Annotated in this window: 35 protein-coding genes (2 of these 35 cut by a window edge); 26 read left to right on the top strand and 9 right to left on the bottom strand. The window is 54.4% G+C overall.

The genetic code is table 11. The features are described 5' to 3' along the window. The 10 genes from ABD920_RS21845 to ABD920_RS21800 form a co-directional block, all read left to right on the top strand. Window positions 1-254, top strand: the 3' portion of a protein-coding gene (locus tag ABD920_RS21845) for a glycoside hydrolase family 127 protein (RefSeq protein ID WP_345162296.1). 1,711 nt of this gene lie to the left of the window's left edge; the window shows 254 of its 1,965 coding nt (coding positions 1,712-1,965); its start codon lies off the left edge, out of view; it ends in the stop codon at window positions 252-254. Window positions 255-639: 385 nt separating this feature from the next. Continuing rightward, window positions 640-1,008 carry a cupin domain-containing protein gene (locus ABD920_RS21840; RefSeq protein WP_345162294.1) on the top strand — a complete coding sequence of 123 codons (369 nt, stop codon included), beginning with the start codon at window positions 640-642 and terminating at the stop codon, window positions 1,006-1,008. Between the two features lie 147 nt (window positions 1,009-1,155). Then, window positions 1,156-2,682 carry an ATP-binding cassette domain-containing protein gene (locus tag ABD920_RS21835; RefSeq protein WP_345162292.1) on the top strand — a complete coding sequence of 509 codons (1,527 nt, stop codon included), beginning with the start codon at window positions 1,156-1,158 and terminating at the stop codon, window positions 2,680-2,682. Between the two features lie 36 nt (window positions 2,683-2,718). Beyond that, window positions 2,719-4,371 (top strand): M1 family metallopeptidase, encoded by a 1,653-nt coding sequence (locus ABD920_RS21830; protein WP_345162289.1) that lies wholly within the window; start codon window positions 2,719-2,721, stop codon window positions 4,369-4,371. Between the two features lie 471 nt (window positions 4,372-4,842). Next, complete coding sequence (locus ABD920_RS21825) at window positions 4,843-5,799, top strand: dihydrodipicolinate synthase family protein (protein ID WP_345162287.1); 957 nt, start codon at window positions 4,843-4,845, stop codon at window positions 5,797-5,799. Between the two features lie 401 nt (window positions 5,800-6,200). Then, entirely contained in the window at window positions 6,201-7,202 is a 1,002-nt protein-coding gene (locus tag ABD920_RS21820) for a 4-hydroxyproline epimerase (RefSeq protein WP_345162285.1), read from the top strand. 1 nt (window position 7,203) lies between these two features. Then, complete coding sequence (locus ABD920_RS21815) at window positions 7,204-8,451, top strand: NAD(P)/FAD-dependent oxidoreductase (RefSeq protein WP_345162283.1); 1,248 nt, start codon at window positions 7,204-7,206, stop codon at window positions 8,449-8,451. Window positions 8,452-8,576: 125 nt separating this feature from the next. Continuing rightward, complete coding sequence (locus ABD920_RS21810; RefSeq protein ID WP_345162281.1) at window positions 8,577-10,370, top strand: DUF885 family protein; 1,794 nt, start codon at window positions 8,577-8,579, stop codon at window positions 10,368-10,370. Between the two features lie 26 nt (window positions 10,371-10,396). Then, the gene (locus tag ABD920_RS21805; RefSeq protein ID WP_345162279.1) at window positions 10,397-12,607 is read left to right on the top strand and encodes a S9 family peptidase; all 2,211 of its coding nucleotides are present in this window, start codon (window positions 10,397-10,399) and stop codon (window positions 12,605-12,607) included. Window positions 12,608-12,695: 88 nt separating this feature from the next. Then, window positions 12,696-14,360, top strand: coding sequence for an SLC5/6 family protein (locus ABD920_RS21800; protein ID WP_345162277.1), 1,665 nt, complete (start codon window positions 12,696-12,698; stop codon window positions 14,358-14,360). Between the two features lie 395 nt (window positions 14,361-14,755). Here the strand turns inward: ABD920_RS21800 and ABD920_RS21795 are convergent, their stop codons facing one another. After that, on the bottom strand, window positions 14,756-15,856 hold the full coding sequence (locus ABD920_RS21795) for a Gfo/Idh/MocA family protein (protein ID WP_345162275.1): 1,101 nt from the start codon (window positions 15,854-15,856) through the stop codon (window positions 14,756-14,758). Between the two features lie 497 nt (window positions 15,857-16,353). Between ABD920_RS21795 and hmpA the strand changes: the two genes are divergently transcribed. Next, window positions 16,354-17,568 carry an NO-inducible flavohemoprotein gene (gene hmpA, locus ABD920_RS21790; protein WP_345162273.1) on the top strand — a complete coding sequence of 405 codons (1,215 nt, stop codon included), beginning with the start codon at window positions 16,354-16,356 and terminating at the stop codon, window positions 17,566-17,568. 516 nt (window positions 17,569-18,084) lie between these two features. Continuing rightward, on the top strand, window positions 18,085-18,726 hold the full coding sequence (locus ABD920_RS21785) for a 3-keto-disaccharide hydrolase (protein ID WP_345162385.1): 642 nt from the start codon (window positions 18,085-18,087) through the stop codon (window positions 18,724-18,726). Between the two features lie 213 nt (window positions 18,727-18,939). On the opposite strand, the gene ABD920_RS21780 is transcribed toward ABD920_RS21785, so the two are convergent. Then, window positions 18,940-19,527 carry a dioxygenase family protein gene (locus ABD920_RS21780; RefSeq protein WP_345162271.1) on the bottom strand — a complete coding sequence of 196 codons (588 nt, stop codon included), beginning with the start codon at window positions 19,525-19,527 and terminating at the stop codon, window positions 18,940-18,942. 490 nt (window positions 19,528-20,017) lie between these two features. Here ABD920_RS21780 and ABD920_RS21775 point away from each other — a divergent pair, with 490 nt between their 5' ends. Further along, window positions 20,018-21,274, top strand: coding sequence for an anthranilate phosphoribosyltransferase (locus tag ABD920_RS21775; protein ID WP_345162269.1), 1,257 nt, complete (start codon window positions 20,018-20,020; stop codon window positions 21,272-21,274). Between the two features lie 146 nt (window positions 21,275-21,420). Here ABD920_RS21775 and ABD920_RS21770 read toward each other — a convergent pair whose 3' ends face one another. Next, entirely contained in the window at window positions 21,421-24,882 is a 3,462-nt protein-coding gene (locus ABD920_RS21770) for a two-component regulator propeller domain-containing protein (RefSeq protein WP_345162267.1), read from the bottom strand. Window positions 24,883-26,259: 1,377 nt separating this feature from the next. Between ABD920_RS21770 and ABD920_RS21765 the strand changes: the two genes are divergently transcribed. Beyond that, on the top strand, window positions 26,260-28,923 hold the full coding sequence (locus ABD920_RS21765) for an MGH1-like glycoside hydrolase domain-containing protein (protein WP_345162265.1): 2,664 nt from the start codon (window positions 26,260-26,262) through the stop codon (window positions 28,921-28,923). 333 nt (window positions 28,924-29,256) lie between these two features. Then, window positions 29,257-30,201: a universal stress protein gene (locus ABD920_RS21760; protein ID WP_345162262.1), complete on the top strand. Its 945-nt coding sequence runs from the start codon at window positions 29,257-29,259 to the stop codon at window positions 30,199-30,201. Between the two features lie 103 nt (window positions 30,202-30,304). Here the strand turns inward: ABD920_RS21760 and ABD920_RS21755 are convergent, their stop codons facing one another. The 5 genes from ABD920_RS21755 to ABD920_RS21735 form a co-directional block, all read right to left on the bottom strand. Beyond that, a complete protein-coding gene (locus ABD920_RS21755) occupies window positions 30,305-30,928 on the bottom strand; it encodes an MEDS domain-containing protein (protein ID WP_345162260.1) in 624 nt (207 codons plus the stop codon). A gap of 612 nt (window positions 30,929-31,540) precedes the next feature. Further along, the gene (locus tag ABD920_RS21750; protein WP_345162258.1) at window positions 31,541-33,025 is read right to left on the bottom strand and encodes a hypothetical protein; all 1,485 of its coding nucleotides are present in this window, start codon (window positions 33,023-33,025) and stop codon (window positions 31,541-31,543) included. Between the two features lie 282 nt (window positions 33,026-33,307). Then, the gene (locus ABD920_RS21745) at window positions 33,308-35,548 is read right to left on the bottom strand and encodes an Ig-like domain-containing protein (protein WP_345162256.1); all 2,241 of its coding nucleotides are present in this window, start codon (window positions 35,546-35,548) and stop codon (window positions 33,308-33,310) included. 401 nt (window positions 35,549-35,949) lie between these two features. Further along, entirely contained in the window at window positions 35,950-38,307 is a 2,358-nt protein-coding gene (locus tag ABD920_RS21740; RefSeq protein WP_345162254.1) for a malectin domain-containing carbohydrate-binding protein, read from the bottom strand. A gap of 473 nt (window positions 38,308-38,780) precedes the next feature. Then, a complete protein-coding gene (locus ABD920_RS21735) occupies window positions 38,781-39,071 on the bottom strand; it encodes an isoamylase early set domain-containing protein (RefSeq protein ID WP_345162252.1) in 291 nt (96 codons plus the stop codon). A gap of 257 nt (window positions 39,072-39,328) precedes the next feature. Between ABD920_RS21735 and ABD920_RS21730 the strand changes: the two genes are divergently transcribed. From ABD920_RS21730 to ABD920_RS21695, 8 genes are all read left to right on the top strand, one after another. After that, window positions 39,329-40,150, top strand: coding sequence for a DUF481 domain-containing protein (locus ABD920_RS21730; protein WP_345162249.1), 822 nt, complete (start codon window positions 39,329-39,331; stop codon window positions 40,148-40,150). A 468-nt stretch (window positions 40,151-40,618) separates the two neighbouring features. After that, on the top strand, window positions 40,619-41,653 hold the full coding sequence (locus ABD920_RS21725) for a Gfo/Idh/MocA family protein (RefSeq protein WP_345162247.1): 1,035 nt from the start codon (window positions 40,619-40,621) through the stop codon (window positions 41,651-41,653). 138 nt (window positions 41,654-41,791) lie between these two features. After that, window positions 41,792-43,051, top strand: coding sequence for a DUF2264 domain-containing protein (locus ABD920_RS21720; protein ID WP_345162245.1), 1,260 nt, complete (start codon window positions 41,792-41,794; stop codon window positions 43,049-43,051). A 642-nt stretch (window positions 43,052-43,693) separates the two neighbouring features. Then, window positions 43,694-44,158 (top strand): response regulator, encoded by a 465-nt coding sequence (locus ABD920_RS21715; protein WP_345162243.1) that lies wholly within the window; start codon window positions 43,694-43,696, stop codon window positions 44,156-44,158. A 379-nt stretch (window positions 44,159-44,537) separates the two neighbouring features. Continuing rightward, complete coding sequence (locus ABD920_RS21710; protein WP_345162241.1) at window positions 44,538-45,824, top strand: FG-GAP-like repeat-containing protein; 1,287 nt, start codon at window positions 44,538-44,540, stop codon at window positions 45,822-45,824. A 62-nt stretch (window positions 45,825-45,886) separates the two neighbouring features. After that, complete coding sequence (locus ABD920_RS21705) at window positions 45,887-46,543, top strand: 3-keto-disaccharide hydrolase (RefSeq protein WP_345162239.1); 657 nt, start codon at window positions 45,887-45,889, stop codon at window positions 46,541-46,543. 186 nt (window positions 46,544-46,729) lie between these two features. Next, window positions 46,730-49,606, top strand: coding sequence for a PVC-type heme-binding CxxCH protein (locus ABD920_RS21700; protein WP_345162383.1), 2,877 nt, complete (start codon window positions 46,730-46,732; stop codon window positions 49,604-49,606). A 582-nt stretch (window positions 49,607-50,188) separates the two neighbouring features. Beyond that, window positions 50,189-51,073: a glycoside hydrolase family 16 protein gene (locus ABD920_RS21695; RefSeq protein WP_345162237.1), complete on the top strand. Its 885-nt coding sequence runs from the start codon at window positions 50,189-50,191 to the stop codon at window positions 51,071-51,073. Between the two features lie 108 nt (window positions 51,074-51,181). On the opposite strand, the gene ABD920_RS21690 is transcribed toward ABD920_RS21695, so the two are convergent. Beyond that, a complete protein-coding gene (locus ABD920_RS21690) occupies window positions 51,182-52,261 on the bottom strand; it encodes a phosphotransferase enzyme family protein (RefSeq protein ID WP_345162235.1) in 1,080 nt (359 codons plus the stop codon). Window positions 52,262-52,905: 644 nt separating this feature from the next. On the opposite strand from ABD920_RS21690, the gene ABD920_RS21685 reads away from it, so the two are divergent. The 3 genes from ABD920_RS21685 to ABD920_RS21675 all read left to right on the top strand — a co-directional run. Beyond that, the gene (locus tag ABD920_RS21685) at window positions 52,906-54,645 is read left to right on the top strand and encodes a DUF4091 domain-containing protein (protein WP_345162233.1); all 1,740 of its coding nucleotides are present in this window, start codon (window positions 52,906-52,908) and stop codon (window positions 54,643-54,645) included. 381 nt (window positions 54,646-55,026) lie between these two features. Next, on the top strand, window positions 55,027-56,244 hold the full coding sequence (locus ABD920_RS21680; RefSeq protein WP_345162231.1) for an ROK family protein: 1,218 nt from the start codon (window positions 55,027-55,029) through the stop codon (window positions 56,242-56,244). Window positions 56,245-56,297: 53 nt separating this feature from the next. Continuing rightward, window positions 56,298-57,671: the 5' end (the start) of a SusC/RagA family TonB-linked outer membrane protein gene (locus ABD920_RS21675; RefSeq protein WP_345162229.1), read on the top strand. The gene runs 2,049 nt beyond the window's last position; only the first 1,374 of its 3,423 coding nucleotides appear in the window; it begins with the start codon at window positions 56,298-56,300; its stop codon lies beyond the right edge, outside the window.

Below are 57,671 nucleotides of genomic sequence, written 5' to 3'. Positions count from 1 at the left end.
ACAAGCAGGCCTGGAACATGGTGGTGCCAGCGAACACGGCTTTCCAGGTGAGTTATGACAAAAGCCTGCTCAACGGCGTGGTTACGCTGAAGGCCGAGGTGCCGGCTGTGCGCATCAGTGCGGATGGCTTATCGGCGGCCACTCACAAAAAGACCATTACCGCCATCCCGTATTACGCGTGGGCAAACCGTGGGAAAAGCCAGATGCAGGTTTGGCTCCCTACAAAAATGAGCGATGTGAAGCTGAATTATTAAGGAGCGGTTGCGTTATATACCCAACCACTGTCCTGTAGACTATTCTATGAAATGAGGGAAGCGATGGTGCCGGTTTCCAATATGGGGATATTTAAAGCTGTGAAATCCATATAGGCATTGGTGCATTAGAAGTTATATAAACCATTCCATATAGGTTAGAAGCGCAGTACCGGCCGACGCATATACGGATATAGGCGATGACCTGGTACTCATAATATGAACCCCTGAGCCCAGGGATATAGAACCTTCCTTCAAAGCCAGCGACAGGCAACCATATACAGAAACAAAAGCATCCCCCAGGCTTTTCTGCTGAAAAGGCTGGGGGATTTTTATACTTTTATAGAAGCTGCTGTGGCGGTTACAGGCGAATCAGAAACAAACAGTCATGGGCTACATTATACCAGCACCGACCCCGGAACCTGAAAAGTTAAACACGGGCAGAACGCGGCAGTGGCTCGCCAACCAGGAACTCGGTACCACAGGCACTGCCCTGTTAGAGAATTATTTTGAGGAAGGAGGATATGTCCCGCCGCATTGCCATCGTACCGAGGAGTTATTGGTTTGCCTCGAAGGGCATGGGCAGGTCATGATGAATCAGCAACAGTATGATTTCCCTGCCGGGAGTGTGGCTGTAATCCCGCCCATGACGGTGCATGAAGTGCGGAACAGCGGAAATGGCAGGATGCGCATGCTGGCCTTTTTCCCGGAGGCGTCGCCTGAAACGATATGGATGAATGATGAGAACAGGCAGTAGACATATATAAATTAGCGCAACAGGCTGGATATATAAATCGCATATATAAATTGAGCAACGATGAATATATGCCCCCGCCGTACCGGAAAATAGCTTCAACTGAGAAGCTGACATCAAAACATATATAATTAAAAAAGCAAGGATATAGTGAGTGAGGTTATTTTGTCTTTCGAGGACATCACGGTGCGCTCCACGGGGCAAACTGTCGTAGGTAATATCAGTTTTGAAATCAGGAAAGGCGAGCACTGGGCCCTTGTCGGCGACAACGAGGCAGGGAAGCACCTGCTGTTGGAAGCGATTGCCGGCAGGGTGCCAGTTGTGGGCGGGAAGGCAAGCTACGGTTTCTATGAGCGGTATCGGCGGGAGAACCCGGTGCAGTCGCCTCACTTTCTGTGGCAAAAGCCCGTCAGCTTCGTTTCTGCGCGGCATCACTTCACCAGCCTCTCCAGCAAGAACTCGTTTTACTACCAGCAGCGCTACAACGCCGCGGACGCGGAAGACGCCGCCACCGTAGCGCAACACCTGTCGGAGATCACTCCTTTCCCCGATACCCCGGTATGGACGTTTGAGAAAGTGGTGGCGGCGCTAAGCGTGCAGCATCTGCTGGAGAAAGAGCTGATAAAACTCTCGAACGGCGAAACGAAACGGGTGCTCCTGGCCGAAGCCCTGCTTCGTAACCCGTCTGTGCTGCTGCTGGACAGCCCGTTGTCAGGCCTGGATGTCAAATCACGGCAGGCTTTTAACCAGTTGGTGACCGCCATCACCGCTTCCGGGATCACGGTGGTGCTGGTCGCTTCCCCCGATGAAATACCGGACGCCATCACCCACGTTGCCATCTGGAACGAGGGACAGGAAGTGGAAAACAAGTTAAAAGCACAGTATCACCCGAACGGCCGGCACCCGGTGCAGCCCGAAACGCTGGACAGGGACGAGGTGAAATCTCTCCTTTCCGCCTCCGCCATTCCATCCTTCCAGGCAATTGTGAAGATGGAGGATGTAACGATACAGTATGGGGATAAAACCGTGCTGGACAATATATCTTGGGAGGTAAGGCAAGGGGAAAGGTGGGCGCTGGTGGGGCACAACGGGGCAGGGAAATCAACTTTGCTGAGCCTGCTGTATGGCGACAACCCGCAGGCTTATAGGAATAAAATCACGCTTTTCGACCGGCGAAGGGGAAGCGGGGAAAGCATATGGGATATCAAGCAGCATATAGGGTATGTTTCCCCCGAGCTGTTCCAGTACTTTCCGCGCGACGTGTCCTGCTCCGATGTCATCGAATCGGGGTTTTATGACAGCCTGGGGCTTTTCCGGGACATCGAGCCGGCCAAACAGGCCGTCGCGCTGCGGTGGATGAAAATATTCGGGATAGCAGAACTGGCCGCAAAGCCTTTCAAGCACGTGCCCACGAGCAGCCAGCGGCTGTGCCTGCTCGCGCGCGCGCTGGTCAAGAACCCGGTCCTGCTCATCCTCGACGAACCCTGCCATGGGTTTAGCGCTCCCCGGCAGCGGCATTTCAAAACCCTGGTCAACGCGATATGCGAAGCCAGCAACATGACGCTGATCTACGTAAGCCACTATCAGCACGAAATCCCGGAATGCGTAACGAAGGTCATTCAGTTGGAAAACGGCAGGTGCGTGAGCCAGGTGTCAGAAACTGAAATGACGAATTAGCGATCGAAACTTATATATAAGATGCTGTATAAAATAATGTCAGCGGTATTTTTCAGGGTAAGCAGTGTTTTTCTGCTGCTGGCCCCTGTGGCTGGTGCCTTTGCGCAAACACCCGAATTCACGCGGCAGGACACCCTGCGCGGTACCGTCACAAAGGAACGGGCGTGGTGGGACCTGACTTATTACCACCTGGATGTGCAGGTAAACCCCGGGGACAGCACCATCCGGGGGGTAAACACCGTGCAGTACCGGGTGCTGGAGCCAAACCAAAAGATGCAGCTTGACCTGCAAGCCCCCATGCAAATAGAAAAGGTGGTGCAGAACGGGCGGGAGTTAAAATTCAAACGGGACGGCAACGCGTACTTTATCCAGCTAAGCGAGAAGCAGACAAAGGGAGATATCAACCAACTCAACGTCACGTTTGGAGGGAAGCCGGTGGTGAGTGAAAATCCGCCCTGGAGCGGCGGCCTGACGTGGAAACGGGACTCCAACGGGGATCCCTTTGTGGCAAACTCCAACCAGGGCGACGGGGCCAGCCTGTGGTGGCCCTGCAAGGACCATATGTACGATGAGCCCGACAGCATGCTCATCAGTGTGACGGTGCCGGAGCATTTGATGGATGTGTCGAACGGGAAGCTGCGGCGCGTCGAGGAGCGGAATGACAGCACCAGGACCTTCCACTGGTTTGTCTCCAACCCCATCAATAATTATGGCGTGAACATCAGTGTGGCCGATTATGCCCATTTCTCAGAGACCTATCAGGGCGAGAAGGGGCGGCTGGACTGCGACTATTATGTGCTGAAAGAAAACTTGGAGAAAGCCAAGGCGCAGTTCAGGGACGTGCCGCGCATGCTGCAGGCGTTTGAGCACTGGTTCGGGCCTTACCCTTTCTATGAGGATGGGTATAAACTGGTAGAGGTGCCCTATTTGGGCATGGAGCACCAGAGTGCGGTGACCTACGGCAACGGGTACCGGAACGGCTACCGGGGCAACGACCTGAGCGGCACCGGCTGGGGACTGAAATTCGATTTCATCATCATCCATGAATCCGGGCACGAGTGGTTTGCCAACAACATCACCTACCAGGACATTGCGGACATGTGGATTCACGAAAGCTTCACAAATTACTCGGAGAGCCTTTTCGTGGAATACCATTATGGCAAGGAGGCTGGCAACGCGTATGTGATCGGTACGCGGCGCGGCATCAAAAACGACAAGCCGATCATCGGCCTATATAACGTAAACCACAGCGGCTCCGGCGATATGTACCCGAAGGGCGGCAACATGCTGCACACGCTGCGGCAGGTGGTGAACGACGACGAGAAGTGGCGCAGCATCCTGCGGGGGCTGAACCGCGATTTCTACCATCAGACCGTGACGACGCAGCAGATCGAGGGCTACCTGAGCAAGCACACTGGCCGCGACCTCTCCGCCTTTTTCGATCAGTACCTGCGTGATGTCCGGATTCCCAAACTGGAGTATCAGTTTGCCGGCAACAAACTCAGGTACCGGTGGAGCAACAGCGTACCCGGGTTTGATATGCCTGTGAAAGTCACGCTCGGCGGCAAAGAAAGGTGGCTGGAACCGACCACAGCCTGGCAGGAAATCAAAAAAGGCAAAGGCGTCTCTTCCCTGAAAGTTGACCCCAATTTTTATGTGGAAGCCGCTGAAGCAGCGCCCGCACCCTGAATCCATCATCCCTGGAGCGAGGTGGAATAAGGGATGCGCTATATATAGGAGAAAGAACTCATATAAGCCACGGCTTCGATCTTTTTACCTTATATGATTTTAGTTTTTAGATACGGCTATATAACCATATATCCTCAACTTTCTGGGGAGTCAAAAGGATATGATTTTGCAGGGAAAACTTCCCGATGCAGCATATCAGCTTAGCTTACCCTCCGGATAACCTGGCTTACTTTCCATATGATTCTCTGTGGGATAATATAGTATCACGATTGGTTAGTATGTGGAAGGTTTTTTAAGTGTTTTAGCTGTTAATTGCTTCAGCATTCAACAGAAAGAGAGAAGCAAGGGGCAATGAAGGTCTCTGAAGGCGGAATGGCCCGCGCCCTGCCCTCTGATCATATATCGGATGTGCTCATTCATACAATTGATTCTATCAGAGTATCATATCAATCACGCTAAAGTTTAGGATTTATGACGGTAAAATGGGAGGGAGTATTCCCGGCGGTGACCACCAAGTTCACCGAAGACGACAGGCTCGATATCACGGCCTTCCTCAAGAACGTGGAGGCGCAGCTTGCGGCAGGCGTAAACGGGATCATCCTGGGGGGTACCCTGGGAGAGGCCAGTACGCTGAGCGACGAGGAAAAGGCGGTGCTGGTACGGGAGACGGTGTCTTACTCGGCTGGCCGCGTGCCGGTGATTCTCAACATCGCCGAGCAAACAACCGCGGGGGCTGTGGCCGCGGCGGCGGCGGCGCGCAGGGACGGGGCTAGCGGACTGATGCTGCTGCCGCCCATGCGCTACAAGGCCGACGCCCGTGAGACGGTGGCCTACTTCAAGGCAGTGGCCGCCTCCACTGACCTTCCCATCATGATCTACAACAACCCGATAGACTACCGGATACTGGTGACGCTGGACATGTTCGGTGAATTGGCTGAGTGCGCTAACATTCAGGCGGTAAAGGAATCGACGCGCGATGTGGGCAACATCACCCGGATGCGCAACAGGTTCGGCGACAGGTTCAGCCTGCTTTGCGGGGTGGATACCATTGCCCTGGAGAGCCTGGTGCTGGGAGCCGACGGCTGGGTGGCCGGATTGGTGTGCGCCTTCCCTGCAGAGACGGTGGCCATATATGAAATGGTGAAGGCCGGGCGCCTGGCCGAGGCGGTGGCGCTCAACCGCTGGTTCTTCCCGCTGCTGGAACTGGACATCCATCCCAAACTGGTGCAGAACATCAAACTGGCCGAGGCCGAGGCGGGACTGGGCACCGAGCATGTGCGCCTGCCGCGCCTGCCGCTGGAAGGACTGGAGCGGGAGCAGGTATTAGGCATCATCCGCCAGGCACTGAAAACAAGGCCGCGAATGCAGGCATTGAACCAGAGCCAACATTTGGGGAGCAGCCTGCGGAGCAAAGTGGCCTCCGAGTAAATGACCACAAGGATTTAGCATGGCGGGCTCTTCCATCTAAACCTTCTATATGCCTGGCAGGCTTCACCAAGAGAGTGCCCTGAAGCCTGGCAGGCATATATAAAACCTGTTTTACCATGGGGAGTTTGCTATTTGAACGGATGCTCCACGGATCGAGAGCGGTCTGTAAAAATGCAAATTTAAAAGTGAGATGGATGGGCAGTGATCACGCCATCGGTAGCGCAGCCTGACCAGCGCCTGTTTCTTTGCAGGCCTGCAGCCATACGGCGTCTTCATTCTTTTTTGTACCTTATTTTAGCAGGCATCGCAGGAACAGCTGCCTAAAGTACTTTAACAAAAAACACTTTCAACGCAGCGCCCTATATGGCCAGCTAACAATGGACAGCTGATAGAACCTTCACATGGCAAAAAAAACTTTTTTTTGTATCGATGCCCATACCTGCGGCAACCCGGTCCGGTTAGTGGCAGGCGGTGGCCCCGTCCTGCAAGGGGCTGACATGAGCGAGAAGCGACAGCACTTCCTGCGGGAGTTCGACTGGATCCGGAAGGGCCTGATGTTTGAGCCGCGCGGCCACGACATGATGTCCGGCAGCATCCTCTACCCACCCCACGACCCGGCGAACGACGTGGCGGTGCTTTTTATCGAGACGAGCGGGTGCCTGCCCATGTGCGGCCACGGCACCATCGGCACAGTAACCATTGCCCTGGAGGAAGGCCTGGTCACCCCGAAAGTACCGGGGCAGCTGCGCCTGGAGACGCCCGCCGGCCTGGTGAAAGTGACCTACACGCAGGAAGGCAGCAAAGTAAAGTCGGTAAGGTTAGTAAACGTCGCCTCTTACTTAGAGGCCGAGGCGCTCACCATTGAATGCCCGGATTTAGGGGAGCTTACGCTGGATGTCGCCTATGGCGGCAACTTCTACGCGATCATCGATCCACAGGACAACTTTCCGGGACTGCAGGAGTTCACGGCAGACAAGCTGATATCCTGGAGCCGCGTGATCCGGGAGCGGATGAACGAAAAGTACACGTTCGTGCACCCGGAGAACCCAACCATCCGGGGCCTTTCGCATATCCTCTGGACGGGAGACACCCTGCAACCCACTTCCACGGCACGCAATGCGGTTTTCTACGGCGACAAGGCCATCGACCGCTCGCCCTGCGGCACCGGCACCTCTGCCCGGATGGCCCAGTGGTATACCAAAGGCCTGCTGAAGCCGGGGCAGGAGTTCATCCACGAAAGCTATATCGGCTCCATCTTCAAAGGCACCATCGAGGAAGAAACCAGGGTGGGGAACAAGCCAGCTATCTTGCCGGGCATTGAAGGATGGGCTATCGTTACTGGCCTGAACACCATTTTTATGGATGACGAAGACCCTTATGTACACGGATTTCAAGTGATCTGATATGAGCAGCGTTGTGATTGTTGGCGGCGGCATCATCGGCCTATTTACCGCTTATTATTTGGCAGAAGAGGGGTTTGAGGTCATGATACTGGACAAAGGAGACCTGTCGATCGGTTGTTCCACCGGCAACGCCGGCATGATCGTGCCCAGCCATATCGTGCCGCTGGCCTCCCCCGGCATCATTACTAAAGGGCTGAAGTGGATGTTCTCCTCTACAAGCCCTTTTTACATTCACCCGAAGCTGGATCTGCGCCTGGCGCAGTGGTGCCTGCTTTTCTACAAGGCCGCGACAAAGAAGCATGTGGCGTACAGCATTCCTTACCTGAAAAACCTGAGCCTGCTCAGCAGGAGCCTGTATATGCAGCTGGCGGAGCAGCACCCTTCTGCAGACCTGGGCCTGGAGGAGAAAGGGCTGCTGATGCTCTATAAATCAGAAGAGGCCGAACAGGAGGAGGTGGAGTTTGCCCACCTGGCGCGTAAACATGGGCTGGAGGCAGACGTGCTGACGCCGGAAGACGTGAAAAAGCTGGAGCCCTATGCAGACATGGATGTACAGGGCGGCGTGTTCTTCCCGGGAGACGCGCACCTGAACCCGTCCAAACTGAACGCCTTCCTGTTGACGCACCTCCAGAGCAAGGGCGTGAAGATCGTCACCAACGCAGCTGTGCTTGATTTTAAACTTTCAGGCAAAGCCGTAAAAGCCGTCGTGACGGACAAAGGCGATTTTGCCGGGGATTACGTGGTCATCGCAGCCGGTTCCTGGTCGGGTGAGGTGGCGCGGAAACTGAAGATCGGTATGCCCATGCTGGGCGGCAAAGGCTACAGCTTTCTGGTGGAGAACATCCCGGCCATCCAGCGCCCGGCCATCCTGACGGAGGCGCGCGTGGCCGTGACGCCATTCGGCGAGAAAGTGAGGTTCGGAGGCACGATGGAAATCACGGCTGACAACGGCAAGATCAACCTCAACCGCGTGCGAGGCATCCATGATGCCATTTCGAAATACTATAGCGGCTTTTCGTGCGAATTCCCGGAGAAGGAGGACGTCTGGAGCGGCCTGCGCCCCTGCTCGCCGGATGGCCTGCCCTATATCGGTTTCACGGAGCGCTGGAGCAACGTGCTTTTCGGCACCGGCCACAGCATGATGGGCATCAGCCTGGCCCCGGCGACGGGCAAGCTGCTGACCGAAGTGCTGCTGAACAGGAAAGCCTCGGTGCTGATCGATGCCTTCTCGCCCGACCGGTACAACTGAGCTATAGATAGCATTCAGATTCAGCAGTGAAGTTGGGCGCAGGGAAGCACTCGGAGATAGCTACTGAAAAGCACAACAGGGCCATATAGAAGCCGGTGCTTTGAAACATTAAACCCAAACCATATATGAAACTTCCTGCGCTAAACTTCCTGCGGCTTGCATTTCTGATGCTGTGTTTTTTCCCTGCTGGCTCTGCAAGCAGCCAGGCGCAGGAAAAGAACCCGTTATATAGGCAGACCAGCGATGTGCACCACCTGATGGTGCAGCTGCAGGCGGACGAAGGCAGCCTGAACCGGTTCTACTTCATGAAGAACTCGCCGGAATATATAGATCGCTTTCAGCAGCTGTACGAAAACTACCTGCAACAGCTTGGCGAACTGAATTATGAGGGGATGAATGCGGGCAGCCGGGTAGACTACCTGCTGACGAAACGGGACCTGGAGAACAAGTTGCGCCTGCTGAACGAAGCGGCCTTTGAGTACAGGCAGATCAGCAAATGGGTGCCTTTCGCGGAGAAGGTCTATGCGCTCGAAAAACCGCGCCGACGCGGGCTAAATATTAACGGGCAGCAGATCGCCGCAGAACTGAACAGCATCGAGAAAGAACTGCTCTTGTCCAGGGCAGCCCTCGAAAAAGAAGAAGCATTGAACCGGGACCTTGCATTCCGTTTGCAGGGTACGGTGAAAGACCTGCAGGACGCATTGAAGAGCGTCTACACGTTTTACAACCAATATGAGCCGGGCTTCACGTGGTGGGTGCCGGAGCCTTACAAGCGCGTGGACACCCTGCTGACAACCTATGCCGCCCTGGCGGAGCAGAAAGGCAAAGTGCCAGGCAAAAACCAGAAGGTCGATCAGAGCGGCATCGTGGGCAGCCCCATCGGGAAAGAAGAGCTCATCCGGCAGCTCCAGTATGAGATGATCCCCTATACCCCGGAGGAACTAATAGAAATTGCCAACAAGGAGTTTGCCTGGTGCGACCGCGAAATGCTGAAAGCCTCCCGTGAGCTCGGCTTTGGCGATGACTGGCACCAGGCGCTGGAGAAAGTGAAAAACACCTATGTGCCGGCGGGGCAGCAGCCGGAGGCCATGCTGGAGCTATATAACCAGTCGGTGGCGTTTCTGAAGCAGAAAGACCTGATCACCATCCCGCCCATTGCCGAGGAAACCTGGCGTATGCAGATGATGAGTCCGGAGCGGCAGCTGATCAACCCCTTTTTCCTGGGCGGCGAGACGTTCATCATCTCGTACCCCACCCATACCATGGCCCACCAGGACAAGCTGATGAGCATGCGCGGCAACAACCCGCACTTCTCCCGCGCCACCGTGCACCACGAGCTGATCGCCGGGCACCACCTGCAGGGCTTCATGAACAACCGCTACAAGGAGTACCGAGACTTCAGAACGCCCTTCTGGACGGAAGGGTGGGCCTTGTACTGGGAGATGCTGCTCTGGGACCAGGGCTTTCCGCGCTCGGCAGAAGACCGCATCGGCATGCTGTTCTGGCGGATGCACCGCTGTGCCCGCATTATCTTCTCCCTCAACTACCACCTCGGCAAGTGGACGCCACAGGAGAGCATCGACTTTTTGGTGGAGCGGGTAGGGCACGAGCGGGCGAATGCCGAAGGGGAGGTCCGGCGGTCGTTCGAGGGGCGTTACAGCCCTTTGTACCAGGTAGCCTATATGATGGGCGGCCTGCAGTTCTATGCGCTTCAGAAGGAGCTGGTGGGGAGCGGCAGGATGACCAACAAGCAGTTCCATGATGCCGTGCTGCAGGAAAATAGCCTCCCCGTGGAGATGGTACGGGCGGTGCTGACAGATCAGAAACTGCCGAAGGATTACAAGACCAGCTGGAAGTTTTACAGGGAATCACCCTCGCCGGGAAACAGCCGCAAAGCCACCTCTGTCAAAAGCAGATAGTTTATATATAGATTTAGACTTCAAAGATGCCTGTAAAGAATCGAATCCCGGTGCTTGTACTGCTGCTCTTGCTGCAGCTTTCGCTCTTTTCACGTTCGGGGGCGGCTCAAGGCAACGGGGAGATCATATGGCTGAAGGCAGGCGATGCCTACGCGCAGCAGGAAGAGGGAAACATCATCCGGCACAAACTGCCGTCTCAGGAAAAGCAGGTTATACTGGCAAAGGAGAAATTAGTGCCGGCGGGCAAATCGGAGCCGTTAAAAGTGCGCAGTTTCTCTTTTTCGGAGGATGAGCAGAAACTGCTGCTTTACACCAACACGGTAAAAGTGTGGCGCCTCGATACAAGAGGCGATTACTGGGTATATGATCTGCAGAAACAAACGCTCGCTCAAGTTGGCGCAAATCTACCCGTCTCTTCCCTGATGTTTGCCAAATTCTCGCCGGACGGAAAGCAGGTGGCTTACGTGAGCGGGAACAATATATATGTAGAAAATCTGCAGAACAATGAAGTAAAACAGCTGACAAAGGACGGAATCACAAAGCGCATCAACGGCACGTTCGATTGGGCCTATGAAGAGGAGTTCTACTGCCGCGACGGCTTCCGCTGGAGCCCGGACAGCAAGGCCATTGCCTTTTGGCAGCTAGACGCTAACGAGGTGAAAGATTACCTGATGATCAACCACACCGATTCCATATACCCTGTGGTCATCCCGGTGGAGTATCCTGTGGCAGGGGAAGCGGTTTCCCCCTACAGGATAGGCGTGGTGGACGTAGCGACTGCCCATATAAACTGGATGGATGTGCCGGGCGACCCGAAGCAGCACTATGTGCCGCGCATGGAATGGGCTGCAAATTCAGAGGAGGTGATAGTAGAGCAACTCAACCGCAAGCAGAACGAGAGCAAGCTGTACCTGTGTGACGTTACGAACGGCCGTGCCAAGCAGGTATATGCGGAGAAAGACGCCGCCTGGATCGACATTCTGCCAGCCTGGGACAGCGACTACCGGTTTGGCGGCTGGAACTGGCTGAACGGGGGCAGGGAGTTTTTGTGGGCGAGTGAGAAGGACGGCTGGCGGCATTTATATAGGATCAGCCGCGACGGCAGAAATGAGACGCTGATCACCAAAGGCAAGTACGATGTCATGGACATCACCGCCGTGAACGAAGCGACCGGCTATATATACTTCATGGCTTCGCCGGACAACGCAACGCAGCAGTACCTCTACCGGGTGCGCCTCAACGGCAAGGGAAAGGCGGAGCGGCTCTCACCGGAAACACAGTCCGGTACCCACGCCTACAACATCTCGCCCAACACCAGGTTCGCCTATCACCGGTTCTCGAATTACTACACCAAACCAGCGGCGGAGTGGGTGGCGTTGCCCAATCATAAGGCCTTAAATGGCAACAGTACGGTCGCGCAGGCGATAGCGCAGGCAGATAAGGCAAAATCCTCCCTGGAGTTTTTCGAAGTGAAAACCAGTGAGGGCGTGGAAATGGATGCCTGGATGGTGAAACCTGTTCCCTTCGACCCGCAGAAGAAATACCCCGTCGTGTTCCAGGTATATACCGAGCCCGCTGGCCAGACCGTGCTGGACCAGTACGGGATAGGGCAAAATGGGCTGTACAAAGGCAATATGGCCGAGGACGGCTACCTCTATGTTTCGGTGGATAACCGGGGGACGCCCGCCCCGAAAGGAAGGGAGTGGCGCAAGAGCATATACCGGAAAGTGGGCCTGCTCAACATACACGACCAGGCCATGGCCGCGCGGGAAATCCTGAAGCTGCCCTACGTGGACACCAGCCGCGTGGCGGTCTGGGGGTGGAGCGGCGGCGGTTCTGCCACGCTCAACCTGCTGTTTCAGCACCCGTCCTTATATAAAACGGGCATCTCCATTGCGGCGGTCGCAAACCAGCTCACCTACGACAATATCTATCAGGAGCGCTATATGGGCCTGCCGGAGGAGAACCGGGAGGATTTCGTGCAGGGCTCGCCCATCACACATGCCAAAAACCTGCGGGGAAACCTGCTTTATATACACGGCACGGGCGATGATAACGTGCACTACAACAATGCAGAGCAGCTCATCAACGAACTGATCAGGCATGGCAAGCAGTTTCAGGTGATGCCCTACCCGAACCGCACCCACAGCATTTCGGAGGGCGAAGGTACGGATGAACACCTCTCCACTTTATTCACCAATTACCTGAGGCTGCATTGTCCGCCCGGAGGCAGGTAGGTGCTGCAGCAGAGAAGAAGCGGGACGCAACGTGCCTCCTGCCATATATAAATCCCGAGTATGAACCACCTTTAACGCTTCTGACCATATGAGTGCCAACAAAGAATCGTGGGGCTCCCGCCTGGGCCTCATCTTAGCCATGGCCGGGAGTGCGGTGGGCCTCGGGAATTTCCTGCGGTTTCCGGTGCAGGCAGTGCAGAACGGCGGGGGAGCCTTCATCATCCCGTACCTGGTTTGTTTCCTGGTGATCGGTATCCCGCTTCTCTGGATCGAATGGGCGATGGGGCGGTTCGGCGGCAAGTTCGGCCACCACTCCACGCCGTTTATTTTGGATACAATGGGAAAAAACCGCCTCTGGAAGTACATCGGCGTATTCGGTATCTGGACGAACATTGCCATCGCCGCCTACTACTGCTACCTGGAGTCCTGGACGCTCTCCTATATGCTGCATTCTTTGCTGGGCACTTTCAGCGGGCTCGACCAGGAGGGCGTGGCGGCTTTTTTTGATTCTTATGTCAACCTCGGCACGTCCACCTTAGGTATCCCGTACGAGCCGATCGTGTTTTTTGTCATCTGCCTGCTGCTCAACACCTACTTCCTGTCGCTTGGCTTGGCAAAGGGAGTGGAGCGCGTTGCCAAGGTGGGAATGCCGCTGCTGATCCTTTTCGGCATCTTTCTCGCCTACAAGGGACTCACCGTCACGGCTGGTGAAAACGGAGCCATCCACGACAGCTCCGTTGGGCTCAATTACCTCTGGACGCCGGACTATGATGAGCTTTGGTCGCCGACCGTCTGGCTTGCCGCCGCTGGCCAGATCTTCTTCACGCTGGCGGTAGGGATGGGGACGATCCATTGCTATGCCGCTTATGTCAGCCCCAAAGATGACATTGCCCTGAGTGCGATGTCGGCCGGTTGGATGAACGAGTTTGTGGAGGTGGTGCTGGGCAGTGCGATCCTGATCCCCATCTCCATCGGGTACCTGGGCATCGACCGGGTGACAGAACTGGTGAAATTGGGCGGCCTGGGCCTCGGCTTCAAAACGTTGCCCTACTTGTTTTTCCAGTGGGGGGATGTGCTGGGTGCGTTGGCCGGGTTTATGTGGTTTTCCCTGCTGTTTTTCGCCGGTATCACCTCCTCTTTGTCCATGGGTACTCCCTGGATAGGCTTTCTGCAGGACGAGTTTAACTGGAAGCTTCGGCCGGCCGCTTTGTCGTTTGGCCTGATCGTGCTGGTGCTGGGCATGCCAACCGTGCTTTTTTTCAATTACGGCGTGTTTGATGAATACGATTACTGGGCCGGCACGGTCTCCCTGGTGGTTTTCGCTTTGTTCGAGTCCATTCTTTTTGCCTGGGTGTTCGGGATAGACAAAGGCTGGCGCGAAATCAACGCCGGCGCGGATATCCGGATACCGGTTTTTTTCAAGTTCATCATTAAGTTTGTGACGCCGATGCTTTTGCTGTGGGTGTTTGTAGGGTCCCTGTTCACGCCCAAGGACAACGACTGGTCTGCGGCTTTCAACGGCAACTGGCAACTGGACAACAACTCTATCGTCCGCAAGCTGATGAACAGTGGCCTGAAAGAGCAGTTGGCTAACGCAGTAAACCCGGTCGAGATCGAGCGGCTACAGCAGACCTTATTTTATGTGAACGCTTCGCGGGTGCTGTTGGTGCTCGTTTTCGTTGGCATCGCCTTGCTGGTATATATGGCCTACAAGAAAAGGGTGCGGGTAGCGAGACTGCAGGAGGTCGCCTAAGCCGGGCTATATATACCTCAGCCATGGCGGGCACTCAAGGCCCGGTGCAGCTTAACCCGGAGATCGGCGCATGCGCAGGCATATGGCCTTCCCCTGCCAGCGGAAACGAAGGAACCAAACTGAACGCCGCGTTTTAAAATCCTTTTCAACCACATAACCTGCTCAATATCCCATATGGGTAGCTTAATCATATAAAGCGCTTACTGGCTTTATCCCATACAAAAATCCTTGCTGTGGATCGCGTCGGTTATCTGCCGCGCCCTTATTGCATAACGCTGCAGGCAAAAACAACTGCGGGCTGCTAGATGACTCAAAAGAGTTATCCATCAGCCCGCAGCTGTTTTCTACTTTCTTTTTTGCAGGCTGAGCGGTCTTTGTTCTCTCTGCCTGCTATGTCACATGTTAACGCGCTTGCCTGAGGCTGCTGCTTTATAGATGGCTTCCACTATGCGTATATCCCGAAGGCCTTCTTCGCCGGGCACGAGCATCGGCTTGTTCTGCATGATCGCCATGGCGTCATCATCCATCTGTTTTGCCTGCTGCCAGGGCACCTGGTAAACATGGTTGATCACCCCCAGCGGACTAACTCCCTTTATCCCGGCGTAAGCCTGGTAAGGGGCGATTTTGATATCCCCTTTTTGGCAGGCTATATCTAGGTAGTTGATATTTTCACCAAAGCTAGTTTTGATGTCCGCCAGCACACCGCCCGGAAACTCCAGCGTGGCCACCGCGGTTTCGTCCAGCCCGTTTTTGTAAATTTCAGGACGGGTGGTGGAAGTCGCCGCTGATACAATGGCGATGGGCTCCATGCCCGTTCCCATGCGGGCGCCCTGGATCGAGTAAACGCCCATGTCATAGAGTACGCCGCCGCCCATCTCCTTTTTCTGTTTCCAATGGTCTGTCCTGTTTTCACGGTAGCCGGCTCCGCAACTGGCCCCTTTCACATCGCCCAGCAGCTTCTGGTTTACAATGTGCCTGTATTCCTGCGTATTGGGTTCGTGCTGCAGGCGATAGCCGATGGCAAGAGTCTTTTTGTTTTTATTGCAGGCGTCTATCATCTCCTGGCATTCCTGCGCTGTGATGGCCATCGGCTTTTCGCACCACACGTGCTTCCCGGCATTTGCCGCCCGCACGACATATTCCCGGTGCATGGAAGGGGGTAACACCACGTAGACCACATCGATGGCGGGGTTGTTGGCAATCTGGTCAAAATTCTGGTAGTTGTAAATGTTCGCATCAGGAATATTGTACTTCTTCTTCCAGTCGGCGGCTTTGGACGGAGTGCCCGTCACGATTCCGGCAAGGTAGCAGTTCTTTGTCTGTTGGAGGGCGGGCGCGAGCAGGTCCGTGCTGTAGTACCCCAAGCCGACCAAGGCCACTCCGAGCCTTTCTTTTTTCTGGCGCGTGGCGGCCAATAGGGTGTGAGGAGAGAAGAGGGCCGCCGCACTACCTAAGGCAAGTCCTTTGAGTATGTCTCTGCGTGATGTCAAGGTCATCGGTTTAGAATTTTAAGGTGGAGACTAGTTGTTACTTAAAGATAGTCTTTTATTTGATTCTCTTGAATGTGTAACAGAAATTCGTCTTAAAGCGCTAAGTACTGGATCGTAAAGAAATAGTTTTCTCTTCCATACACATTCCTTTATACAGCCGGCGAAATGTTGCGATAGACGGGCGCTATGCTTGGTTGCGCCTGGTTTCGGGCACGGAAATCCTGTCCTGAGACGGCAGGATGCAGGAATACGGGATAGCTTCCTGAGCAAGCCCGCGAAAACGAAAGCAGGCAGAAAGCCGAACCGCCTGAAGGTTTCCCATATCCTGTCCCCCGCATTTCCAAAACCAGCTGCCTTCCCCAAATTCAAGTAAAGGGATCCTGTTGCAGGATTTATATACCCCTCTCATGCGCTCAGGAGGCGCTGATGTTCAGGAGTGACACAGGTCATTTTTTTCTCTGCTTCTATGTTCGAACTTTGAGGTGGATTAATTTGATACATTGATGATTACAACAAAGCAAAAAGAACTGATTAAGGCCACGGTGCCGGTACTGCGGGAGCACGGGGTGGCCTTGACCACTCATTTTTACAACCGCATGTTCACGCACAACCCCGAGCTGAAGAACGTGTTTAACATGGGCAACCAGGGGAGCGGGAAACAGCAGCTGTCGCTGGCCATGGCCGTGCTTGCCTATGCAGAGAACATAGAAGACCCGTCTGTCCTGCTCGCGGCAGTAACCAAGATCGGGCACAAGCATATGAGCCTGGACATCCGCCCGGAGCACTATGGCATTGTGGGCAGGCACCTGCTGGCCTCCATCAGCGAGGTATTGGGCGATGGCGCCACCGCCGAACTGCTGGCGGCGTGGGCAGTGGCCTACCAGCAGTTGGCTGACCTGATGACGGGCCTGGAGATGAAGCTGTACAGCGACTCCGTGGCGAAGGAGGGCGGCTGGACCGGGTGGCGCCCTTTCCTTGTGAAGCAGAAAAAGCAGGAGTCGGAGGAGATCACCTCCTTCTACCTGTACCCCGCCGACGGCGGCAAGGTGGCGGACTTCCTGCCCGGTCAGTACATCAGTGTCCGGCTGTTTCTGCCGGAGATGAACCTGTTCCAGCCCCGCCAGTACAGCCTCTCGAGCGCCCCGAACGGTGCCTATTACAGGATCTCGGTGAAAAAGGAAAAGGGGACCACCAAGCACCCCAACGGCATGATCAGCAACAGGCTGCATGATGCGGTGCAGGTGGGCGACGTGGTGGAGGTGGCGCCCCCAGCCGGGGACTTCTTCCTGAACACCGGGAAGCAGACGCCGGTGGTGTTCATCAGCGGCGGCATCGGGCAGACGCCGTTGCTCAGCATGCTGGAGTACCTGACCAGCACCAACAGCGACAGGGAGATTGTCTGGGTGCACGGTTGCCGCAACAGGAAAGTGCATGCCTTCCGGGAGCCGCTCACCACACTCGAGGCACAGCACGGCACGCTGAAAAAGCATATTTTCTACGACTCCCTGGATGAGGAAATGCAGGTGGAGGGCTATTATGAAGGGATTGTGGAGCTGGACAAGCTGAAAGAGCAGGCGATGCTGCGGGACGCTGATTATTATATATGCGGGCCGGCGGCCTTTATCAAAAAGCAGTTCAAAGATCTTTCTGCCATGGGAGTCAGCGGCGAGGCGATCCATTACGAGGAGTTCGGGCCCGCCAACCTGGTGCTCTCTTAAAAAGGTCTTCTTGGTGTCTGTTATTTGCTGACAGGCACCCGAACCTCCTCCCATAAATTGATATAAACCAAACCTGCCCAGGCCCCTTCTGCAAGGAGGAAGACTGGGCAGGTTTTCTTTTCAGGAGATGCCCGTGTGCTGCACGTAGACCGGAAGCAGGGCTTGCGCCCGGTGATAATGCTTTCAGCAAGCAGTGAAGGGTTCCGCTTCAAAGCCAAAACGATCCTCTTGTACCCCCTTCACGGTAAGGCTACAGGTGCGCGCGCTTTTGCAGGGGCCATTCGGGCCCGCGAATAAACTGAAGCAGAGATCAGGAATAGCCGCGGGCAATATGGTCAGGAAATAGTATATTACCTCCTGCCAGCAATTATTGAGGCAACTAGGGTAAAACCTGCTCCTACAGATGGGCGGAAGCCATTAGGGGATTGGATGAAAAGGAGGCAACCGGTAACACCACAGGGGAGTATGTACAGCTGATAACAGCATTCTGAAAACCACACTAAATTTAGACATATGATGAAGCACTTGATTTTCTGCTGCCTTGCGCTCTTTGTGGCAGTGGCATGTACCACCACGAATTCCGGAAAAATGCCGGACGGTTGGATTTCCCTGTTCGACGGGAAAACCCTGACAGGCTGGAAAGCCAGCGAGAACCCGGAAACGTTTAAGGTAGAGGACGGTATGATCGTGGTGAACGGGCCGCGGGCGCACCTGTTTTATGAGGGTCCGGTTATGAACCACGAGTTTGACAACTTTGAGTTCAAGGCCCAGGTGATGACCACGCCAGGCTCAAACTCCGGCATCTTCTTCCATACAGCGTATCAGGAAGAAGGCTGGCCAGCGAAGGGGCACGAGGTGCAGGTCAACAACTCACAGTCAGACTGGCGGCGGACAGGCAGCGTTTATTCATATGACGATGTGAAGGAGGTGCATGTGCCGGACAATGAATGGTATACCCAACATATCATTGTGCAGGGAAATAAAGTCACGGTGAAGCTCAACGACAAAACGGTGGTGGAGTACACAGAGCCTGAGAATGTGGAGCGCCCGGCCGATGCAAAGGGCAAGGTTATCTCCAGCGGCACTTTTGCCTTGCAGGGGCACGACCCGGATAGCAAGGTGTATTTCAAGGACATTATGGTGAAACCATTGCCCTAACTAATAAATGTTTGTCCCCATACCTGCCAAAAGAAGGTATGGGGATAAGCGGTTAGAGACCGCTTCTGGCATATGCAGCGCTCCGGGTGGCTCACTGCAGGGGGAGATACCCTTTCCAGTTTTCTCCGAACCAGCGTGGCTGATCGCCCGGCAGCAGCAGTTTATATACCGGTGCCCGATTCGGGTTCTGGCGGCAAGGGCTGAACCAGTGTATCAGGCCTTCAAAACAAAGGTATAGCCCGCCCCCAGGTAATCCGCTTTCTTTTGTGTTTTCATGACCAGCACCTCATTGAAAATACCATCCCCTTGGTTCTGCGCCTCCTCCGGGAAGTATAATTGCGTGGTCAGGACAGGTTGGCCCGGTGCCTGCACCTTCACGTGTATATGGCGGGTACGGCCAGGATATAAACCGGGCACAATGGTCTCCAGCCGGAAGTTCCCCTGCTTATCGGTGTACTGGTGGCCCCGCAGGGTATAGCCGTCATTGTCGTAGTTGCCCTCGCTATCGCAGTGCCACCAGTCCAGCAGGGCTTTGGCGACCGGCTGGCAGTCAGTGTTCAGCACCTGGCCCGCCAGGATCAGCTTCGTGCCGTTCAGGCCTGGTTGCAGCAGGCTGCTGCGTTCCGGCGAAGCAGGCTTAAAGTAAGGGCCTTCGGTTTGTCTCGGTGTCGGTTCGTCATGGTCATCACAGGACGGGGTGGGCGGTAAACTGGCCGGTTCGGTTTTCGTATATCTTGCCAGGAACCCCATCAACGGCAGTGAAGCCACTAATACGATGAATGTACGTCTTGTTGAATCCATAGTCGTTTTTATTGTTAACGTGAACGGGATAAGGGAGTTCTTGGCTGTGTAAAAATCTGTGCGTAAGGGGAGTAGCGTTAGGGCGCTCATATGGCCGAGGAGTACGGCGGCGTTCACCCTTCCGGCTCGGTAAGTAATCTGGCACGGCAGAAAACAGCCCCAATAGAGTGTTTCGCTGTGGCCAGGTGAGGCAGCTTTCCTGAAAATGGAAGGCCACTTTTAAACAGAGATCTCGCCTTTGATAATACTCTAAACTAAGGGAGCATCCTCTTTACGGGCGTCCTCTTCAACTCCTTTTGTATGGTATATAGCCCGCCTGTTTTTTTCTCAGCTCTGACGCTATAACTTCATATCATGCGGAATACATATATGGCGCTGACACAACAGGTGTATCATAAATGTTTTGTGCATGTCAGTTTACACTGTTCAATGACGATAGCATACATGTTGCGTTCGTGATAGATGTTAGCCCCTTTCTAGCTTATTACTAATGAAAAATTCATATATAGTGCCCGACAATCCTTTGCTGCAGGGAATAAAAGTTATCGGCATCGGGAAGCATGGCAGCAAACCGCTGCCCGTAGATCAGATAGAGGCCATTCTGACTTACCTGTCAGCAGAAGATGAAGTTCCGATCCAAAAGGGCGCTTTCTACGGCTCGCTGCTTGCGAAAGAGCCGACGGTAGAAGAGCAACGGCTCCTTCTCGGGAATGGCGGGGAAACAGCACGCCTATATGACAGCCTCTGCGCAGATGCGCCCGATGACATGAAAGCGATAGGGGTAAAACTACTCGGTAAGCAGCACCTCAACACCGCTGAGGCACGGACCCTCGGCAGGTTCCTCTTCTCAGACGCAGCCGGGGAAACCTTCAGGGGAATGGCTGCCAGCATGCTACGGATGCGCTACGAAACGGATGAGGAATACCAGGGCCTGCTGGAAGCGGCCGTCTCCACCTACAGCCCCGGCTTCCGCGATGCCCTGCCCGCGAGGGAAGCGGTGATACAACTGGCAGAGCCGTTCGACGGAGTTGAGCATTCCTATATGATCACGCCTCTACTGGCGCAGGTGTTCCAGCAGGCCGGGTTCCCCGTTGTCGTCACCATGGGGAGGTCAGCGGGGCCGAAATACGCCCTGAACACGCTGGAGATATACCAGGAACTGGGGGCGGAGTTTATGCAGCAAAGCCCTGATGTGGCACAACCGGCACCGGAATTCGGGTGGGCGCTGGACCAGCGGCTGCTTTCCCCGGCCTTAGACCGATGGGTAGACAGGAGGAGGCTGATCTTCAAGCGCCCGTTTCTGGCGACACTGGAGAAGGTGCTGAACCCCTGCAAAGCAAGTATCCTGGTTACCTCGGTTTTCCATATAACCTATATAGAGAAGATGATTACCCTGGCGGGTATGGCGGGCTTTTCAGGGGTGATTGTTTTAAAAAGAGGGCTGGAGGGTACTTTAGCACCGTCTATTGCGAAGGCGAGTGGCATAACCTGCGCTGTCCGGCAGCAGGACGGTTCTTTCCTGACGCAGTCGTTTGAGGCATCCCACGAAGCCTTCAGTGCTTACAGAGCCGGAACAGATGAAGTGGTACAGAACCCGACTGCGGAAGCCAACATCCGGCTTATCCGCCAGTTCATTAGCCAGGGCTTTACCGGCAACGAAGACTTTGACAAAAGGGTGAACCTGGCCACAGCCCTATATAAGCAAGGGCTGGCGTGGATCAGGAACTACTCACCTGAGACTGCCTGATCAGTCATATCATAGTTAAACCCCGACAGTGGCGATTGGTGGATTGTTATTCTGGACTATGTCCAGGATCCACGCAGCCAGGTCGGGGAATGTTGGGATATAAGCTAAAGTATATCACTGGACCGCCTCCTCTGGGGGGGCAGGGCTTAAGAGGGTACCGTGGCAGGAGGGGGAGCAGCTGTAGAGGCTGCGGGTAATTCTTCTACTGGCATATAGGGAAGTGAAACAGTGAACTCCGTCCATTCTCCCTCCTCTGTGGCCACTGTCAGCTCTCCTCTGTGCCCTTTCGTGACAATATCATAACTCAGCGAAAGGCCAAGTCCAGTGCCCTGTCCGGTGGGCTTGGTGGTGAAGAAGGGCTGGAAAATCTTGCTTTTCACGTGAGTCGTTATGCCGGGGCCATTGTCCCACACCTTGATCACCGCGTTCCCGTTCTGGCTTCCCGTGCTTACCCTCACCTTTGGCTTATATCCCGCAGGGGCTGTCCGCTGCTTTTGCTGCACAGCATCAAAGGCGTTGTTGAAGAGGTTGAGCAGTACCCGCCCCAGTTCCTGCGGTGCCACCTCCACTTTCTCCAGCTTCTGGTCAAGGGAGGTTTCGAGGGTGCAGTTAAAATCCTTCTCTTTGGCCCGTATGCCATAGTAGGAAAGGCGCATGCATTCGTCTGCCAAGTTATTGAGGTCCGTCAGCTGTCTTTCCCCGGTATGGTGGCGGGAGTGCTGCAGCATGTTCTTTACAATGCTGTCAGCCCGCTGGCCATGCTGGTGGATCTTCTGGAGGTTCTGCTCCAGGCTCATGGCGATGGCCAGCACCTCACCTGGATGATTAGCCCTGGCCTCCTGCTTTAGCTCTTCAAGGAGTTCCGAACTCACTTCGGAAAAGTTATTGACAAAATTGAGCGGGTTCTGGATCTCATGGGCAATGCCGGCGGTGAGTTCGCCCAGCGAGGCCATCTTTTCGGATTGGATCAACTGGGCCTGGGTGGATTTCAGGATATCCAGTGTATTGCCCAGATGGTCACGCTGGGCCGCGATTTCTTCTTTCTGTCGTAAGACTTCTGCTGTCCGGAGCGTTATCTTGTGCTCCAGCAGGCGCTTTTCGATGCGCAGCTGGCGCGACCGAAACTGGATGAACCCCCAGAGCATACTCCCAAAGATGAGCACATACAACCCGTAGGCCCACCAGGTGCTCCACCACGGAGGGGAGATGATCAGCTTTACCGTTTTCTCCGCCCACAGCCCCTCGCTGCTGACGGCTTTTACCCGGAAAAGATACTGCCCGTCCGGCACGTTGAAATAGTAAGCGGTTTTCTCGGTACCGGCCTCCCGCCAGGCATTGTCATACCCGTCCAGCTTATAAAAATGACGGTTCTCCTCCGGGTTGCTGTAATGGATGCCGACAAAGTAGAAGGAAAAAATATTCTGATTATGGCGAAGGGCTATCTTCTTGGCTAGCGCCACCGGTTCCCGGAGCGGCTCCCCTTCTCCTGGTTTCACGGGTTGGTCGGCGATCTTGAAATCTGTGAATAAGATTTCTGGAGGTTTGGAATTAACCGTGATCTGATCAGGGAAGAAAGCATAAAAACCCGTGTAATCACCGAAAAGAAGCTCTCCTCGGCTGGTCCTGAACCCGGCATTGTAACTGAGCCTGTTCGCGTCAATCCCGTGTCTTTTGCCGAAGCTGCTTACTTCATTCCGTTCGGGGTTCAGCCTGAACAGACCTGAATAAGTGGCAACCCAGAGGTTTCTGTCGTTGTCTTCCACCATCGCAACGATATTCGCCGTGCCCATTTCAGCAGCCGGACCCAAAAAGACGGAAAACTCTTTCAGATGAGGGGCTTTCCGGTATAGCCCGATTTCAGTGCCCACCCAAAGCGTGCCTTGTGCATCTTCAAAGATCGAAGTGATGTTAGAGCCGTGCAGGAACCTTTCAAATTTGCCCTTTTCCTTGTCCATCAGGTTCAGGCCGCCACCAAACCAGGTTCCTACCCATAATTCTCCAAACTTATCTTCATATATATCGGTGACAAGATTGTTGCTCAGGCTGGCGGAATCGGCCTGGTTGTGCCGGAAGTGTTTGAAGGTGTTGGTTTTCAGATCCAGCCTGTCCAGCCCAAATTGTGTGGCCACCCAGTAAATGCCTTCCATGTCCTCCTTCACAGTCCCGACACCGCCTTTGCTGATACTGCCATTGTTGGCCGGGTCATGGCGAAACCGGGAGAACATGCCCGTTTCAGGATCAAAACGGTTCAGTCCGCTTTCGGAGGATACCCAGAATTTACCGGAGCGGCCACGGTAAATGTTGTATATCCAGTTACTCATCAGGCTAACAGGCTGCAGCGTATCCAGGAAATGTCTTGTGATGCTGTTACTGTCCCGGTCATAACGGATGATGCCTGTCTCTGAACCCATCCAAAAAACGCCCGGTGCTTCCTCTATGAAAGAGTTCACCTTTGTTTCCAAACCTATGTGTGGTATTTCTTTATGGGAAGGATTTATCCGGTACAGGTTGTTCAATTGGGTGCTAATCCACAAAATGCCGTCCCTGGAGGTGTAACTCACCCATCCGCTGTTGTCCGGAAACTTTTTTTCGCCTTCTGCCTTGTCGTGGTAGTGTGTCATTTTCTGCGTGACGGGGTCCAGGCGACTGATGCCTTCCTGGAAGGTCCCGATCCAGATGGCTCCGGCGCCATCTTCTGCAATAAAGGTTATATGGTCGAAGTGACTTTCCGCCTGAACAGGTGCGCGGCTTAACTGGTCCGGCTTTGCCGGATCGAACCGATGGCGGGTAAACGTGCCTTTTTCCCGGTCCATGGTGTGCAACCCGTCGCCGGCTGTCCCCACCCAGAAAGTGCCCCTGCTGTCCTCAAAGATAGCCCTCACCTTGTTGTTGATGAGGCTGCTGGAGTCGTTGGGGACATGCAGGTAGCGGGTAAATGTCCCGGTTTTTCTATCGAGCCTGTTCAGCCCTCCCGCATTCGGCTGGTCTAAATCAAACGGGACGCCCGTGCCAACCCAAAGCGTGCCGGAGCGGTCTTCGTACAGGGACCGGATCCGGTTATGGCTCAGGCTGGTTTTGTCCCTGGCATTGTGGCGGTAGTGCGTAAACGTGCCTGTTTCAGGGTCCAGGCGATCAAGCCCTCCATAGTTTCCTACCCATACAATGCCTTTGTGATCTATCAGAATGGCCGTAACGCTGTCGTTGCTTAGGCTATACGGGTCATCAGGGTGATGGCGGTAGTGGGTGAAGGTGCCGGTGGCCGGGTCAAACCGGTCGAGCCCCATGCCATAAAAGCCAATCCAGATGACTCCCGCAGAATCAGCCTGTATACATTCGGGGTAAGTGCCCCCGAGCGAATTTGGGTTTGACGGGTCGTGCCGGAAGCTTGTCATGCGGTACCCGTCGAACCGGGTGATGCATGTCTGGGTTTGGTCAGAGAGCCACATATACCCCTGCGGGTCCTGGGTGATGCCGGTAATCTTTCCGACTGTCACGCCGTTCATCCCCTCAACCAGGTTAAACCTAACCTTCTGGATCTGGGCAAAACCACTACTGGCAATCAGGAGGAAAAGACTGAGTAAGAATTTAATATATAAACGGACTTCCATGGTTTAACTGCCCGGAAAGGCAAAAGCATAGCGCAGTATGTTACTTCATCGTCTATCAGTCTCTGGAACGGTTTCTTACATTCCCAATCGCAGCACTCAAGGGGATCCGGTTGCGGATATGGGCATCTCTCCCAATGCCTCCTGCTCCGGCGCAACATACCCCTATCTGCCCGCACCTCCGGCCTGACCGGAAGATCGGCGCATATTTCCATATACTTCCTTGTTTAACTCTCCACCAGCAAATCACTGAATGATGATTTTGCAGCTGAGCATAAGTCATGGCGCCTGCCATGGGCTTTCAGGTATATGGCATTTATGGAGTACTATATAGTACGTATGAAAGGCAGTTAAGTACAGGAAGCGACGCCCGTTATGACCTCCTTTTCCTTGCGGCGCAGCACTGGGATCGGGATGAACTACTGGTTATGTTGCATAGGGGATTGCTCCTGTATAATTTATATATGTTCCAAGCAGCTAAAGGGATCAATGCCAGCAAGAAACCGAAGGCTGGCAAGAATAAAAAGATCTTCAAGATTGATAGAAAGTCGCCACCCTTTTTGATGAACGGGTGGGGTGATGGCTGCTTCCCAAAAGAGTAGCCTACGCCATATAGCTGAAGCATTCACCTGGCTTTTTGGTTTGAGAGGTCATCCACCGCATATCTATATCCAGTAGAATGGAGGCGTATTATAAATTTGGCCTCTGGATTTGATGCAAGTTCTTGAACAGCAATGTAGGATGACAGAGTGGCCATATAGGAAGCACCAGGATAGAGTAGCTTCCAAATGTTCAGTTTAGCTCTTCGCTGGTTAAAGGTTATTTCAGGCTAAAATAAGTGTTTCGGCCAAAAGCGCCTTTGCAACCGGGGCTGCTATAATTTATATTTTAATGGAAAGTATTTAACAACGGCAACTATCCTTTATCTTTGCCAGACGACGCATGCAAGCGCTTTCGTAAGGCAGTCTGAATCATCTGTATATCCTGAAGAGGGCCGGCCAATATTTATTTTTTGTACCGGTTTTAGCAGAGCCACGTATGGTGTAGTTAAACCGTTTTAATAATTAGTTACAGTTGTCAGAATACAATTCAGATGTGCTCTTTAGCAGAGCGGACAGGGGCTTGTTCTCCTTACGCAAGAAGAAAAATTACAACCGCTCCACCCGCTGGGGCTTCAGAACCCTGTCTTTTAAATCCCACTTGGGCCACTCATCATATCCTGACGTAAAGAAGCACGCGCTGTTTCACACCTCAAATACTTTTTTCTCCGTTGTTTACGCTTTTGCCTAGCAAGGCTGCACTTTACAACAGGAAAAATCATTAAACATATTTGCCATTATGCCGGATCATTTTCCGGCGCCTTATACAGCACCTATCACAATGCATAATAAAGAAGAAGAGCGGCTGGCTCAGTCTACTAGTAACAGAACCTGGAAGAAATGGGGAACCTATCTGTCTGAGCGGCAGTGGGGGACCGTGCGGGAGGATTACAGCCCGGATGGCTACGCCTGGAATTTCATCTCCCATGACATGGCCCAGAGCAACGCCTACCGTTGGGGCGACGAGGGCATTGCCGGCCTATGCGATTACCAGCAGATCCTCTGCCTGGCGCCCGCTTTCTGGAACGGGAAAGACCCCATCCTGAAGGAGCGGCTCTTTGGCTTAACCAACGGGCAGGGCAACCACGGCGAAGACGTGAAAGAGTTGTACTATCACCTCGATGCCTCGCCAACCCATTCGTACGCGAAGTTTCTATATAAGTACCCGCAGACGGAGTTCCCGTACCAGGAACTGCTGGAGCAGAACAAAAGGGGGCGCATCCTGCCGGAGTACGAGCTGCTCGACACGGACGCGTTCCGGGAGAACCGGTATTTTGACATTTTCATTGAATATGCCAAAGCCGACACCACCGATATTCTGATGAAGGTCACGGTATATAACCGCGGGCCGGAAGCCGCCACTATCCACGTGCTGCCACACCTGTGGTTCCGCAACTACTGGAAGCACAACGCCAGGTACACGAGGCCGGACATGCGGGCGCCGTCTGACGGTTGCGTGCAGACAATCTCCGATCGCAACGGCAAATTTCACCTGTACCATCAGGAAGGCGAGCAGTTATTCTGCGAAAACGAGACAAACAACCAGCGCGTCCACCAGAAAGAGAATGATTTTCCTTTTGTAAAGGACGGCATCAACAACCACGTCATCCACCGGGCGCCAACCGTTAACCCGGAGAAGCGGGGCACGAAAGTGGCGATCTGGCAGCAGGAGGAAATCCCGGCGGGCGGCGTTGCGACCTTCAAAGTGCGCCTGAGCAAAAAAACGATAGACGATCCCTGGACAGAGTTTGAGGAGGTAATTGCCCGGCGCAAGGCTGAAACGGATGTCTATTATGGAGCGATCATTCCGGCTGCCCTGCCGCAGGAGCACCAAACGCTGGCGCGCAAGGCCTTTGCCGGCATGCTCTGGACAAAGCAGTTCTATTACCTGGACATGTACAAGTGGCACTACGGGGAGCTGCACGAGCAGCCGCCGCACCGCAACCTGAAGCGTAACTTTGACTGGCAGCACCTGACCTGCCGGCACATCATCTCGATGCCGGACAAGTGGGAGTACCCTTGGTTTGCCGCCTGGGACCTTGCCTTCCACGCCACCACCCTCGTTCACATCGACCCGGATTTCGCGAAGCACCAGATGCAACTGATGCTAAGGGAGTACTATATGCACCCGAACGGCCAGATACCGGCCTACGAATGGAACTTCAGTGACGTGAACCCGCCAGTGCATGCCTGGGGCGTGTGGCAGGTATATGAGACGGACAAGAAAAAAACAGGCAAGCCTGACTGGGATTTCCTGGAGCGGGCCTTCCAGAAGCTGCTCATGAACTTTACCTGGTGGGTAAACCAGAAAGACGTGAATGGCACCGACCTGTTTGAAGGAGGCTTCCTGGGGCTGGATAACATCGGGGTGTTTGACCGGAGCCACCTGCCGCACGGCATCAAAAAGCTGCAACAGGCTGATGCCACCAGTTGGATGGCCATGTATGCGCTGAACATGCTGCGCATGTCGTTGGAACTGGCGCAGCAGAACCGTTCGTATGAGGAGTCTGCGGCCAAGTTCTTCCGGCACTTCCTGAACATCGGGAAGGCGATGCACCATATAGGCAAGAACGACATCTCGCTGTGGGATGACCGGGATAACTTTTATTATGATGCCGTTCAATATGAAAACGGGACCAGTGAACTGCTGAGAGTCCGTTCCCTGGTAGGGGTGATCCCGCTGCTGGCAGTAGAGGTGATCGACAGTAGCTTCTTCGACCGGATGCTGGAGTTCAAGATTCGGGCAGTAAGCATTACCCGCACCCGCCCCGACCTGGGGCAGCTGATTTCTGATATCGAGGAAAAGGGCAAAGACGGCCATTACCTGTTCTCGGTGATGCGCGGGTTCCGGCTGGTGCACATCCTGAAAAGGCTGCTGGATGAGGACGAGTTCCTGTCGGATTATGGCCTTCGCTCACTTTCCAAGTACCACGAGGATCACCCGTTTGAGTTCGGGCACAACGGCAGCCAACACACCATCCAGTACGAACCCGGGGAGAGTTCCAGCCCGATGTTCGGGGGTAACTCTAACTGGCGCGGCCCCATCTGGCTCCCCCTGAATTACCTCATCATTCAGTCGCTCCGGAAATACCATAAGTACTTTGGCGATGGCTACATGGTGGAGTTCCCGACCAGATCCGGGAACAACCTGAGCCTGAACCAGGTGGCAGACGAGTTGACGAAAAGGCTGCTGAGGCTTTTTGAAAGGAACGGCGACGGGAAATACCAGTACCATGCCAACCATGCGCAGTTTGCCGAAGACGAGCACTTCAAAAACCATCACCTCTTCTATGAGTTTTTCCACGGGGACACCGGGCAGGGGCTGGGTTCCTCTCACCAAACCGGCTGGACGGCCTTAGTGGCTAACCTTCTGCTGGAGATGGAAGAGCAGCGAACGGCTTCAGGCGTGCAGCACCATCCGCAGGAAGCTGCAGTGGGCGAATAGAGACGCAGGTGCCCGCCGCCGCGGCTTTGCTATATACCTTGGTGCAGTAAAATACCGCCTGCATACCGCGAACGCAAGGAGCCATTTAAACAGAAGTACCCGGTTATCCTATCCTGATAGGGCAGCCGGGTACTTTTGCTTTACGGGCTTGTCTTAGCTGCTTTTTTATGTTTGCTTCAGGCTATTGATCAGGTGGCAGCATGCCTGAAAAGCTGATCAGGATCATCCTTGCGGCTGATGTAGCGCATCTTTCTCCTGACGCTCTTTTTGTAGCTTTGGCTGTGATTAAGACCCAGGCGAAGCTCGCAGAGCCTTTATTTGATGCTGACAGCCATGAAGACCATACTAGTACCTATCGATTACTCAGACGAATCTCAGAACATTTTAGCCTACGCGCTGGAACTGGCCAGAACGATCAGTGCGGATGTAATCGTGTTCCATGCGTTTTTCCCGATCATGTCTCCCCCCGCATCCTATAACGCAGCAGACGTAGTGCTGGCGCTGGAAGGAGGTAAAAGAAGGGAACTCGAGCAATTCACACACAAAGTAAAAGAGGTGGTGGCGCATACCTACTGCCTCCATACAAGCCTGGTAACCGACACCGCTACTGACAGAAGAATCTCCGACTTTGATGGTGTGAACATCTCGTGCATCGCTAAAATGGGTGGCCCCTACGAGGCGATAAAGCAAGCCATCCGGAAGTATAATGCTGACCTGGTGGTGATGGGAATGCAGGAAGGGGAAGCGCTGAGCCAGGCTTTACTTGGCAGTACGACCATCTCCATTATGCAGGTGAGCCATGTCCCTGTGCTGGCGCTTCCGAAAGGGGTCACGTTCAAAGGCCTTCGATCTGTGCTGTTTGCCGCAGATCTGAACAAGTTGCCTGTGGGCGCTGACCTGCGTTTGCTCCGGGAATTTATAAAGGCCACTCAGGCTAAGTTACAGGTACTGCACCTGTACCGGACACAGCGGCAGTTTGAAGAGTTTGAGGCACAGGATGCTTTGGACACACTGAGCAGGAACTTTCAGGGCATTGACTACGATGTTTCCTTTGACCTGAGTGAGAATGTGGCCGCAGGCATCCAGAAGTACGTGAGGGAGCAGCAAGCTGACCTGCTGGTGCTGATTCCGCAAAAGCATACGCTCTTCGAAAGACTACTTGATAAAAGTGTCACAGGAAAAATAACAGCACACCCTTTGGTGCCGCTGCTGTCGCTGCCGCCTGGTATGCTGCAGCAAGCCGCAGACGCAAAAGAAAAGGCGCTTAGCGAGGAATAAGGCTGAACTGCAACGCATGTAACAGCGGAGATATAAGAGGCTGTTTTGATCGGTTAGCTGTATAATATGATGTTTTCTGCCTGATCAATACCTGTTATAAGGATCAGTACACGTCCTGGTAAGCCAGGTCAAATCTCGCTTCCCCGGAATTGGTGATGATCCTGGAGTGGGCCTTGCAAATGCAGGAGAGGGCGGACGTGGCGTGGTCGGGGAATTTGTCCTGTGGATAGGCGCAGAGAAGGGAGAAGGTTTCCTTTTCGAAGAAGGCGTTCCACAGATGCTCCAGCCGGATGGTTGCCGCCCCATTGCCTTGCCCCCATAGCAGGGACACCATCTCCCCAAAGGCCCGCACCTGTTGCTTATTGTCCCGAATACGATTGAATACGCTGGAGATGGCTTCCACAAAAAGACCTTCGTCAGGCCAGCCGTTCACCATAAACTTCTCTAACATTTCCTTGGCATTCAGGGGGATGTACTGACAGGCCACATAGAGGGTTTTTGTATCTAATCCCTGGTCCCTCAGTCGTTTCTCCAATGCAGCCAGATGCCATTCGGTGGCGATGAGGATAACACAGTCGCCGACCGAGATACCGCCGACGACGAAGTCCTCCAGCAGGTTCAGGAGTGCCTGGTCATTCTCGTAAATTTGTAATACGTGTGAACAGGCGGCTATTTCCCGCCAAAAGGTCTCTGAATTACAATGTTGCCAGTCTTGCGCTTTGTCCATAAAGTTGTCCCGGTTTGATTTTCCGCAGGAATCTGCCTGAACGACCTGTGCTGATATCCTGATAAAGGAAGCTATATCCTCCTTAAGAACTATCCTGGTGGGGCCACTAACCCTGGCTTTCAGCCAGACCTTGGAATGCTGTTCTTTCCTACTGCTCCGTTTCTTTCCCGCGTTCCCATAACTGTTGGTGCTTCCTAAATAACGTAAAGCGCAGGGGTTGAGAAACTTTAAGTGTTGAACAGCACCTTAAATTGAGTTTAATAACCTTTTCGCTGGATGAAGGAAAGCCTACCTGCCTCAGGTACAGGGACTATGCGCACGGACAGGGCGCGTGTGGCTGCCGCAGCCTTCTGTCTTGATTAAGGGGCAACGCACCAGGGGGAGAGGGGAAGCCCAGGGCGGAGGGGCTGGACATTCTGATCGGCAAAGAACTGTTGGGAAAACACGCAGAGTAAAGGCATGGGGGCCAAATCGGGCACGGTTCCGTGAACAAGTCTGGAAGCAAACAGAAACATATAGAATTCAGCGGATTTTATAAGTTAAATGGAAGCGGTCTGGTCAGATGCCCAACTCCATTTCACTGATGCTTACCTTTTTTCTCGCGCCATGCACCTAGGACGTGTCCTTTACCTCGTCCTGCCCATCGCCGCCAACAAGGGATATGTGAATGCCCTTTCGAACATGCCCCCGCACCTCAAACAGATCGTCTCCGGATAGCCCTTGCAGCGCGATCTTCTCTGTCTGGGAGCGGAGAAAGACCCTGCGGTACGTCACCTTTCCGTCTGATTTGCGGCGCACCGTCACCTCCGTCTCCTCATCCGTTAAGCGCACCACCTCGAACCGATCCTCCTCGTTCGTGCCCAGCACCAGCACCTTCCCGGCCAGCGCCTCATAAAACGCGCGGGCCGCCCCATCCAGAAAATCCCTTCTGCTTTTAAGCTTGCGGGCCAGGCTTTCACCATCCAGCCTGTAAACAGCCGCCGGAAGCTGCCGTACGGCCTCCTCAATCAATTCGTCTGTGATGCCCCGCTGCAGCTCGCGGGCCAGCGAGTCAAACTGCTGTGCTGTTACCTCCGGCAGGGCACGCGCGTCGATGTAGTCCGACTTGATCATGAGTGCCTTTACGTCCCTGTAGTCTCCGTGGAAGGTCACGAACTTGCGTTGGGCCCACCTCCGGCTCAGTAGCCACGAGAAAAGGCCGTCGTCGAAGCGGAAGAAGGCGTTGTCCCGGTCCTTGGGGATTGGCCGGTATATATAATCTCCGCCCTGTTTATATACTGCCCATTCCCACTGTCCCTCGTGCCGGTCCCGGTCACCGATCAGCATGTCCAGGAGCCTGGCCTTGGCGAAGGCCAACTGGTCGATGTGGTGGTTTCCGTGGCCGTAGCGTCGGGCAAGCATCTCCTTCGTCCCCACGATGTCGAGCGCCTCCTCCAGTTCCCCGACCAGTGCACGCCTGTCGTTGAATTTCTCCTCCAGCATATATAGCCTATCGCTCAGCAGTGCTTTGTGCTCCCCAAGCGCCTCCTCGTTCGGCCTTACGTAAACCAGCTCCGGGTTAGCATGCGGAACCCCAGCCGCCTCGGAGAGCGGGGCCACCACCAGCGGGGCGTAGGGATGGAGCGAGGAGGTCTGGTCCAGCACAAGATTGGCGAGGAAAGTACTGCTGAGAATAGGTGGTAGCCTGACCTCTGGCCGCTTGTCAACGGTACGCAGGGCGTAGGTCATCCCGTCTCCGCTCACCAGGGAGGCGCTGATCGTCTGCATCCCGCCGCCCAGTTTCTCTACCTCCAGGCCGCCCTTCGCGGAGTCAAAGTCAAGTACGGGTACGGTGATGGAAGCCGCCCAGGCATCGCGGTGGCGCGACCCCCAGAACATCCGGTAGAGAAAGCCGCGCGCGTAATGGCTGCCAGCCTGCACGGTCACGCTGTCGACGGTGTCAGGCGCCTGGCTCAGTTGCTTATACAGGGTTTGGTCAGTGACAGGAGTCTGGGCGTAGAAGCCCTTGCTGGCGCAGCCGTAGGAGAGCAGGAGCAGCAGGAGCGGGAATAAGGTAAGTGAAAGGGCGGTTTGATGTCTGGCAAGGCGTGTGTGCATGAAGCACATAAACGAGTTTCCACCGAAATGTTTTCAAACCTGGACAAAGCGCTTGCGTCACCCTTACGTGTTCATCCTATATAACTGATCAGCAGAAATATATCCGAAGTGGTAGGCTTGATGAAGAATATGAATGAAAACTGCCGCCTTTCCAGGACGGAAGGGCGGCAGTTTCAAACGCTCTTCAGGGTTGTGTGCTGCTGAAGCAAACCGCTGATCATCACCCCTATGGCTATATCCCCCCTATATAGGGAAGACAATGCTGGCATGGCAGCGGTCGGTCTACTGCACAAGCAGCCTCTTATAGATCGGTTTACCAGAAGCGCACTGGGCCTTTACGAAGTATACACCGCCTGAGAGGTTTTGCGCAAAAGTTAACTCCGTGCTGGCGGTGCCCTGCGCATCGGCTGTGATGGTTTTAACCTGGAGTTCACGACCTGTCATGTCGAGGATCGTTAGCGCTACTTCTTCCAGCGGCTTCAGCCTATACACTGAAACAGAGACCTCGGGTCCGGAGGCTGGGTTTGGATAAACGTCCAGCGTAACGGAGTCTTGTGGCTCTTCGACGCCCGCCGGAATGCTGGCTTTCAACAACGTTATCTGGGGTACTCCGTCCCCGTTGCCCTCAAAATACTCAGATATATAGAGATTGCCGGTCTGTTCATCCTCAATCACGTCCAACGGATTCGCGTAGGGGCGGCGTAGCCCCGGCACCAGAATTCCCTCCACAGCCTCGGAAATATCCTTCTTAGGTGTGCCTGGCTCTAGTATGATCAGGTCATCGCCCCCGCTGAAGCGACATACCAGCAGCTTGCCCTGCAGCTTGCCGCCAAATGCGTTGCTCTTAAACTCAATCAGGCCGTTGGGCGAAATATTAGTGCCAAAGTCGTAGGACCAGCCCTTGAAGTTGGGTTCTGCCGGCGTCCCTGCCGGGTAGCCATATGTCTTGCCGTCTACCTTCCATACAACCCTCGCCTGTTCGTCCCCGCCTGCTGGGTTGCCTCCGTTTAGGATATACTCATGCCGCAAGGGGTTGGGGTGGCCATAGTATCCTCCTTTCACAACCCGGTACAGGTAATCGTTCTGTGTGTCGCGCACATCTGTTAAAGCCGGTATGTCAGGGCCTTTATACGCTTCGCCATCCGACCATATAGTGCCGGAGGCAAGTGCAGGGGTGCTGCCCCCGGCCGCGGAGCCATTGGTGGGCACGTAGAGCTGGCCATTGCTGTGCCACACCAGGTCGTAGGCATTTCTTACTCCTGTTGCATAAATGGTGAGTGGCGCATCCTTGGCATAGGGGTTGTAAGTTCCGCCGCCATCCGGTGTTTTTACATCTATCGGCAAAGTTTGCTGCTCCGCCCTCTTGATGTCCAGGCGCAGCACAGCCGCCGACAGCAGCCGCTCCGGCCTGTTCGACCAGAACTTACTGGGCCCTCCCATGGCAGTGTTGCTGCCCATGGGCACATACAAGGCACCATCCGGACCAAAATCGATGGAGTTGATGGAGTGGTCTTTGGAGGAGCGGGGCAGGTTGGTTATATAGGTCGTGCTTTTGGGATTGGCCGGGTCGCTCAGGTCAATTTTTGTGATGCGGCTGGACCAGTCCGGCGCTTTACTGAATTGGCCGGAAGAATGGCTCATCCAGGCAATAAGTTTTGTGTCTGTAGCGGCAGGATCGAAATGAAACCCGATGAGCAGCTGCCGTTCTGCACCAAAGGGAGAGATGGTGGTATGGTTCTGAAGCCCTCCGTCGGCTTTCAGGTCCCAGCGCTCTATCTTGCCCCCGGAAGTGGTTGCGTAAAGGCGGTGATCGGGGCCAATCACCAAGCTTGTAAACCCGTCGCTGCCGAAGCCGGAAGAAACAAGGGTATGGGCCGAGAATCCTACCCCTTCCAGGCCAGACAACGTGCCCGCGCTTTTACTGGTGGTGGTAAACCGGGAGGTAAACCGCTTCAGCGCGTTCCCATCCAGGTCTTTCACCTTATCCGTTATTTCAAATTCATAGAGGGTGCTCAAGGTGAGTGAGGCAGAGAGTGTGACGGCGTCTCCGGCAGCCGAAGTGTTTACCGCAGTTCCTGAAACCAGCTTTTTCTGAGTCCCTGTAACTTCATACAACCTTACTGAGGCGGGGCTTACGGTGCTGCCATCAATCGAGTTGTTGCCCGGGAACACGATGTCAACAGAAACGGACATATCCAACGGCACATCCACCGCACCATTAGCCGGCCGTACCGCTGATACGTAAGGCTGTGCATATGTGAATGCCGTGGAAGTATTTACGGAAAGGACTTGTTCTTTCTGATCAGAAGCAGGTTGGGAGGTATAGGCGGCTGAAGCATTAAGTGCTGCACGGACAGCTGGGAGTCCGGGGATATGGCCGCGGGCTGAGGTGCCTGAAGCGGCACCGCTTAAAATTAGTACACAGACAGTTATAAAGAAGAAACCTGTTCTCAGTATCTGAGATAGCCTATAAAGGATTGATGAAAAAAGGACATTTGCAGCTAAAACAGAATTTTCATTCATGAGGTTCTAAGGACTGTTTGTGTACAAAAATCAAATAAACGCTACTTCTTAAGGCATCGAAGTGAGAAAGAGCAGTTAGAATCAAGAGCGAACAAGTACGAAATTAATAACAATATAGATATTAAATTGCATACCTTAAAGGGGTATTTATAGTTTATTTATATAGAAGTGATTTAAACTTAGATTTTCCCTGTCGTTGATGCTGCAGTAAAATGCCTACCAGACATGGTGATTCTAACAGTTGGTTTCCTGCGCTTGAAGAAGGGTATTCCACAGTGAGATCGCTTGCGAAGAAGGCGTATATAGAAGCGAAAGAGAAAGCCCCGTAAGGCTGGGGGCGCTGCGACAAGCGGGAAAGTCAGAAAGAAAACCCTCCAACCATATAGGTACCACCCCATTGGCTACTGAACAAGCAGTTTGCTTTTTGCCTTGCCCGAGGGAGCCGTAACCCGAATGATATAAATCCCTTTCTGAAAAGGGGTGATGGCGATGGGTGCCGCTGCATTCCCGTCTATATCCGTCAGAAGGGTTTCAGAATACACAGCCTTTCCCACTATGTTATATACGGTAAGGGTAACCTCTTCCTGCCGTTCGAAGTTTTCGATTAACACCTGCACGTCTTCCCCTTCTCCCGGGTTGGGGTACAGCAGCACGCGTCTCTTTCCTGTTGCTATGGCTGGCGGAATGCTGGTGACGTTGCCATCGGGTTTATATATCTCCAGTCCGGCGATGGCTACCCTGTTCACGGAGGGGGCGAACGTTATATCAAGCATTCCCCCCGTTACGCTTACCTCAAAATCCTTCACCAGCGCGGTTCTGTAGCCAACCTCTCTGTAGATATCCAGGTTTGGCAGCCGCAGCTGATTTTCGATGCTGATGTCAAACAGCCTTGCCGCCTCCGCCGACCAGTAGTTCTCCACAAAGTGCATGCGCACTATATAACTCCCGTCCTCCAGCGGAATGCTGTAGCTCGTCTCGGCCCGGTCCTTCGCAGCAGACAAATACGTCTGGTACAGCACGTCATCGTCTGTGGCAGCAACGGGGGTGGGCACCACCTGTTTATCCAGCTTAATGCTGCCCTTTCGGTAGCTTTTGTCCGCCTCCCACACGTTTCCGCCGATGGTTATATCCACGTCCGCAGCGCCCTTGATGCGCCTCATTACCTTTAGGGCGGCGCTTCCATTGCTGGCGGCACCATACAGCGGGATACGGAGCGGGGAGGCCCCATTGGTGAAATAAACCAGCAAGGCGGCATTTTTAAGACCGGGGCCGGCGGGTTTGAATTCCACATTGACAGTAGTAGAACCCTGCACGGGCAGCAGGGTAACGGCGGGCATAGCCGCCGCAAACTCGGCACTGCCTGGGCCGGCAATTTCTATCCGCTCGATCTTTATTGAAGGATCGCTGCTGCCATCTGCGTATGCCTTGCCCGAGTTGTTGAGGCTAACGCTAAGCCTTGATTTGCCGCCTGCCTGTGTCGGGTCAAAATAAACCGCTGAGGGAGCGGCGGTTAGCTCCGCGTAATTTGCGGTACCCGTCTCCGGTCTGATGTTTCGCACAAAGTAGACATTGTCCTGGTAATCGTAGTTCGTGAATTCCGTGCCGAGGTAATCGCTGCCGATGATATAGGCGTTCGGGATAACATTGCCATCCGCGCCAATAGCCTTCCAGATGCGCATTCCAATCTTGTCCTTGTGGTTTCGGGTTCTGTCAGAATAGGCGCTGCCGGCCCTGAAGCCAAAGGCCTTGCCGGGGTTGAAGGTGCCCTGGGCAAGCGCTGTGGAGGAGCCGCTTTTCATCGGGAGCAGCGATTGGCCGTCGAGGCCATGATGCGTGAAGAGTGTTTTCGTGGAAGAAGAGCCTTTGTCGTACCACCTGAAAGATTCTGTTTGGGAACAGCAGCCGTGGTAAGCAGCCATCTGGATAACTTCCACAGGCCTGCTCGCGTCCGCCCTCACAAAGAAGGGGGATATAATTTCATCTGACCCCGGAATGGCAGACTCCCCGTTGTTCGAGCCGTCGGTTTGGTTATATCCTGTATTGGTCTTAAAGCCGAAGGCGCTTATAATTTCCTGTGCGTCGGGCTCGTTGTTGCCTTCCCCGGCCCGTTGCCACAGGCCGTATAACCTCACCTCTTTTTTAGGGATTCGATCATCATTCGAGGAGATATAGAGCGAGCCACGGAGCACTTTCACCCGGTCACCCTGGTTTTTGGCGGTAAACTCAACGGTTAGCTCCACAGCGGACCCAGGCTTGACGGCAAGTGGCAACGCCTTCGCCGCTAGGTACTCCGCATCACCCAACCGGGAGATTTTCCAGGCGCTGGCATCTGACAGCTGCAGGCCGGTGATGCTGAGTTCCCCGGTGCCCTTGTTGCTGATGCGGAGCCTTACTTGCTTGTGGTTCCTGTTTTTCGGTGTGCCTTCCCGGTTCCAGGGTGCCTGAACATTCGAGAACGTGAGCTGATCAGAGGCAGGGAACCCATCCTGATTCTCCACCACCATATAGGCATTGCTTTGCAGGTACACAGCTGTGCCTTTCCTGCCGGAGAGAGATGAGCTGACTGTGCTCAAATCCCGCGTGCCGTTACCTGCCATCCGGCTGCTACCGGAGGCGATAGCCGGGTAGCAGTTTCCCGGCTGCCCGGCCTTGGCCGGCTCTACTTCTTCCCTCGCCGGATACACCCGGCCAGCGTTGGCCGCGCTTCCCGGCAGCTGGAGAATAAAGCAGAAGAGCAACAAGATAAATAGCTTTGCCATAAGGCAAGATAAATAAACATAACCTATTTATTTATAGAATATGTTATATTTATTGTGCGTGACAACAAGCTCCGTGCTTGCTGCGTCTGGGATATATAGCCTGTTCGCCTGTTTAAAGCATAGGCCGCCATCCTAAGCTTCCAAGGCGGCGTCTCCGGGCCGGGTGCCCCGCACGGCTACAAGGAGTTCGGAATCAAGGCCAATAGGCAAGCTTTCGATTAGCGCGTGTTGTGCTTGCCGTGCCTCCTTATGGCCACTCTTGCCGGGCTGGAGAAGTTCTCCTGGTAAATTCCGTGATAACTTCTCCTTTAAAGGTTTATACAAGGGAAGACGTAAGTGGCGGCTGAAATAAATAAAGGGTTTTGGAATAAGGTCTGTCGCTACGCATAGTAGTAAAGCCGTCTACTGAAGCAGGTGTGCTGCTTTAACTGTATACAGCATGGTAACAACATATGCTTACGCCTGGGAAGTCCTTACAGGACGAGTACACTGTTACTGGAGCCGAACTCATTCGGCTTCTGGCTGTCTGCCTCTGGCTCGTTCATCCATTCCTTCTTGTTCACCAGGTACCTGAACTCGTGTTGGGTGTCCTTTGGGAGGGAAGCATCATAAGTGAAAAAGCCGCCTTTTTTCCTGGTCATCGGAACCGGGTTCTCCCAATCGTTATGCAAGCCCAGGATTTCAACTGTCTCCGCATTTTCAGGGGCTACTGTAAATTTAACTTTACAGTGATTCTTCGTTTTAAGATAAGTCTTCTGCAACATGTTACTTTTTTTATAGGAAAAACAAAATTTACCTTTAATACGTGCCTTCCGCAAAAGTAACCCATGAGCGGGTAAATTCATACTACGCAACGAAAGAATTCAACAGCGCCTGAAAGGCCGCTATAATGTTTTTGAAGGGAATATTTTAGAGAGAAGCGCGCCGCTGCGGTGCGGTTCCCCGCCGGCAGGAGGCTTGCTTCGCTGAGTTTTCATGCTTTCCGCTTCTTTCGCCTGTCTTTTTGCTTTATTTTTGGGTGATGAGAAAAACTGCCTGCCTCTGTTTTCTAAAGCTCCTTGTCCTTTGTCTTTTCGCTGGCCAGCCTGTTTTCGCGCAGCAAGCGCCGAATAATGTGCCTCCGCAGGCTGACTCGGTTTTCCTGGCTCCTGTCGATAGTACTGCCGGGACGCCCTTCTTTTTGCTGGATACCCTCGACTACCGAGTGTTCGGTGACGGGAACTTCACCCAGGGGAACGTAAACCGCAGCCTGTTGGTGTTGCGGGCCGAGGTGACACTGGGCGGGCCGGTGCTGTCCATTGCCACGAATCCACGTTTCAGCTACGGGAAGCAGAACGGGGAGTTGGCCGAGCGCGATACCTATGTAGACCTGTTCGTCGACGTGTTCAAGAAAAGGAAGACCTATGTTTTTGGCCTGGCCACGGTGGAGATAAGCAACCTGCGGGGCATTGATTTGCGGCAACTGGCCGGGGCGGGGGTCGGCTACCGCGTGCTGCAGACCGACCGCAACACCCTCACCCTGACAAATGCGATCATCCATGAATCGACTGATTTTACGGAGCGCCCTACCATTGTCACGCAACGGAATTCTTTTCGCGTCAAAGGCAACCATGCCTTCCTCAGGGAGAAAATCAGGTTTTCCCATGTCACTTTTGTGCAGCCGTCGCTGCGCGATTTCTCAAACCTGCGCTGGAACACGCTGCTCTCCCTGGAACTGCCCCTGACCAACTGGATCGCTATCCGTACCAGTTTCGCCAACACCTACGAGAGCGAGGTGGAAGCCACCCGCAAACACCACGACTCTCACCTGACGTTTGGTGTTTCCCTGGGCAAGCTAAAATAATCCAGGCAGTAAAAAAACAGTTTTATATATAGGGAATGCTGCTATTTTGACTATGTCGGCCCCCATGTGTGCTCCTGTTATATAGGCTGTATTTCAATCTGCGCGAACACCATAAACCGGCCGGAACGGGTTGAATTGCCGACCGAAAGCCGATCCGTCCGGCAGATTTAGAGGCTATGGATATAGGGGCGTGGCCCCGCCAGTGCGCTCAGAATTCTCTCGGTTCGTGATTTTCTGCACCCGCCTTTGTACTCGGGGCGGACGTTGTGGGAGCGCAGCAAAGCCAGCCTGATTATCAAAACTGAATAAAAAGGTTTATTTTGTGAGCAGGAGCGCCAGAACCTGACAAAAAGGGTGCTGCGCCCTCCTGACGCGGGAATTCCCGCTGTTCGTCTATCGCCTGTAACTGTCCCGGATATGAAACTTTGCCTGCCCCTCTTTCTCTTCCTTTTGTTTTTTGCCCCTGCAATGGCTCAAAAGCCGCTGAAAATGGCCATCGCGGGGCTTAGCCATGGCCATGTGGATTGGGTGTTTAACAGGCCGGGTAAAACGGACATTGTGCTGGTGGGGGTTTACGAGCCGGACAGGGCGCTGGCGAAAAAATACGCGAAGCGGTACAAGCTTGACAAAAACCTGTTTTTCGACGACCTGGAGAAGATGCTCGACCAGGTAAAACCGGAAGCCGTCTCCGCCTTCGGGGCGAACAGCGACCATATAACCGTCGTCAGGGCGTGTGCCCCCAGAAAGATCCATGTGATGGTGGAGAAACCGCTTGCCACGACTTTTGCCGATGCACAGGAGATCCAAACGCTCGCCCAAAAAAGCGGCATCCATGTCCTGACCAACTTCGAGACTTCCTGGTACGCAAGCAATCAGTATGTTGAGGACCTGGTGCAGGAGGGGAAGCTGGGAGAGATACGGAAAGTGATGGTGAATGACGGGCACCAGGGGCCAAAGGAGATTGGCGTAAGCGAAGACTTCCTGGAGATTCTGACAGACCCTCTTAAAAACGGGGCAGGTGCGTTGATGGATTTCGGGTGCTACGGGGCCAACCTGATGACCTGGCTTCTGAAAGGGGAGAAGCCGGTTTCCGTCACAGCGGTAGCCCATCAGAACAAGCCTGAGGTCTACAAAAGTGTGGATGATGAAGCGTCTATCATCCTGCAGTACCCGAAAGCCCAATGCATCATACAGGGTTCGTGGAACTGGCCCTTCTCCCGAAAGGACATGGAGGTTTACGGGGAAAAAGGGTATGCGATTGCGGTGGACGCCACCACGGTCCGGCAACGGCTGGAAGAGAAATCCCCTGAAGCGGTAGTACAACTGAAACCCCGCCCCGCACCCTACACCGACCCTTTCTCCTTGCTGGCGGCCGTCGTAAGCGGCAGGATAACGCTCGACAAGTACGATCTCTACGGTTTGCCAGTCAACGTCACGACGGTGGAGATTCTGGAGGCCGCAAAAGAATCGGCAATGTCGAATAAAACGGTGTTCTTAAAATAAACCTCAGGAGGGCACGGGAGAGGGACAGGGCAATGGGCGATAAGACAAGCCGTTTGCGCAGGAGCACGGTGCCTGCCGGATCCCATATGGCAATCCCGCTCTCATCCTGACAGGAAGTTCTAAACTAGATAGTTATATATGGCTCCAAAAGTACAAAAGCTGTCGCCGAAAGGATTTTTCCTGTTACTCTGTGTCTTTTCTCTCCTGCTGCATCCGGCGGTGGCCCAGAAGAAGAAAACGAACGGCGGAAGCGACAGGGCCGCATGGCTCGGCTATATGGATAAGGTGGCCCGGCCGGTGTTGTCTCACCTGGCATCGGATCAGCTGAAGGCGAAAATGCCCGTTGCCTTGTCTGCCAAGATCGACAACAAGGCATCGCGGGAGAAAGTGGCATACCTGGAGGCCTTTGGCAGGGTGATGAGCGGCATCGGGCCCTGGCTGAACCTGGAGGGCGGATCGCGGGAGGAAGTGGCCCTTCGGGACCAGTACCGCGCCTGGGCTATAAAAGCCGTGGGCAACGCCGTTAACCCTGCTGCGAAAGACTATATGGAGTGGAACGGGGGGCAGCCCCTGGTGGATGCCTCCTTTCTGGCCCTGGGGCTTATAAAATGCCCCTGGCTGTGGGAGCACCTGGACCCGAAGGTGCAGGAACAGGTGATCACGGCTTTCCGGGCCACGCGGAACACTGTGCCGGTGTACAGCAACTGGATTCTGTTTTCAGGGATGATCGAGGCTTTCTTCGCCAATTACGGGATAGCATATGATGCAGTCCGGATCGAGTACGGGATCAGGGAATTCTCCGAGCATTGGTACGCGGGAGACGGCATGTACTCCGACGGGATGAACTTTGCGCTGGATTACTATAACAGCTATGTCATTCAGCCTTATATGGCCACGATACTGGAGGTGGCCGGCAAGCAAAACAACAGGTATGAGAAGTATGCGCCAACGTTTGATAAAATAAGCAAGCGCTACGCAGAAATTCAGGAGCGCATGGTCAACACGGACGGGTCATTCCCTGTTATTGGCCGCTCGATCGCCTACCGGGGCGGGGCGTTTCATCATCTGGCGGACATGGCGTGCCGACAGCGGCTTCCGGCCTCGTTAAGCCCGGCACAGGTTCGGGGTGCTTTAACGGCGGTGAACCGGAAAACGCTGGATGCGCCCTCCGCCTTCACAAAGGATGGCTGGCTGAACATTGGCCTGTATGGCTACCAGCCGGATGCAGCTGATTTTTATATCACCACCGGGAGCCTGTACCTCTGCGCAGCTATCTTCCTGCCGCTTGGCCTGCCGGAAACAGATCCGTTCTGGGCAGCGCCAGCCGCTCCCTGGACGGCGGTAAAGGCCTGGACAGGGCAGGATTTCCCAGCAGATCACGCCCTGGATCTCCACTGAAAGTGCTTGGGGCAGTAGAGCAGGAATGCATCGGATGCCTTAAGACGAGCAGGCAAGCAAGAAAGGGCAGCAGGGCCTGTCGCTTATATATAAATTAACTAGCCATATATAAGTTAAGAAGAGTACCGTTCGGATGTCGGAGTGACAACGTACCGCCACTTAAAAGAAGCTGCGCATAGAGGGCTACGGTGCTTTGGGTTGTCTTTCTTTGGCTTTTGCCGGTCATCGACAAATAGAGATCGGTTTATACCGCCGTATGCCCCATCCCGCCCGTGTGATTCAAAAAAATGATTTAGGAACACCCATCCGCCCAAGGTAAAATTTGCCAGCTGGTTTGGTTGATGTTTTTCTTGTAACATTCACGAAAATAGCATGTTACGTATTTTGGGGCTCGGCAGGTGATGTTTGACGAGCCCCTGTGCAGCCTCCGGATGCAGCAAAATCAAAATCACCCTTAGCTTCACATATATAAACTCGTCTTAGGCCACCCCAAACCATAAGCACACCATAATTAATCCTTCAGATAACCGTTATTATAAAACAAATGCGTATATAGTGTAAATATATGTTGATTTATTTCAATTAATACCAACCCCTGCTCGTCTCAATTATGAAGGTGCATCACATCCAAAAAGCTTCTGTATGAACAACAGGAGAACAACACGCGAAATGGAACCGAACAGGTCCAAGTCTAAACCGCAGTTAGGTAGGGTGCTCCTGATTGATGACGATTCGACAAGTAATTTTTTAAGTGCCTTTGCGCTCCGACGGACCAATGCGACAGCGCAGATCGTGGAAGCAGAGGACGGCCGCGAAGCGCTGGAGCTGGTGGCGAAAGAGTCTTTCAACTTTATCCTGCTGGATGTGAACATGCCCAACATGAACGGGTATGAGTTTCTGGAAGCACTAAAGCAAATGGGCGAGTCGACCGGGTTCACTCCCCCTGTCATTGTGCTGCTGACCACGTCCGAGAATTACCTGGATTGTGACAGGGTCACACAAAACCCCATGGTGAAGGGGCTGCTGACAAAACCGCTTACCAATGACCATATCGTCTACCTCACAAGCCTGGCCCAAAGCGATAGCAAGCCGACACAGCCGGTTTAAGCGGATTGCTGCAGAAGCAATACAGTCTAACGCTGCAAATACTTTCTCTTCACAGGTGCCGCTCCGGCGCCCCCCTTCAGGCTGATCAGCCATATGCTGGCGCCTCCTGCCAGTGCTTTCCTGCACCGGCCATCCCTGCCCCCACGCAGCCACTGAAGCATGCACATTTCTCCCCTACGCAGGACTGCTTTACCCGAGGCATCTTCACACAAAGCCAGGCAATTTCCTGTCAAATTCATAGTTGTTGGATATTTCTCTATTTATATGCTACTTGTCATAGGCTTTTTGCAGCAGCAGAAAAGTATGCTGCTGCATTTTAAATCCAGGGCGAGCCATATATCCCCGTATGGTGTGCTCAGCGTAATTAAATGAACTGCCAATGAATTTCCTTTGCATGAACACCCGGCGTTTGCCTCACTTGAATGGCGCCTCTACTGTTTTTAGCGCAGCAAAAGTAAATCCCGCCTTCCATGCCGCGATGCTGCTGGCTCTTTGCCTGATGATGGGTTGCAAGCCCTCCGGAAATGGACAGGTATCAGGAGACGGCAACGCATCGGAAACAGCGCCCCTCGGGAACGTGTCCTTCACAAAGCAGGTGCTGACGGACGAATTCGTTGCCGAGGGTGTAGCGGTGGGCGATGTGAACAATGACGGCAAAACGGATGTGCTGGCCGGCGCCTACTGGTTTGAGGCCCCCAACTGGGAAAAGCATGAACTGACGGAGCCCCAGCAGTTTGAATACGACAAGGGCTACAGCAACGCTTTCGTGAGCCACGCCATGGATGTGAACCTGGACGGTTGGGTGGATTTCGTGCGGGTTGGGTTTCCCGGCCAGGAGGTGCTCTGGTTCGAGAATTCGAAGCAGGAGGGAGGCCACTGGAAATCGCACCTCATCCATAAGACCCTGGGCAATGAGTCGGCCGGATTCTTTGACGTAGACGGCGACGGCAGGATGGATGTGCTGGGCGGAGACTCCCCCACGGGCGAAATGGTCTGGTTTAAGGCCCCCGTTTCCGGTGACAAGCCGGAGTGGCAACGGTTTCCCATCAGTAAGGAGAAGAGCCCCGGCACGGAGCCGTTCTCGCATGGCCTTGGCCTGGGGGATATGAACCTGGACGGGCGACAGGATGTGATCATCCGGGAAGGCTGGTGGGAAGCGCCGGCAGATCCGAGATCACCGGACTGGGTGTTCCATGAGGCGAACCTCGGCGAGCCGGCCGCCCAGATGTATGCCCATGACGTTGACGGCGACGGAGACCAGGACGTGGTTTCCTCCTCGGCGCACGCGCTCGGGATCTGGTGGCACGAGCAGGTGACCGACGGGCAGGGAAATGCGGAGTGGAAGACTCACCTCATATCGGATGCCTTCACCCAATCGCATGGGCTGGTGCTCACGGATATGAATTCGGACGGGCACCCGGACCTGGTGACGGGCAAGCGCTATTTTGCCCATATGGGCAAAGACCCGGGCGAGTTTGAGCCGGCGGTGCTGTACTGGTACGAGTTCAGGCCCGGTGCCACGCCGGCGTGGGTGCCGCACCTGGTGGATGATAATTCCGGGGGAGGGGTCGAGGTGGATGTGGAAGACATCAGCGGGGATGGCCTGAAGGATATGGTGGTCGCCAACAAGAAAGGCGTCTTCGTATTTAAGCAGCAGCGGGACTGACAGTATCTGCTTTTGCCGCACGATATAAAACATCACCAAGAATTGACCTAATGCTTCGCGCTATGAGAATCCTGTTGCTGCTGTTCGTATTATTTGCTTCCTGTATCTCCTCCGCCGTGGGGCAGTCCTACGGGAAAGTTATCCAGCTATTCGACGGCAAGACCTTTAGGGGCTGGGAGGGAGACACTGTCCACACCTGGCGCATACAGGACGGGGCTTTGGTTGGAGGCTCCCTGACGGAGACCGTGCCGCACAACGAGTTTATCAGCACCACGGAGAACTATACCAACTATGTGCTGAAACTTAAATTCAAGCTGACTGGCAACGAGGGCTTCATCAACGGCGGCGTGCAGTTTCACAGCCAGCGGATAACCGACCCGCCCTATGAGATGACAGGCTACCAGGCCGATATCGGGGAGGGCTACTGGGGCAGCTTATACGATGAGTCCCGCCGCAACAAGCTGCTTGCCGTGGCGGATTCTGCTCAGGTCAGGCGACTGCTCCGGCCCGGCGAATGGAATGACTACGAGATCCGGAGCGAAGGGCGCCGAATCCGTATACTACTGAACGGGGAACAGACGGTTGACTACACGGAAGAAGACGTAGCAATTCCCCAGTCGGGCCACATCGCCCTGCAAATACATGGCGGCGGCAAGGCGAAAGTGTTCTATAGCGATATCGTACTGGAAGAATTGCCTGCAAAAGGCAGGAAAGAATAATAAGTCCCTTTGAGGGGTTTACAAAGGCGGGGTTTATTTTATCTTTAGGCTATATATACCTTGTGTTCTGAATCATATATAGATCCCCTGCCAGGCCTTTATTTACCTGTGACCAGTATTTATATATAAATTCATGATTCCTGGATTGGCTTACTTCATTCATTAACTTAGATCCCTGTCTATATGATGCCTTTTACCCGCCAGCTTTTCTTATTACTGCTTGCAGTCACACTCCAAACACACGCTTACAGCTCAACTTCGGTTTCCGGCATTTCAATAGAAAGCAAAGCTGTGCGATATGACCGTGAATATACGCTTCAGGCCACGATTCTCGGGTACTTCGATGCAGACGGGACGCGCAACCCGGTTCTTAAAGCCCAAAAGGGAGAGATGGTGCGCATCCGGATTGTGAACGGCGAGCGCATGACCCACGATATTGTCCTCGAAAAGCTCGGCGTCAAGAGCGAGGTGCTGGTGGAAAAAGGAGACACGGCCAGCATTGTCTTCAAGGCTGTCGCAAACGACATTTACTTCTGCTCCATTCCCGGGCACAGGGCGGCCGGTATGGAAGGGAAGTTTGAGGTGGTGGATGGTCCCATTGTAAAGGAAAAAACCATTGCCGGTCAGGTGCCCCAGCAAGGCGGGAAAGCCCTGAACCTGGGTTTTGAGAGAGGAACCCTCCAGGATTGGAAAGCAACCGGCGATGCCTTCGCGGATGCCCTCCTGTCCCAGGACCCTTCCCCCCTGCATGACAAGGACATGGAAATCGGTTTTTCCGGGAAGTACTTTGTGAGCAGCGGCGGGACTAAAAACCACAAGGCAACCGGCACGCTTACCTCGGTCCCCTTCACGGTGACGCACCCGTTCGCCTCCTTCAAGGTTTCAGGCGGCGCCTTACAGGACACCCGGGTGGAACTGGTAAGGGCAGACAACGGGGAGGTTTTCTTCCAGATCTCCGGATCGGGGCGAGCCACGCTGCAGCCTGTCGTGGTGGACCTGACGCCAGTATTGAACAAGGAGATCTTCATTCGCATCATCGACAACGAGACCGGCATCTCGCAGATACCTTATATAGGCGACGATAAATTTGCGCACATCAACTTCGATGATTTCCTCTTTTACCCCGCCCGCCCGAATTTCCCCAACGAGCTGAAGAAGAGCGACATCATCATCCTTCCTCCTCTTGACCCGGTTATCCATTCAGGGCTCTCGGGCGCGGAAGCGGCTAAAAGCATGACAACAGAGGAGGGATTCTCGGTGACACTGGCGGCGGCGGAGCCGGATATCGTGCGCCCGATTAGCTTTACACTGGATGCCCGTGGCAGGCTTTGGGTGGCCGAGGCGCACACGTACCCGGTGCGGGCACCCGAAGGACAGGGCAAAGACCGCGTGCTCATATTTGAGGACACGAACGGCGACGGCACCTTAGACAAGCGAAAGGTGTTTATGGAGGGCCTGAACCTGATCAGCGCCATTGAAGTGGGCATGGGCGGCGTCTGGCTCGGATCGGCGCCGCACCTTTTATACATACCGCTCGACGAAAAAAACGACAAACCGGCGGGTCCTCCGCAGGTGCTCCTGGATGGCTGGGGCCTGGACGACACGCACGAAATCCTGAACAGCTTCCGGTGGGGACCGGACGGCTGGCTCTATGGCACGCACGGCGTTTTCACGCAGTCGAATGTCGGCAGGCCGGGCGCACCCGACGCGGAGCGGACAAAGTTAAACGCCGGCGTGTGGCGCTATCACCCGACCACAAAGCAGTTTGAGCTGTTTTCGGAAGGGACCAGCAATCCCTGGGGTGTTGACTTCAACGACTACGGGCATTCCTTCATCACCGTGTGCGTGATTCCCCATATGTTTCACGCCATCCAGGGGGCCAGGTACCAGCGGCAGGCCGGAGAGCACTTCAACCCCTATACCTACGAGGATATCAAACAGATAGGAGACCATGTGCATTGGGTGGGGGGCAGGGGGCCGCATGCCGGCAACTTCAGATCAGACGCCAAGGGAGGCGGCCACGCGCATGCAGGTGCCATGGTGTACCTGGGAAGTGAAAAATGGCCCCGGGAGTACCGCAACAACATCTTCATGAACAACATCCATGGCAGCCGGGTGAACGTCGATCTGCTGAACAGGGAAGGCTCGGGGTATGTGGCAGGCCACGGGGATGATTTCCTGCTGACAAACGACACCTGGTCGCAGTGGCTGAACCTGAGATACGACCCGAGCGGCTCGGTCTTCGCCATCGACTGGTACGACAAGAACCAGTGCCACAGCCCTAACCCGGACGTGCACAACAAAACCATGGGCCGTATCTTCAAAATCAGCCATGAGACGGATGAGTGGGTGCAGGTGGATCTTTCAAAGGCGTCTGACAAGGAACTGGTGAATTATCAGCTCCATAAAAATGAGTGGTACGTGCGGACCGCCCGGCTTATTCTGCAGGAACGCGGACCGAATAAAAAAGTCCACAAAGCTTTGAAGAAGATACTGAACGACAACCCGGATGTGACCAGGAAGCTGCGGGCGCTTTGGGCGCTTCACGTCACCAGGGGCCTCAAAGAGAAAGACCTGCTCGCCCTGCTGGATCACGGGAATGAGTATATGAGAAGCTGGGCGATCCAGCTGCTGGCAGAAGACAGGAACCTTTCGGACACTGCCCTGAAGCGCTTTGCGGACTTGGCAAAGGCAGATAGCTCTGCGCTAGTGCGGCTGTACCTTACATCGGCCATCCAGCGGACAGCGCCGGAGAAAAGGTGGGAGACGCTTGAAGCCCTGCTCCAGCGGGAGGAGGACAAGGACGACCACAACATGCCCCTGATGCTCTGGTATGCCTTTGAGCCGACCGTGCCGACAGACGTGAACCGGGCCGCTGACCTGGCGCTGAAGGCCAGGGTGCCGCATGTGCTGCCTTTTACCATCCAGCGCGTGGGCGCGATGAAAACCGCGGAGTCCGTGAAAGTGCTGGAAAGCCTGCAGCAGCGCCTGGAGAAAATGGAGCAGTCGCATGAGAACCATGAGATACAGGCCCTGATCAAAAAGGCGCTTGCAACGAAATAGGAAAACACCCGCGGCCTTTAGGTTTGCTTAGCGATTATATGTCGCAATATCCGTTTTCTCGGCCTGTTATATATAGCACGATGGGGAGGTTTGAAACCCTGCAGCTCCATCTATTGAACAAAAGCCCCTGTAAAGTATTTTTACAGGGGCTTTTGTTCTGTTTCCACATCAGCTGGTTCATGCGCATTCCATTTCACCTGCCTGCAGCTTCCACTCCCTGGAGTGCGGAGGCGGGTTCTGTAGCACAGCTTCGTGCACAGGATGCAGTTGTAGGGGAATTTTCACGCTCGTGGCATTACCCAACGCTGCGGATCCTGAAAACCCGCTAAATACGGGTATGCGGTTTTCTAGAAGCCTCCAACTCCGGAATCAGGCAGTACTGCGTTATAGGATCAGGGTGGGGTGGCTTGCGAAAGCCCGGTAAATACCTTAGCTTTATATATGGTGGAAGGTATATAAATTCTGAAATGATGCTTTATTCCTGATGCAGAATTCGGAAGACGAGCCTACAGAATCCACTGCCACTGTGCCGGGAGCTTATCTTTAAAGGAAGCAGCCTCAGTACTATATAGCTTCACTAAAATGACGTATCGGATACAAAAGAATTGGGTGTTGCCTCTGCTGCTGGCGGGTTTAATGGCCTGCAGCAGCAGCAGGCAGGCGGCCACTGTTCCCGCTGTCGCGGCCCCGGCCACACCGGAAGGATATAAGTTGGTGTGGCAGGACGAGTTCGGGCAGGATGGTAAGCCGGATAGCGCCGGATGGTCCTATGAATACGGGTTTAAGCGGAACCAGGAACTGCAGTGGTACCAGCCGGAGAATGCCACTGTACGGGACGGCGTGCTGGTGATTGAGGGGAAACGGGAGCGGGTGAAGAATGAGTTTTATGATCCCTCCAGCGAAGACTGGCGCAAAAACACGCCGTATGGCGAATACACCTCTGCGAGCATCAACACCAACGGCAAAAAGGCTTTCCAGTATGGCATCATCGAAGTCAGGGCCAGGATAGACACGGCCATGGGCCTGTGGCCCGCTATCTGGACACTGGGTGTCGAAAGGCCCTGGCCTGCCAACGGGGAAACCGACATCATGGAGTATTACCGCGTGCAGGGGCAGCCGACCATACTGGCCAACGCCGCATGGGCGCACGAAAACAAGCGCGCGGCCTGGGACGAGCGCAAGATCGACTTCGCACATTTCCTGAGAAAGGACCCTGACTGGCCCGGGAAGTTCCATGTCTGGAAAATGGACTGGACGCAGGAAAGTATCCGGCTGTACCTGGACGATGAACTGCTGAACGAGGTGGATCTGAACCAGACCCTTAACCCGGACGGCTTTAACCCCTTTCACCAGCCGCATTACATTCTCCTGAACCTTGCCATCGGCTCCAATGGCGGCGACCCTGCGGCCACGGATTTCCCCAGGAAATACGAGGTGGATTATGTAAGGGTGTACCAGAGGGAGTAGACACTTGCCTACATATAACATGCTTCCTGAACACGGAGGCATATATAATCCTCAACCAGGAAACGTCAGACCAGAGAACATCTGCGCGGAGAAGCAGGTACGGTGTGTCTATATACCGGACGTCTGCTCTTTCTGTAGGAAGTCAGAGATGATCTGCTGGAGCCGGTCCTCCGCTTCGATGTAGCGTTTCAGCAGCGTGAACTGGTTTTGCGTCCTGACCAAGTTTTGCTTGGGGTAGGAGGTGGCGTAGTAGGTGTCGCCGCTCAGGAAGTCCGTCAGGAAGCGGAGGGCCTGCATATAGATCATGAACTTGCCCGCGTACAGGCAGAGCTCCTTTTCAGCGGGCGTGAGTTGTTTGGCCATATCAGAGAAATAGCCTTCCATCACCGCAGCAAAATAATCCTCGCGGATAGAGATGCTGCCTAAATCCTTCTCCTCCTCGTTCACGGGGGAAAGATAGGTTCGCATCATGTCGCCCACATCGCTGATAAAATAGCCGGGCATCACCGTGTCCAGGTCGATCACACAGAGGCCTTTGCCGGCTTCATCAAACAGCACGTTGCTGATCTTGGTGTCATGGTGGATCACCCGGAGCGGGATGTCCTTGTTTGCCTTGATGGACTGGTACGTCTGCACGAGCCCCTGGTGAGAAAAAGCGTCCCGGACAGACTGTTCCGCCGCCGCCAGCCTTTCCGGGCTCGCCTGCTTATATGCCGCTTTAAACTGCTCGAAGCGCAGCCCCAGGTTGTGGAAATTGGGCAGGGTGTAATGAAGTTCCTGCGTGTCAAAACCCGAGAGGAGGCTGGTAAACCTGCCAAACTGCCGGGCCGCCTCGTATGCCTCCTGCCTGGTGCTAACGGTATCGATGGTGTGTGAGCCGGCCACAAAAGGCGTCAGGCGGTAAAAATCCCCGGCGCTGTTTTGCACCAGGTACGCGCCTGACGTGGCAACGATAGGGGATATAAACAGGTAACCGGGGGCGTGCCTGGCCAGAAAACGGCTGATCTTCCGGATATTCTCGGAGATGTCGTGCGGCGACTTAAATACATCGCTGTTGATTTGCTGCAGCACATATTCCTTGTCAGCCGCAGTTACTTTCCAGGTCCGGTTGATCAGCCCTGAGTCTATCGTTTGGAGCTGGCAATCGTTGGCGGGCAGCCCGTAAGCCGCTATGATATCGTGAAGCATAAGTAGTGTTTCGTTATCCGAACAGCTTTTTCAATGCAACTGAATCGGGCACATATCGCTGTGGCATTTTCTCCGGCTCCGTAATCCAAGAGGAAGCGGTAGATATGGCCATGGCATCAGGTCACTGTCTCTCAGTTCAGAAGATTTTGCCGGGCCTATATGGGTACAGCCATATAGGCTTGTGGCAGCTTTTGCCAGCGCATCGGGGCTTGTGCTCATATATCAGGTGCCCCTGTTTTTACCTCGGCTATGTTTTATGATTGTGTGTTCGTTCACGCAATATAAGATACTCTCCCAAAATACCATATACTATTGGGGGATTTGATCTTCCGCGTAAAGTTAATTTTGAACAGACACGCAACTTTTTATGGCCAATTGGCTGGTAGCGGCGGCATTCCCTGAGCAGCATACACGATTTCATATATCCTATGGATTTCCCAAATCCCCAGGCCTCGCGCATCCGGCTGCGTTTCATTCTTTCCTTGCCTTATTTCCTTGTTTTAGATGCAGGCGCAGCAAAAAAAGCAAAAGCCGGGACGGATAGCAGGGGCGCGAAGTGCTGTGTTTTCTTCCTGAGCCTATGGGCATAGCACGAAAATGCATATATTGGTCATCGCCACTATGTTCAAAAAAATGGCAAAGAGATGAGAGATACCCGCTGTTTCGCGCTTCTACTGCTGGCGCTGTTGGTCTGCTGTACGCTACAGGCAAATCATCTGCACAGCCAATTGCAGGAAACCGCTCCAGCCGCTGCGCAGGAAACCGCCTGGTCAACCCTGAAAAAGCCCGTCAACGTCAGTTTTGCGAGCAGCGACGTCCGGTTCCCGCAGGACCAGGTGCCGCAGGTGGAGAAGCAGGACCAATGGAGCCCCGTGGCCTGGAAAGGTGAGAAGGTGCACACGCAGTTGCTGCTCTGGACAAACAAGGCGATCCCGGAGCTGAAAGTAAGCGTCACGGATCTCAAAGACCGGAAAGGAAACCGCATACAAGCTGCCAACATCACCCCGGGCCTTCTCCGCTACGTCCTCACCGACGAGTTCAGGGAGGGGTGTGGCGACCGCCGACCCGCCGACTATGACTCCTCGCTGGTGGCGGACCTGGTGGATACGACGACCGTGACTTCAGTAGCCCGGAACACCGTGCAGCCTATATGGCTCACGCTGGAAGTGCCGCGCCAAACGCCTGCCGGTATATATAACGGGGTGGTTACCGTAGCTGCAGGAAAGCCTTACAGGATGCGGGTGTCCGTGACGGTGCAGGAACGCGAGCTGCCTGCCCCCAGCGAGTGGGCCTTTGACCTGGATTTGTGGCAGCACCCGGCCGCCATCGCCCGTGTGCACAACGTGCCGCTCTGGAGCGAGCAGCACTATGCCCATATGAAACCGTATTACACAATGCTGGCTAACGCCGGGCAGAAGAACATCACCGCCAGCATCATCGACGAGCCATGGAACCACCAGACCTACGACGACTTCCCGAGCCTGATCAAGTGGACGAAACGTAGAGACGGCACCTGGGTATATGACTACAGCCGCTTCGATGAGTACGTCTCGTTTGTGATGCGTTGCGGCATCAAGGCACGCATCAACTGCTACACCATGGTGCCCTGGAAAATGTCCTTCCCCTACCACGACGAAAGCACCGGCAAAGACACCGTGTTCACCTCAAAGACCGGCACCCCCGCTTACAATGCGTTTTGGGGCACCATGTTGCGGGACTTCACAAAGCATCTGAAAGAGAAGGGCTGGTTCCACATCACCACCATAGCGATGGATGAACGCCCGATGGAAGACATGCAGGCCGTGATCAAACTGCTGAAAGAGGTGGACCCTACCTGGCGGATCGCCCTGGCGGGGGTATACCACCCCGAGATTGAGCCTGATATTTTCGAATACAGCATCGCCTCTAAATGGAAGTTCGGGGAGCAGGTGCTGCAGCGGCGCAAGAGGAGCGGCAGACCCAGCACTTTTTACACCAGTTGCTCGGAGGCCTACCCCAATTTCTTCACCTTCTCGCCGCCCGCTGAGCAAGCCTGGATCGGGTGGTATGCAGCGGCGCAGGGCTTTACGGGCTACCTGCGCTGGGCCTACAACAGCTGGGTGGAAAACCCGGCGCAGGACAGCCGTTTCCGGTCCTGGCCAGCCGGCGACACCTACCAGGTTTATCCGGGGCCGCGCACATCGGTGCGTTTCGAGAAGCTGGTGGAAGGCATTCAGGACTTTGAGAAAATACGCCTGCTGCGCGAAGAGTTCACCCGCACTGGAAACCGGGCGAAGCTCCGGGAACTGAACGAAATGCTGGCTGCTTTTGAGGTGCCGGCGCTGGAAAAGACACCGGCCGCTGTCACGCTTGCCGCCGCGCGGGCTACCCTGAACAGGCTTTAGGCAGTAAACCATACCGGGTATATATAACCAGAGCCGACAGGTTCAGGGCGCAGCGCATGCCGTTTGCACCTCATTTCCATTTCAAGCACTCCTTTTTCCGCAGCTTTCGAAAAGGGGCAAATACAAGGCAGTGTATTGTCTTGCAACTGCCTGGTTTACAGTATACCCTCCATAAAATCATTTCCTGATCCTGCTATATACCCTGCTACGGAAGTAGCTACACGGGATTGTTCAATTCACTTCCCTTACTCACTGAAATCCTTCAGTATAAGTGAGTGGTAGCTTTTTAAAAAAATTATTTAAGTTTGTTGTTTTTTAAAAAAGCCATCATAACTTGTTAACAATTATTCAATATAAGCTTTAGAATTAACTGTTCAGGAGATGCTTGATAAGCAGGTCGCATATAAAAGGAACATTATCCGGCAACTGTATTTTGCGGGGGAGCTGGCATGCGCAGACCTGAGCACGCTCACGCGCAAAAGCGTCCCCCTCACCACCCGGGTGCTGAATGAGTTGATAGAAGAGGGGGCGGTGATTGAAAAAGGCCATGCCCACTCTACGGGCGGGCGGCGGCCACAAATGTATTCCCTGAAGCCCGACCTGATGTATGTAGTGTCGGTGGCGATGGATCAGCTGATTACCCGCATTGCGCTGCTGGACATGCACAACAACTATATCGGGGAAGTGCAGCGCGTGGAGTTGCCCCTGGCGGATAACCCGGAGGCGCTCGGGCTGCTGACCCGCCATATACAGGGCTTCCTCCGGCAAACAGGCATCCCGAAAGACAAGATTGTCGGCGTTGGCATTGGCATGCCCGGGTTTGTGGACGTCACCAAAGGCATCAACCATTCTTTCCTGCAAACAGAGCAAGGCAGCATTGTCAGCCAGATAGAGGCTGCTATCGGTATCCCGGTTCTCATCGACAACGACTCCAGCCTGGTGGCGCTGGCGGAGCAGAAGCTTGGCGCGGCCAGAGACAAGCAGAACGTGATGGTGCTGAGCATTGGATGGGGCATCGGTTTGGGGATGATCCTGAACGGGGCCCTGTTCAGGGGGCACAACGGCTTCGCGGGCGAGTTCAGCCATATCCCCCTCTTCGTGAACGACAAGCTGTGCAGCTGCGGGAAAACCGGGTGCCTCGAAACCGAGACCTCCCTGCTCGTGATCGCGGAGAAAGCGGTCCGCGGCTTGAAAGAGGGGCGGCCCTCTGCGTTGCAGGGCCTGACGCTGGACGATATGGAGGAGACCTCCAACGCCATTATGGAGGCGGCGATGAAAGGAGACAGGTTTGCCATCGAGCTGTTTTCCGAGACGGCCTACAACATCGGGCGAGGCGTGGCCACCCTGATCCACCTGCTCAATCCGGAGCTGATCGTGCTGAGCGGCAGGGGGTCTTTGGCGGGAAAGCTTTGGATGGCCCCCATCCAGCAGGCGATAAACGAGCACTGCATCCCAAAGATCGCGGAGAACACAGAAATCAGGATTTCATCTTTCGGTTACCAGGCAGAGGTGGTGGGTGCCGCTGCCCTGGTCATGGAACATTACGATACGCTGGAGGCCGTGAAAGGCAGCCAGGAAGACAATTTCCTGCTGGCCTGATCGCCCGGCAGCCATCACTACGATCACATTTTTCACAATCAAAACTACTTTATATGAAGAGAATGATTACGAAACAGTTCGTGCTTTGCCTGTTCCTGAGCTTGTTGGTGAGCCTGGCGTATGCGCAGACAAAAAGCACGGTAACGGGCACCGTGAAAGACGCCAAGGGCGCACCATTGCCCGGTGTGAGTATAATTGAAGCAGGGACAAACAACGGCGTGGCGACAGATGTCTCGGGCAACTTCACCATCGCGGTGCAGCCGGACGCCGTTTTGCAGGTGATGTTTCTGGGCTATGCCTCAAAAGAAGTGCCTGTCGGCAATGCCGCAAACCTGAGTATTGTGTTAGAGGAGGATGCCAAAAGCCTGGAAGAAGTGGTGGTGACGGCCCTCGGAATCCGGAGAGAGAAGCGCAGGCTTGGGTACTCTGTCACAGAGCTCAAGGCCTCTGAGGTGGTGACGCAACTGGAGGCCAACCCCGTGAACGCCCTGCAGGGCAAAGTGGCCGGCGTGCAGATCGACCAGAGCGCCGGTGGCGTGTTCGGGAACTCCAAGATCCAGATACGCGGGAACTCCACGCTCAGCACCAACAACCAGCCCATTTTCGTGATCGATGGGGTAATAATGGACAACGACATAAACGGATTGGGCGGGCGCAGCTTCGGCAACGACCTGAAAAACCTGAACATGGAGGACTTTGAGAGCATCTCCATCCTGAAGGGCTCTGCCGCCGCCGCGCTATATGGCGCCCGGGCCATCAACGGGGTGGTTTTGATCACGACCAAGAAAGGAGAGAAGGGCGAGGGACTCGGGATCACAGTAACGCAGTCGGTGCACGTGGCCGACCCGTTCAAGGGCCCTGAGTTTCAGAACGAGTTCGGCGGCGGTAGTGTCGGCGCCTACTTCACCGATTTCAGGGAGCCGAACTACGGCTCGGACCAGAACTTCCGCACAAAAGTCTTCCCCATCGACCCGATCAGCGGCATGCCATATATAGACCCGGGCATCAACCGCGAACTGGAGAACTGGGGCCCGCGCTTTAACGGGCAGGAGGTGCTGAATTACGATGGCACCCTCACCCGCTACGAGGCGCAGCCCGACAACTTCCTGGACGCTTTTGATAGAGGCGTGTCGTCCAACACGAACGTGGCCATACAGGGAGGCACCGAGAAATCCACCTTCCGCGTGTCTTACACCCACGACGAGAACCAGGGCGTGGTGCCCCGCAACGAGATGCTGAAAAATGGGTTCAGTGCCCGCGCGACGCATATCTTCAACAACATCTTCAGCATCGATATAGGCGGGGACTACACGGCCACAGAAGCGAAGAACCCGCCAAACCTGAGCTCTCAGGATGCCTTTGCCTCCGGTAACTTCGGCAAGGCCTACACCTGGATCTTCCCGCGTAACTACGACACGGACTACTGG

Source organism: Pontibacter saemangeumensis (genome assembly GCF_039541895.1).
GTDB classification, from domain to species: Bacteria; Bacteroidota; Bacteroidia; order Cytophagales; family Hymenobacteraceae; genus Pontibacter; species Pontibacter saemangeumensis.
This window is presented reverse-complemented; position numbering and strand designations above follow the sequence as displayed.

Coding starts and splice junctions, on each gene's coding strand:
- ABD920_RS21740 (WP_345162254.1), bottom strand. CDS start 38,307: ATGGCAAAGCTATTTATCTTGTTGCTCTTCTGCTTTATTCTCCAGCTG.
- ABD920_RS21795 (WP_345162275.1), bottom strand. CDS start 15,856: ATGACCTTGACATCACGCAGAGACATACTCAAAGGACTTGCCTTAGGT.
- ABD920_RS21800 (WP_345162277.1), top strand. CDS start 12,696: ATGAGTGCCAACAAAGAATCGTGGGGCTCCCGCCTGGGCCTCATCTTA.
- ABD920_RS21755 (WP_345162260.1), bottom strand. CDS start 30,928: ATGGACAAAGCGCAAGACTGGCAACATTGTAATTCAGAGACCTTTTGG.
- ABD920_RS21700 (WP_345162383.1), top strand. CDS start 46,730: ATGCCTTTTACCCGCCAGCTTTTCTTATTACTGCTTGCAGTCACACTC.
- ABD920_RS21785 (WP_345162385.1), top strand. CDS start 18,085: ATGAAGCACTTGATTTTCTGCTGCCTTGCGCTCTTTGTGGCAGTGGCA.
- ABD920_RS21765 (WP_345162265.1), top strand. CDS start 26,260: ATGCATAATAAAGAAGAAGAGCGGCTGGCTCAGTCTACTAGTAACAGA.
- ABD920_RS21825 (WP_345162287.1), top strand. CDS start 4,843: ATGACGGTAAAATGGGAGGGAGTATTCCCGGCGGTGACCACCAAGTTC.
- ABD920_RS21680 (WP_345162231.1), top strand. CDS start 55,027: ATGCTTGATAAGCAGGTCGCATATAAAAGGAACATTATCCGGCAACTG.
- ABD920_RS21805 (WP_345162279.1), top strand. CDS start 10,397: ATGCCTGTAAAGAATCGAATCCCGGTGCTTGTACTGCTGCTCTTGCTG.
- hmpA (WP_345162273.1), top strand. CDS start 16,354: ATGATTACAACAAAGCAAAAAGAACTGATTAAGGCCACGGTGCCGGTA.
- ABD920_RS21780 (WP_345162271.1), bottom strand. CDS start 19,527: ATGGATTCAACAAGACGTACATTCATCGTATTAGTGGCTTCACTGCCG.
- ABD920_RS21685 (WP_345162233.1), top strand. CDS start 52,906: ATGAGAGATACCCGCTGTTTCGCGCTTCTACTGCTGGCGCTGTTGGTC.
- ABD920_RS21715 (WP_345162243.1), top strand. CDS start 43,694: ATGAACAACAGGAGAACAACACGCGAAATGGAACCGAACAGGTCCAAG.
- ABD920_RS21735 (WP_345162252.1), bottom strand. CDS start 39,071: ATGTTGCAGAAGACTTATCTTAAAACGAAGAATCACTGTAAAGTTAAA.
- ABD920_RS21840 (WP_345162294.1), top strand. CDS start 640: ATGGGCTACATTATACCAGCACCGACCCCGGAACCTGAAAAGTTAAAC.
- ABD920_RS21815 (WP_345162283.1), top strand. CDS start 7,204: ATGAGCAGCGTTGTGATTGTTGGCGGCGGCATCATCGGCCTATTTACC.
- ABD920_RS21810 (WP_345162281.1), top strand. CDS start 8,577: ATGAAACTTCCTGCGCTAAACTTCCTGCGGCTTGCATTTCTGATGCTG.
- ABD920_RS21730 (WP_345162249.1), top strand. CDS start 39,329: ATGAGAAAAACTGCCTGCCTCTGTTTTCTAAAGCTCCTTGTCCTTTGT.
- ABD920_RS21690 (WP_345162235.1), bottom strand. CDS start 52,261: ATGCTTCACGATATCATAGCGGCTTACGGGCTGCCCGCCAACGATTGC.
- ABD920_RS21745 (WP_345162256.1), bottom strand. CDS start 35,548: ATGAATGAAAATTCTGTTTTAGCTGCAAATGTCCTTTTTTCATCAATC.
- ABD920_RS21830 (WP_345162289.1), top strand. CDS start 2,719: ATGTCAGCGGTATTTTTCAGGGTAAGCAGTGTTTTTCTGCTGCTGGCC.
- ABD920_RS21750 (WP_345162258.1), bottom strand. CDS start 33,025: ATGCACACACGCCTTGCCAGACATCAAACCGCCCTTTCACTTACCTTA.
- ABD920_RS21770 (WP_345162267.1), bottom strand. CDS start 24,882: ATGGAAGTCCGTTTATATATTAAATTCTTACTCAGTCTTTTCCTCCTG.
- ABD920_RS21820 (WP_345162285.1), top strand. CDS start 6,201: ATGGCAAAAAAAACTTTTTTTTGTATCGATGCCCATACCTGCGGCAAC.
- ABD920_RS21725 (WP_345162247.1), top strand. CDS start 40,619: ATGGCTCAAAAGCCGCTGAAAATGGCCATCGCGGGGCTTAGCCATGGC.
- ABD920_RS21705 (WP_345162239.1), top strand. CDS start 45,887: ATGAGAATCCTGTTGCTGCTGTTCGTATTATTTGCTTCCTGTATCTCC.
- ABD920_RS21760 (WP_345162262.1), top strand. CDS start 29,257: ATGAAGACCATACTAGTACCTATCGATTACTCAGACGAATCTCAGAAC.
- ABD920_RS21720 (WP_345162245.1), top strand. CDS start 41,792: ATGGCTCCAAAAGTACAAAAGCTGTCGCCGAAAGGATTTTTCCTGTTA.
- ABD920_RS21775 (WP_345162269.1), top strand. CDS start 20,018: ATGAAAAATTCATATATAGTGCCCGACAATCCTTTGCTGCAGGGAATA.
- ABD920_RS21710 (WP_345162241.1), top strand. CDS start 44,538: ATGAATTTCCTTTGCATGAACACCCGGCGTTTGCCTCACTTGAATGGC.
- ABD920_RS21695 (WP_345162237.1), top strand. CDS start 50,189: ATGACGTATCGGATACAAAAGAATTGGGTGTTGCCTCTGCTGCTGGCG.